The 56,443-nt window shown below is 68.4% G+C and carries 50 protein-coding genes (1 of these 50 cut by a window edge); 26 read left to right on the top strand and 24 right to left on the bottom strand.

Going from position 1 to position 56,443, the window contains the following annotated elements; translation table 11 throughout:
* The 7 genes from lpxA to CSC78_RS09070 all read left to right on the top strand — a co-directional run.
* Positions 1-467: the 3' portion of an acyl-ACP--UDP-N-acetylglucosamine O-acyltransferase gene (gene lpxA, locus CSC78_RS09100; protein ID WP_162337601.1), read on the top strand. Its footprint begins 322 nt before the window's first position; 467 of the gene's 789 nt are visible here — the last part of the coding sequence; its start codon lies off the left edge, out of view; it ends in the stop codon at positions 465-467.
* The gene (gene lpxB, locus CSC78_RS09095; protein ID WP_162337600.1) at positions 467-1,669 is read left to right on the top strand and encodes a lipid-A-disaccharide synthase; all 1,203 of its coding nucleotides are present in this window, start codon (positions 467-469) and stop codon (positions 1,667-1,669) included. The genes lpxA and lpxB overlap by 1 nt, the downstream gene beginning before the upstream one ends.
* A 147-nt stretch (positions 1,670-1,816) precedes the next feature.
* Positions 1,817-2,422: a ribonuclease HII gene (gene rnhB / locus CSC78_RS09090; RefSeq protein ID WP_162337599.1), complete on the top strand. Its 606-nt coding sequence runs from the start codon at positions 1,817-1,819 to the stop codon at positions 2,420-2,422.
* A gap of 148 nt (positions 2,423-2,570) precedes the next feature.
* Positions 2,571-2,978 (top strand): hypothetical protein, encoded by a 408-nt coding sequence (locus CSC78_RS09085; RefSeq protein WP_162337598.1) that lies wholly within the window; start codon positions 2,571-2,573, stop codon positions 2,976-2,978.
* A gap of 182 nt (positions 2,979-3,160) precedes the next feature.
* A complete protein-coding gene (gene dnaE, locus CSC78_RS09080) occupies positions 3,161-6,736 on the top strand; it encodes a DNA polymerase III subunit alpha (protein WP_162337597.1) in 3,576 nt (1,191 codons plus the stop codon).
* Positions 6,737-6,832: 96 nt separating this feature from the next.
* Positions 6,833-7,792 (top strand): acetyl-CoA carboxylase carboxyltransferase subunit alpha, encoded by a 960-nt coding sequence (locus CSC78_RS09075; protein ID WP_162337596.1) that lies wholly within the window; start codon positions 6,833-6,835, stop codon positions 7,790-7,792.
* Positions 7,793-7,889: 97 nt separating this feature from the next.
* The gene (locus CSC78_RS09070) at positions 7,890-8,699 is read left to right on the top strand and encodes a class I SAM-dependent methyltransferase (protein WP_162337595.1); all 810 of its coding nucleotides are present in this window, start codon (positions 7,890-7,892) and stop codon (positions 8,697-8,699) included.
* 22 nt (positions 8,700-8,721) lie between these two features.
* On the opposite strand, the gene CSC78_RS09065 is transcribed toward CSC78_RS09070, so the two are convergent.
* Positions 8,722-11,541, bottom strand: a complete 2,820-nt coding sequence (locus CSC78_RS09065; RefSeq protein WP_162337594.1) for a di-heme oxidoredictase family protein — start codon at positions 11,539-11,541, stop codon at positions 8,722-8,724.
* Between the two features lie 243 nt (positions 11,542-11,784).
* Between CSC78_RS09065 and CSC78_RS09060 the strand changes: the two genes are divergently transcribed.
* Positions 11,785-12,537 carry a tetratricopeptide repeat protein gene (locus CSC78_RS09060; protein ID WP_162337593.1) on the top strand — a complete coding sequence of 251 codons (753 nt, stop codon included), beginning with the start codon at positions 11,785-11,787 and terminating at the stop codon, positions 12,535-12,537.
* Positions 12,538-12,543: 6 nt separating this feature from the next.
* Here the strand turns inward: CSC78_RS09060 and lepB are convergent, their stop codons facing one another.
* Positions 12,544-13,095 (bottom strand): signal peptidase I, encoded by a 552-nt coding sequence (lepB, locus tag CSC78_RS09055; protein ID WP_162337592.1) that lies wholly within the window; start codon positions 13,093-13,095, stop codon positions 12,544-12,546.
* A gap of 81 nt (positions 13,096-13,176) precedes the next feature.
* Between lepB and CSC78_RS09050 the strand changes: the two genes are divergently transcribed.
* The 4 genes from CSC78_RS09050 (at position 13,177) to CSC78_RS09035 (ending at position 16,057) form a co-directional block, all read left to right on the top strand.
* A complete protein-coding gene (locus CSC78_RS09050; protein WP_162337591.1) occupies positions 13,177-13,446 on the top strand; it encodes a hypothetical protein in 270 nt (89 codons plus the stop codon).
* 131 nt (positions 13,447-13,577) lie between these two features.
* The gene (gene tilS, locus CSC78_RS09045) at positions 13,578-14,879 is read left to right on the top strand and encodes a tRNA lysidine(34) synthetase TilS (RefSeq protein WP_162337590.1); all 1,302 of its coding nucleotides are present in this window, start codon (positions 13,578-13,580) and stop codon (positions 14,877-14,879) included.
* Positions 14,880-14,928: 49 nt separating this feature from the next.
* Complete coding sequence (locus tag CSC78_RS09040) at positions 14,929-15,189, top strand: exodeoxyribonuclease VII small subunit (RefSeq protein WP_162337589.1); 261 nt, start codon at positions 14,929-14,931, stop codon at positions 15,187-15,189.
* Complete coding sequence (locus tag CSC78_RS09035) at positions 15,179-16,057, top strand: polyprenyl synthetase family protein (RefSeq protein ID WP_162337588.1); 879 nt, start codon at positions 15,179-15,181, stop codon at positions 16,055-16,057. The genes CSC78_RS09040 and CSC78_RS09035 overlap by 11 nt, the downstream gene beginning before the upstream one ends.
* Before the next feature lie 57 nt (positions 16,058-16,114).
* Here the strand turns inward: CSC78_RS09035 and CSC78_RS09030 are convergent, their stop codons facing one another.
* The 3 genes from CSC78_RS09030 to pmbA all read right to left on the bottom strand — a co-directional run bounded on the left by CSC78_RS09030 (position 16,115) and on the right by pmbA (position 18,494).
* A complete protein-coding gene (locus CSC78_RS09030; RefSeq protein ID WP_162337587.1) occupies positions 16,115-16,477 on the bottom strand; it encodes a DUF4870 domain-containing protein in 363 nt (120 codons plus the stop codon).
* A 163-nt stretch (positions 16,478-16,640) separates the two neighbouring features.
* Positions 16,641-17,018 (bottom strand): DUF4870 domain-containing protein, encoded by a 378-nt coding sequence (locus tag CSC78_RS09025; protein WP_162337586.1) that lies wholly within the window; start codon positions 17,016-17,018, stop codon positions 16,641-16,643.
* A 117-nt stretch (positions 17,019-17,135) separates the two neighbouring features.
* Positions 17,136-18,494, bottom strand: coding sequence for a metalloprotease PmbA (gene pmbA / locus CSC78_RS09020; protein ID WP_162337585.1), 1,359 nt, complete (start codon positions 18,492-18,494; stop codon positions 17,136-17,138).
* A gap of 99 nt (positions 18,495-18,593) precedes the next feature.
* On the opposite strand from pmbA, the gene yjgA reads away from it, so the two are divergent.
* The gene (yjgA, locus tag CSC78_RS09015) at positions 18,594-19,148 is read left to right on the top strand and encodes a ribosome biogenesis factor YjgA (protein WP_162337584.1); all 555 of its coding nucleotides are present in this window, start codon (positions 18,594-18,596) and stop codon (positions 19,146-19,148) included.
* 355 nt (positions 19,149-19,503) lie between these two features.
* On the opposite strand, the gene tldD is transcribed toward yjgA, so the two are convergent.
* The 4 genes from tldD to CSC78_RS08995 form a co-directional block, all read right to left on the bottom strand.
* On the bottom strand, positions 19,504-20,946 hold the full coding sequence (gene tldD / locus CSC78_RS09010) for a metalloprotease TldD (RefSeq protein ID WP_162337583.1): 1,443 nt from the start codon (positions 20,944-20,946) through the stop codon (positions 19,504-19,506).
* A gap of 60 nt (positions 20,947-21,006) precedes the next feature.
* Positions 21,007-24,843 (bottom strand): YhdP family protein, encoded by a 3,837-nt coding sequence (locus CSC78_RS09005; protein WP_162337582.1) that lies wholly within the window; start codon positions 24,841-24,843, stop codon positions 21,007-21,009.
* A gap of 114 nt (positions 24,844-24,957) precedes the next feature.
* Positions 24,958-26,445: a ribonuclease G gene (gene rng / locus CSC78_RS09000; RefSeq protein WP_162337581.1), complete on the bottom strand. Its 1,488-nt coding sequence runs from the start codon at positions 26,443-26,445 to the stop codon at positions 24,958-24,960.
* Positions 26,446-26,457: 12 nt separating this feature from the next.
* Complete coding sequence (locus CSC78_RS08995; RefSeq protein WP_162337580.1) at positions 26,458-27,054, bottom strand: Maf family protein; 597 nt, start codon at positions 27,052-27,054, stop codon at positions 26,458-26,460.
* Positions 27,055-27,212: 158 nt separating this feature from the next.
* On the opposite strand from CSC78_RS08995, the gene CSC78_RS08990 reads away from it, so the two are divergent.
* Together CSC78_RS08990 and CSC78_RS08985 are read left to right on the top strand one after the other, a co-directional pair.
* Positions 27,213-27,956 carry an SIMPL domain-containing protein gene (locus CSC78_RS08990; RefSeq protein WP_162337579.1) on the top strand — a complete coding sequence of 248 codons (744 nt, stop codon included), beginning with the start codon at positions 27,213-27,215 and terminating at the stop codon, positions 27,954-27,956.
* A gap of 210 nt (positions 27,957-28,166) precedes the next feature.
* Positions 28,167-28,838: an energy transducer TonB gene (locus tag CSC78_RS08985; protein ID WP_162337578.1), complete on the top strand. Its 672-nt coding sequence runs from the start codon at positions 28,167-28,169 to the stop codon at positions 28,836-28,838.
* 190 nt (positions 28,839-29,028) lie between these two features.
* Here CSC78_RS08985 and rlmH read toward each other — a convergent pair whose 3' ends face one another.
* From rlmH to leuS, 6 genes are all read right to left on the bottom strand, one after another.
* Positions 29,029-29,499, bottom strand: a complete 471-nt coding sequence (gene rlmH / locus CSC78_RS08980) for a 23S rRNA (pseudouridine(1915)-N(3))-methyltransferase RlmH (protein ID WP_162337577.1) — start codon at positions 29,497-29,499, stop codon at positions 29,029-29,031.
* Positions 29,500-29,584: 85 nt separating this feature from the next.
* Positions 29,585-30,001: a ribosome silencing factor gene (gene rsfS / locus CSC78_RS08975; RefSeq protein WP_055935896.1), complete on the bottom strand. Its 417-nt coding sequence runs from the start codon at positions 29,999-30,001 to the stop codon at positions 29,585-29,587.
* Between the two features lie 31 nt (positions 30,002-30,032).
* Positions 30,033-30,710, bottom strand: a complete 678-nt coding sequence (gene nadD / locus CSC78_RS08970) for a nicotinate-nucleotide adenylyltransferase (RefSeq protein ID WP_162337576.1) — start codon at positions 30,708-30,710, stop codon at positions 30,033-30,035.
* Positions 30,711-30,717: 7 nt separating this feature from the next.
* Entirely contained in the window at positions 30,718-31,752 is a 1,035-nt protein-coding gene (gene holA / locus CSC78_RS08965) for a DNA polymerase III subunit delta (RefSeq protein ID WP_162337575.1), read from the bottom strand.
* Complete coding sequence (locus tag CSC78_RS08960; protein ID WP_162337574.1) at positions 31,752-32,300, bottom strand: LPS-assembly lipoprotein LptE; 549 nt, start codon at positions 32,298-32,300, stop codon at positions 31,752-31,754. The genes holA and CSC78_RS08960 overlap by 1 nt, the downstream gene beginning before the upstream one ends.
* 84 nt (positions 32,301-32,384) lie before the next feature.
* The gene (gene leuS / locus CSC78_RS08955) at positions 32,385-35,018 is read right to left on the bottom strand and encodes a leucine--tRNA ligase (protein ID WP_162337573.1); all 2,634 of its coding nucleotides are present in this window, start codon (positions 35,016-35,018) and stop codon (positions 32,385-32,387) included.
* Positions 35,019-35,124: 106 nt separating this feature from the next.
* Here leuS and CSC78_RS08950 point away from each other — a divergent pair, with 106 nt between their 5' ends.
* Complete coding sequence (locus CSC78_RS08950; RefSeq protein ID WP_162337572.1) at positions 35,125-36,441, top strand: metal-dependent hydrolase family protein; 1,317 nt, start codon at positions 35,125-35,127, stop codon at positions 36,439-36,441.
* Positions 36,442-36,576: 135 nt separating this feature from the next.
* Here the strand turns inward: CSC78_RS08950 and CSC78_RS08945 are convergent, their stop codons facing one another.
* From CSC78_RS08945 to CSC78_RS08935, 3 genes are read right to left on the bottom strand one after another with little or no spacing between them, the layout of a single operon-like run.
* Entirely contained in the window at positions 36,577-37,167 is a 591-nt protein-coding gene (locus CSC78_RS08945) for a DUF998 domain-containing protein (RefSeq protein ID WP_162337571.1), read from the bottom strand.
* Positions 37,164-37,379: a helix-turn-helix transcriptional regulator gene (locus CSC78_RS08940; RefSeq protein WP_162337570.1), complete on the bottom strand. Its 216-nt coding sequence runs from the start codon at positions 37,377-37,379 to the stop codon at positions 37,164-37,166. Before CSC78_RS08940 ends, CSC78_RS08945 begins: the two co-directional genes overlap by 4 nt.
* Positions 37,376-37,990, bottom strand: coding sequence for a hypothetical protein (locus CSC78_RS08935; RefSeq protein ID WP_162337569.1), 615 nt, complete (start codon positions 37,988-37,990; stop codon positions 37,376-37,378). Before CSC78_RS08935 ends, CSC78_RS08940 begins: the two co-directional genes overlap by 4 nt.
* Positions 37,991-38,144: 154 nt before the next feature.
* Between CSC78_RS08935 and trxA the strand changes: the two genes are divergently transcribed.
* Positions 38,145-38,999, top strand: a complete 855-nt coding sequence (gene trxA / locus CSC78_RS08930) for a thioredoxin (RefSeq protein ID WP_162337568.1) — start codon at positions 38,145-38,147, stop codon at positions 38,997-38,999.
* 43 nt (positions 39,000-39,042) lie between these two features.
* Positions 39,043-39,504 (top strand): DUF4442 domain-containing protein, encoded by a 462-nt coding sequence (locus CSC78_RS08925; RefSeq protein ID WP_162337567.1) that lies wholly within the window; start codon positions 39,043-39,045, stop codon positions 39,502-39,504.
* Here the strand turns inward: CSC78_RS08925 and CSC78_RS08920 are convergent, their stop codons facing one another.
* Positions 39,505-40,848, bottom strand: a complete 1,344-nt coding sequence (locus CSC78_RS08920; protein ID WP_162337566.1) for a hypothetical protein — start codon at positions 40,846-40,848, stop codon at positions 39,505-39,507.
* 72 nt (positions 40,849-40,920) lie between these two features.
* On the opposite strand from CSC78_RS08920, the gene CSC78_RS08915 reads away from it, so the two are divergent.
* From CSC78_RS08915 to CSC78_RS08895, 5 genes are all read left to right on the top strand, one after another.
* Positions 40,921-41,592 carry a DUF502 domain-containing protein gene (locus CSC78_RS08915; RefSeq protein WP_162337565.1) on the top strand — a complete coding sequence of 224 codons (672 nt, stop codon included), beginning with the start codon at positions 40,921-40,923 and terminating at the stop codon, positions 41,590-41,592.
* A 3-nt stretch (positions 41,593-41,595) separates the two neighbouring features.
* Positions 41,596-42,372 (top strand): queuosine precursor transporter, encoded by a 777-nt coding sequence (locus CSC78_RS08910; protein ID WP_162337564.1) that lies wholly within the window; start codon positions 41,596-41,598, stop codon positions 42,370-42,372.
* A gap of 39 nt (positions 42,373-42,411) precedes the next feature.
* Positions 42,412-43,461 (top strand): serine hydrolase domain-containing protein, encoded by a 1,050-nt coding sequence (locus CSC78_RS08905; protein ID WP_162337563.1) that lies wholly within the window; start codon positions 42,412-42,414, stop codon positions 43,459-43,461.
* Positions 43,462-43,583: 122 nt separating this feature from the next.
* On the top strand, positions 43,584-45,233 hold the full coding sequence (locus CSC78_RS08900; protein ID WP_162337562.1) for a FecR domain-containing protein: 1,650 nt from the start codon (positions 43,584-43,586) through the stop codon (positions 45,231-45,233).
* Positions 45,230-46,939 (top strand): CHASE2 domain-containing protein, encoded by a 1,710-nt coding sequence (locus CSC78_RS08895; protein WP_162337561.1) that lies wholly within the window; start codon positions 45,230-45,232, stop codon positions 46,937-46,939. Before CSC78_RS08900 ends, CSC78_RS08895 begins: the two co-directional genes overlap by 4 nt.
* Positions 46,940-46,954: 15 nt before the next feature.
* Here the strand turns inward: CSC78_RS08895 and CSC78_RS08890 are convergent, their stop codons facing one another.
* A complete protein-coding gene (locus CSC78_RS08890; RefSeq protein WP_162337560.1) occupies positions 46,955-48,328 on the bottom strand; it encodes an MBL fold metallo-hydrolase RNA specificity domain-containing protein in 1,374 nt (457 codons plus the stop codon).
* 183 nt (positions 48,329-48,511) lie between these two features.
* Between CSC78_RS08890 and CSC78_RS08885 the strand changes: the two genes are divergently transcribed.
* Positions 48,512-50,593, top strand: coding sequence for a M13 family metallopeptidase (locus tag CSC78_RS08885; RefSeq protein ID WP_162337642.1), 2,082 nt, complete (start codon positions 48,512-48,514; stop codon positions 50,591-50,593).
* Between the two features lie 190 nt (positions 50,594-50,783).
* Positions 50,784-52,805 carry a M13 family metallopeptidase gene (locus tag CSC78_RS08880; protein ID WP_162337559.1) on the top strand — a complete coding sequence of 674 codons (2,022 nt, stop codon included), beginning with the start codon at positions 50,784-50,786 and terminating at the stop codon, positions 52,803-52,805.
* Positions 52,806-52,875: 70 nt separating this feature from the next.
* Here CSC78_RS08880 and CSC78_RS08875 read toward each other — a convergent pair whose 3' ends face one another.
* Positions 52,876-53,526: a rhomboid family intramembrane serine protease gene (locus CSC78_RS08875; RefSeq protein ID WP_162337558.1), complete on the bottom strand. Its 651-nt coding sequence runs from the start codon at positions 53,524-53,526 to the stop codon at positions 52,876-52,878.
* A gap of 43 nt (positions 53,527-53,569) precedes the next feature.
* Entirely contained in the window at positions 53,570-53,908 is a 339-nt protein-coding gene (locus CSC78_RS08870; protein WP_162337557.1) for an MGMT family protein, read from the bottom strand.
* A gap of 42 nt (positions 53,909-53,950) precedes the next feature.
* On the opposite strand from CSC78_RS08870, the gene CSC78_RS08865 reads away from it, so the two are divergent.
* Complete coding sequence (locus tag CSC78_RS08865) at positions 53,951-54,361, top strand: hypothetical protein (RefSeq protein ID WP_162337556.1); 411 nt, start codon at positions 53,951-53,953, stop codon at positions 54,359-54,361.
* Between the two features lie 88 nt (positions 54,362-54,449).
* Here the strand turns inward: CSC78_RS08865 and CSC78_RS08860 are convergent, their stop codons facing one another.
* Both CSC78_RS08860 and CSC78_RS08855 read right to left on the bottom strand, forming a co-directional pair.
* Complete coding sequence (locus CSC78_RS08860) at positions 54,450-55,571, bottom strand: inorganic phosphate transporter (RefSeq protein WP_162337555.1); 1,122 nt, start codon at positions 55,569-55,571, stop codon at positions 54,450-54,452.
* Between the two features lie 12 nt (positions 55,572-55,583).
* Complete coding sequence (locus CSC78_RS08855) at positions 55,584-56,210, bottom strand: DUF47 domain-containing protein (protein ID WP_056878267.1); 627 nt, start codon at positions 56,208-56,210, stop codon at positions 55,584-55,586.
* Positions 56,211-56,443: the final 233 nt, after the last annotated feature.

Genomic DNA, 56,443 nt, shown 5'->3' with positions numbered 1-56,443 from the left:
CCCGCGTCGGCAACGACAACATGCTGCTCGCTTACACGCACGTGGCGCACGACTGCATCATCGGCAACCACTGCGTGTTCTCCAACAACTCCACCCTCGCCGGCCACGTGACCATCGAGGACTGGGTGATCATGAGCGGCTTCGCCGGCGTGCACCAGTTCTGCCGCGTCGGCGCGCATGCCTTCATCGGCATGGGTGTGCTGCTCAGCGGCGACGTGCCGCCGTTCACCATGGTCGCCGGCGATGCCGCCGGCCGGCCTCGCGGCATCAACAGCGAAGGCCTCAAGCGGCGCGGCTTCGACGCCGACCGCATCGCCGCGATCAAGCGCGCGTACCGCACGCTGTACGTGGCCGGCCTGCCGCTGGCGGAAGCCAAGCAGCAGCTGGCCGAACAGGCCAGCGCCAGCGATGACGTGAGGGCGCTGCTGCAGTTCATCGAAAGCGGCGAACGGCCGCTGCAACGCTGATGGACCCGGTGCGGGAGCCCGGCGACACGACTCCCGCCGCAATCCCGCTGCGCATCGCGCTGTGCGCGGGCGAAGCCTCCGGCGATGGTCTCGGCGCAGGGCTGATCGCTGCGCTGAAGACGCGCTTCCCCAACGCCGAGTTCGCCGGCATCGGTGGCGACGCCATGCGCGCTGCCGGCTGCGATACCTGGTTCGACGCGAACGAACTGGCAGTAATGGGCCTGGCCGAAGTGCTGCGCCACCTGCCGCGCCTGCTGCGCCTGCGCAAGGCGTTCCGCCGGCGCGTGCTGGACTGGAAGCCCGATGTCTACGTCGGCATCGATGCACCGGACTTCAACCTCGGCATCGAGCGCTGGCTGAAGGAACGCGGCGTCCGCACCGTGCATTACGTCAGTCCCTCCGTATGGGCATGGCGCGAGAAGCGCGCCGGGAAGATCGGCCACAGCGCGGACCGCGTGCTGTGCCTGTTCCCGATGGAACCGCCGATCTACGCGAAGCACGGCGTGGATGCGCGCTTCGTCGGCCATCCGATGGCGGACGACATCCCCCTGCAGCCGGATCGCGCTGCGGCGCGCGCGGCGCTCGGGCTGTCGCCGAATGCACCGGTGCTGGCTGTACTCCCGGGCAGCCGGCTCGGCGAGATCGGGCGGCTGGCGCCGGCCTTCTTCGACGCCGCGCGCCTGGTCGCTGCTCAGATGCCGGGCTTGCAGATCGTCGTGCCTGCCGCCAATGTCGCCTGCCGGCAGGCGCTGGACGCGCAGTTCGCCGCGCACGGCGCCGATGCGGCCTGGCATCTGCTCGATGGGCAGGCGCGCGATGCGATGATCGCAAGCGATGTCGTCCTGCTCGCCTCGGGCACCGCGACCCTGGAAGCGATGCTGTGCAAACGGCCGATGGTGGTCGGCTACCGCATCGCACCGCTGACCTACCGCATCGTCACGGGGCTCGGCCTGCTGAAGGTGGAGCGCTACGCGCTGCCCAACGTGCTGGCGGGCGAGGACATCGCGCCGGAACTGATGCAGGACGACTGCACGCCCGAGCAGCTGTCCGCGGCCGTCCTGCGCTGGTTCCGTGCACCGGACGCCGTCGCCGCGCTGCAGCCGATTTACCAGCAGTTGCATGCGCAGCTGCGCCAGGATGCCTCGGCGAGCGCGGCCGAGGCGGTGGCGGAACTGATCACAGCCCCTGTAGGAGCGACGTAAGTCGCGCCCGCACGCCATGACAGCCGCTGCTTCGTCACCGTCCGCCAGACCACGTCCCTCTCCATCCGTTCATGCGACGAGCGGACTCGCCGTGGATGTCGTTTCCGCGGTCGCGACTTACGTCGCTCCTACAGGAAGCACTGCGCGATGACCATGGCCTCGCTGTTTCCCGATCCCGTCGTCCGTCTGGTCGCTGGCGTGGACGAGGCCGGCCGGGGACCTCTGGCGGGCCCGGTCGCCGTCGCGGCCGTGATCCTCGACGAGTCGCGCCCCATCGCCGGCCTCAACGATTCCAAGCAGCTGAGCGAAGCCAGGCGCGAAGCGCTGTTCCCGCAGATCCAGGAACGCGCGCTCGCCTGGCACGTCACCTTCGTCGAACCCAACGAGATCGACCGCCTCAACATCCTGCAGGCGACGATGGAAGGCATGCGCCGCGCCGTCATGGCGCTGCAACCGCTGCCGGAGCTGGTCCGCATCGACGGCAACCGCGCGCCGAAAGGGTTGAACTGCATGGCGGAAACACTGGTCGGCGGCGATGCCATCGAGCCGGCGATCATGGCCGCCTCGATCCTGGCGAAAGTGTCGCGCGATCGCCTGATGGTGCAGCTGCACGCGACATTCCCGCAGTACGGGTTCGACGTCCACAAGGGATACCCCACGCCCGCGCATCTCTCCGCACTGACCCTGCACGGTCCGTGCGCGCACCACCGGCACAGCTTCGCCCCGGTGCGCAAGGCACTGCTCCGCACCTGACATCGCGTACCGCTGAGGGCGTGACCATCGGCATGGTGCCCATGGTCACGATGGCTTCCAGCAGGCGCACACATGGCATCGCAAGGGCACCATGGTCCTGCATCCGGCGCTTCCCCACGCCGGAGCCCTCTCCCCCACGAGGTGCGCCATGACCCTGCTGAACGTTGTCGCTTCTTCCTCTTCCTCCTCGCCCCACCCCGTCGACGACGCACGCGTGCAACTGCTGCGCAGCCTGCTGGCGGATCGCGACTGGTCGCAGGACGCCGTCCTGCTCAGCCGCCTGCAACAGGCCCTGCTGTTGCTTCGCGATCCTGCAGCCTCGCTGGACGAAGCCACCTGGCTGCTGGTCGCCGACGAAACCGCGCATTACCTCGACTTCCGCCGCCTGCGCACTCTGGAGGCGCAACTGCGGGGATGCACGCAGGACGAGGTGCGCTACACCCGTGCGGATTGGCAAGCCGCACGCACAGCCGAAGCCGCGTTGGCGTCCCACCTGCGGCATGTCCGCTTCAGCAGCTACGCGCCAGAACCGGTGCCGATGTTCCGCATCCATTGAACCCCGGCGCGGCCTACGCAGCCGCGTCCACCCCACCCCGAGCCCTCGGGTTTCCCCTAGGCCGCCTTTCCCCGGGCGGCCTTTTTTTCGCTGCTTCCGGCCCGTTCCGGGATGCCGGAATGTCAAGCCTTGCCCCACCCCACCCCCGCCGGTACGCTGCCACGACAGCACCCTGAGCCGGCATGTCTTCCCGTTTCGTCCACCTCCACCTGCACACCGAGTTCTCGCTCGCGGATTCGATCATCCGCGTGCCCGAGAAACCGGACCACGCCGATCCGAAGAAGGCCAAGCAGGCCAACCTGCTGAGCCGGGCGGTGGAACTGGGCATGCCTGCGCTGGCGGTCACCGACCGCAACAACCTGTTCGCGCTGGTGAAGTTCTACAAGGCCGCCGAAGGCGTGGGCATCAAGCCCATCGCCGGCGCCGACGTGATGGTGGCCGACGGCACAGCAGCGCCATGGCCGGTGACGCTGCTGTGCCGCGACCGCGAAGGCTACCTGTCGCTGTCGCGCCTGCTGTCGCGTGCGTGGATGGAAGGCCACCGCACCGACGGCGTCGCCATCGATCCGGACTGGTTGCGTGCAGACCACCAGGGCCTGTTCGCGATCATGGGTCGCCAGAGCCTCGCGGGACGCCTCGCGCTGACCGGTCGCCATGACCTGGCCGAACAGCACCTTGCCGACTGGCAGCGCGCCTTCGGCGACGACCTGCACCTGGAACTGACGCGCACGCAGCGCGACGGCGAAGAAGCCTTCAACGCCTTCGCCCTGCATGCCGCGGGATCGCGCGGGCTGCCGGTGATCGCCAGCAACGACGTGCGCTTCCTGTCGCCGGACGATTTCGATGCGCACGAAGCGCGCGTGTGCATCGCCTCCGGCCGCGTGCTCGACGATCCCAAGCGTCCGCGCGAGTACAGCGCCGAGCAGTACATGAAGTCGGCCGAACAGATGGCCGAGCTGTTCGCGGACGTGCCTGACGCGATCGACAATACGCTGGCACTGGCGCAACGCTGCAACATCGAAATGCGGCTGGGCACGTACTTCCTGCCCGCGTATCCGGTGCCGGACGAGGAGACGCTCGACAGCTGGATCCGCAGCCAGTCGCACGACGGCCTGAAGGCGCGCCTGGAGAAGAATCCGCTCGCGCCCGGACACACCCGCGAGGACTACGAGAAGCGGCTAGATTTCGAGCTGGACACCATCTGCAAGATGGGCTTCCCAGGCTACTTCCTGATCGTGGCCGACTTCATCCAGTGGGGGAAAAACCACGGCATCCCGATCGGCCCCGGCCGCGGCTCGGGCGCCGGTTCGCTGGTGGCGTGGGCGCTGCAGATCACCGACCTGGACCCGCTGCCGTACGGCCTGCTGTTCGAGCGCTTTCTCAATCCGGAACGCGTGTCGATGCCCGACTTCGACATCGACTTCTGCATGGACCGCCGCGATGAGGTCATCGACTACGTCGCGCGCAAGTACGGCCGCGACCGCGTCAGCCAGATCATCACCTACGGCACGATGGCGGCGAAGGCCGTAGTGCGCGACGCCGGCCGCGTGCTTGGCTTCCCGTACGGTCTGGTCGACGGCGTCGCCAAGCTGATCCCGAACATCCTCGGCGTGTCGCTGAAGGATGCGATGGGCGAAGGCAGCAGCGAGGCCGCCTCGCAGGAGCTCATCGACCGTTACCGCGACGAGGACGATGTCCGCGACCTGATCGACCTGGCGCGCCAGCTGGAAGACCTCACCCGCAACGCCGGCAAGCACGCCGGCGGCGTGGTGATCGCGCCGTCCCCGCTGTCGGACTTCTGCCCGCTGTTCGCCGAACACGACGAAGGCGGTCGCGGCAAGAATCCGGTGACCCAGTTCGACAAGGACGACGTGGAAGCCGTCGGCCTGGTGAAGTTCGACTTCCTGGGCCTGCGCACGCTGACGATCATCGACTGGGCGGTGAAGGCCATCAACCTGCGCCATGCGCGCGCCGGCGTGCCGCCGGTGGACATCACCACCATTCCGCTCGACGACGCCAGCGTCTACCGCGACGTGTTCGCCAACGGCAACACCGGCTCGGTGTTCCAGTTCGAATCCACCGGCATGCGCCGTGCGCTGAAGGAAGCCAAGCCCGACCGCTTCGAGGACCTGATCGCGCTGAACGCGCTGTACCGCCCGGGCCCGATGGACATGATCCCGTCGTTCGTCGAGCGCAAGCACGGCCGCGAGGAGTTCGAGTATCCCGACCCACGCACGCGGACCATGCTGGAAGAGACCTACGGCATCATGGTCTACCAGGAGCAGGTCATGCAGATGGCGCAGATCGTCGGCGGCTACTCGCTGGGCGGCGCCGACCTGCTGCGCCGCGCGATGGGCAAGAAGGTGCCGGCCGAGATGGCCAAGCACCGTGAAATCTTCCGCGAGGGCGCCGCCAAGGGCGGCGTGGAAGAGCGCAAGGCCGACGAAATCTTCGACCTGATGGAGAAGTTCGCCGGTTACGGCTTCAACAAGTCGCACGCCGCCGCGTACTCGCTGGTCGCGTACCAGACGGCATGGCTGAAGAAGCACTACCCGTCCGAGTTCATGGCCGCGACGCTGTCCTCGGACATGGACAAGACCGAGAAGGTGGTCGGCTTCCTCGACGAAGCGCGCGGCCTCGGCCTGAACGTGATGCCGCCGGACGTGAACCACTCCGATTTCATGTTCGTGGCGACCGATGCGAACAGCATCCGCTACGGCCTGGGCGCGGTGAAAGGCGTCGGCCAGGGCGTGTGCGAGAGCATCGTCGAGGCGCGCAAGGACGGGGGCGATGGCTCCAAAGACGGCGCGTTCGTCGACCTGTTCGATTTCTGCAAGCGCGTCGATTCGTCCAAGCTCAACAAGCGTGCGCTCGAAGCGCTCATCAACGCCGGCGCGCTCGATGCGCTGGGCCGCAACCGCGCGTCGCTCGCGCTGCAGCTGCCGGAAGTGCTGAAGGCCATCGACCAGATCAGCAAGAACCGCAATGCCGGCATCGTCGACATGTTCGGCTCCAGCAGCGGTGGCGACGACATCCACGTCGAACTGTCGAACACCGACGAATGGCCGCTCATGCAGGTGCTGCATGGCGAGCGCGAGACGCTGGGGCACTACCTCAGCGGCCATCCGATGGATCCGTACCGTGACGACCTGCGCTCGCTGGTCGGCAGCGACCTCAGCGAACTCGACCGCATCTGGTCCAGTTCGTCCGGCGGCGACAAGAAGGGCTGGCGGCCGGAGGTCAACGCGATCGTCGCGGGCCAGGTGGTCGGCATCCGCCGCAAGGGCGACAGCCAGGTGTTCGTGCAGCTGGAAGACGGCCGTGGCCGCATCGAGTGCAGTGCGTTCTCCGATGCGCTGGCCGAGTTCGGCGCCCTGATGACGCGCGACCGCGTGCTCGTCATCAAGGGTGGCCTGCGCGAGGACGAATTCAGCGGCGGCTACAGCCTGCGCATCCGCCAGGTGTGGGACTACGCCCAGCTCTGCCAGCAGCATGCGCACCGTCTGCAGCTGCGCCTGGACCTGCGCGTGCCCGGCCTGTGGGAACGCGTCGATGCGCTGCTGTCGCGCCATCGCCCCGGCGGCACGCCGCTGCGCCTGGACCTGCTGATGGCGACCCCCGACGCGGCCATCGCCGGCATGCTGGACCTCAACGGGCAGAAGGCCGTGCGCGTGGACGCGGAGTTGCTCGACGCCCTGCGCGCCATGCCCGGCGTGCGCGCGGCCAAGCCCGCTTTCAGCCGGCCCTGGGCGAACTGACGCGCCGCGTGCGCGCGATCACGGCCCTACCCCCCCGTACGTGACCGCCGGACCGCTTCGGCTACACTTCCCCCCTTTCCGGCCCATGGCCCGCAGATGAATCCGAACTACCTCGATTTCGAACAACCCATCGCCGATCTGGAAGCCAAGATCCAGGATCTGCGCGCCGCCAGTACCGGCCCGGCGGTGAATGTCGATGCCGAGGTCCATGCGCTGCAGGACAAGCTGCGGGTGCGTACCGCGCAGATCTTCCGCGACCTGTCGCCCTGGCAGGTCTCGCAGCTGGCACGCCATCCGGCGCGGCCGTACACGCTGGACTACATCAAGGTCTTCTGCGACGAGTTCCAGGAACTGGCCGGCGACCGCGCCTTCGCCGACGACGCCGCCATCGTCGGCGGCCTGGGTCGCATCGACGGCCGCAGCGTGATGATCATCGGCCACCAGAAGGGCCGCGACACCAAGAGCAAGATCGCGCGCAACTTCGGCATGCCGCGCCCCGAGGGCTACCGCAAGGCGCTGCGGCTGATGAAGATGGCCGAGCGCTTCAAGCTGCCGCTGCTGACCTTCATCGACACGCCGGGCGCGTACCCGGGCGTGGGCGCGGAAGAGCGCGGCCAGTCCGAGGCCATCGCGCGCAACCTGATGGAAATGGCCGAACTGAAGATCCCGATCATCTGCACGGTGATCGGCGAAGGCGGCAGCGGTGGCGCGCTGGCGATCGGCGTGGGCGACCGTACGCTGATGCTGGAGTACGGCACCTACTCGGTGATCTCACCGGAAGGCTGCGCCTCGATCCTGTGGAAGGACGCCGCCAAGGCCAAGGATGCCGCCGAACAGCTCGGTCTGACCGCCAAGCGCCTGCACGGCCTTGGCCTGGTCGACAAGGTGGTGCGCGAACCCATCGGCGGCGCGCACCGCAACCCGCGCCAGATGGCCGTGCGCCTGAAGGCCGTGCTGCTCAACGAGCTGGATGCGCTGGACCAGTTACCGGTCGAGCAACTGCTGCAGAAGCGCTACGAGCGGCTGCGCGGCTACGGCGCGTACGAAGCCGCATGAAACAACCGCCCCGGGAAGCCGGGGCAGACGCACGCGCCACGGTACTCCATGGGGATGGAGTGCGGTGCCGGATGGCAAGAACCGCAGGGGGACGGGGATGAGCGAGTCGATCGACCGCATCAACAGGAAGACCATGACCAGCGCGTCGGTGGTCACCCACTATGCACGCCCCTGGGAACTGAGCCGCGCCGAACAGGCCACCTTCGACCGGGTGGCGGCCGAGACGAAGGACCAGCCCATCCTGGACCTGGGCGTGGGTGGCGGACGCACGGTGGAGGCCCTGCGCCGCATCAGCCACGACTACCTGGGCATCGACTACAGCCAGGGCATGGTGGACGCGTGCCGGCAGCGATTTCCGGAGGCCAGGTTCGAGCTTGCCGATGCGCGCGCGCTCGCCGATGTGGCCGACGCCTCGATCTTCCTGGCCGTCTTCAGCTGCAACGGCATCGGCATGGTGTCGCACGCCGACCGGCTGCTGATCCTGCGTGAAGTCCATCGCGTGCTGCGACCGGGCGGCTACTTCGTGTTCTCCACGCACAACCGCAACTCGCCGGAGTTCAAGCGCGGATTCCTGTTCCCGCCGTTCGACTGGTCGTTCAACCCGCTGCGCCTGGCCGTCCGCTCGCTGCGGTTCACCGGCGAAACCGTGCTGCGCTTCCGCAATCGTCGGCGGCACCATCCGCATGAGATCCACACCGAGGACTACTCGGTCATCAACGACGTCTGCCACCACTACAGCACCATGCTGTACTACCTGACGCTGGACAAGCAGCGCGAGCAACTGGTCGAGGCTGGTTTCGAGGCCGATGCCGAAGCCTACGACCTGGACGGTCGGCGCGTGCACGACGGCACGACCGACGATTCGATCGCCCTGATCGCGCGCAAGCCGACGCTTCGTCCAGGCTGAGGCGCGCCGGCGCGCGCCCCATTCAGAGCGACCTGAGGAAATCCACCAGCGCCCGCCGGTCTTCGGCGCTCATTGCTTCGAACCGCTGCTTCGCCGCGGTGCCCTGCCCACCGTGCCACAGCACCGCTTCTTCCAGCGTGGCCGCGCGACCGTCGTGCAGGTAGCGCACGCTCGGATCGATCGATGCGGCCAGGCCGAGGCCCCACAGCGGCGGCGTGCGCCATTCGCGTGCGGTGGCGCGGCCTTCGACGTAGGTGTCGGCCAGCTCCGGTCCCATGTCGTGCAGCAACAGGTCGGAGTACGGGCGGATGGTCTGGTAGCGCAGCTCGGCAAACCGGTGGTGGCCGGTCCGCAGTTCCGGCGTGTGGCAGGTGCTGCACCGTGCGGCCTCGAACAGCTGCGCACCGCGCTTGACGCGCAGCTGGCGCCCGCGTGCCTGCGCGTCCTGTTCCAGCGGGTTGTCGAAGTCGCGCCGCGGCGGCACGCCCAGCAGGCTCAGGTAGAGCGTGGTCTGGTGGATATCGGCGGCGGTGAGCTTCGCACTGCCGGTATCGACCTGCGCGCACGCCGTACCCTGGCTGCCACGCGCGCATTCCAGCGACGGCATCAGCGGCGAGGTGACGCCCATGTCGGTGTTGAACGCGAGCGAGGCCTGCTGCTCCAGTGTGGCGGCGGCCGCCTTCCAGCCGAAGCGGCCGACGCGGCTGGCCCCGGCATCGCGGGCATCGGCGACGATCTGCAGGCGCCCGGCCACGCCATCGGGATCGCCCTGTTGCGCCAGCGCCAGACGTTCCAGTTGCTGCTCGGGCACCGCTTCCAATAGACCCAATCCGATCAGCGACGGCGCCACGCGCACGGACAGTGCGGTCGGCAGCGCCAGCGGCTGGCCAGCACGATCGCGTAGTGCGTAGTTCGGACGGCGCAACGTGTAGCCGGTGCCATCCGCGTAGCGACCCGGCAGTTCGGTATAGCCGGTCAACACCAGCTCGGCTTCGCGTCCGTCGAGGTTCGCGCCGGCTTCGCGGTAGGTGCCCTGCTGCAGGCGCAGGCCGAAGCGCGCGTCCGGCGCCTGCGTTCCTGCGCCCGCCACACCGATGAACACGCCCAACCGGTTCAGCGGCGCGCCGACCACGGGCGAACTGCGGCCGTTGCCGGTGTGGCAGTCCACGCAGCGCGTCTGCGAGAAGCGCGGTGCCGCCTTCCCGGCATGCGCAGTGAAGACGGTGTTGCTCTCCTCCGAGTGCCGGCCGCTGGCGAAGGAGGTGTGGATCAACCGGCGCCCTTCCGCCCACGGCTGCATGTTGTAGCCGGCGATGTTGTGCGAGGCCTGCTGCAGCATGCGGAACGGCTCGCTGGAGGTGTCCTCGTGCAGGGTCATCCACGGACCGGCGGACAGCGCTTCGGCGGGCATCGCCAGCGAGTCCAGCGGACGCTGCACGCCATAGCCCGGCCCACGGAACCACGACACGATGCCGTGCGATCCCGCGCGGTAGACCAGCGCTTCGGCGTAGTAGTTGAAGCGGCCGATGAGGTCCGGATTGCCGGCCAGGAAGATGCCCAGCTCGAATTCCACCAGATCGCCCTTGCGCAGCGGCCGGTGTGCTTCGTTGGCGGCGGTGCGGATCTCCTTCACCAGCACGAAGGCGTTGCCGGGCGCGCCGGCCGGTGGCGTGTAATTGCTGTTGGGGTCCTGGCCCAGCTGCGCGTAGTTGGCGATCGGCGTCTGCGTGGCCACACCGCCGGGCAGCAGCTTCATGCCGCCGTTGTCGGCGTACAACGCGACCGAGGTCGGCTCCAGCGGATCCTCGCTGCGCCGGCCGATGTAACCGTGGCGGAAGTTGGTGCCGTACCAGTAGTGCTGCGGCTTCACCACTACGGTGAGGATGCGCTGCTCGCCGGAGGTGCCGGGCACGGCATCGTCGTAGATCAGGATCTCGTGCGTGCGCCGTTCGAAGTAATGCGGCGGGAACACCTGGTAGCTGTCGTCGACGATGGGCTCGCGCGCATGGCGGTCGCGCACGCGGCCACCGACGTGGGTCACCAGCGTGCCGTCGTCCTGCGTGTACTGGATCGGCGCGGCATCGTCGGGCCACAGCAGCGGCTGGTAGGTGGCCGACGGCGGCACCGGAGGCGGTGGCGGCAGCAGCGGCTGCGAGCCGTTCTGCCGCACCGGTTGCGGCTCGCCCGCACCCAGGTGGAACTGCTGCGCCGGCACCGCGGCGCAGGCGATCTGCTCGACCGCGGCCCCTGCTGCCGTCGCCGCACCGACGATGCCCAGGCACTTGCCGCTGTTGACGTTGACGATGCGGTAGCGGTCACTGGTGTCGATGCGCTGCAGGCGGAAGCGCTGCGCTCCGCTGCCGTTGTCGTCCCACTGCTGCACGATCACGTGGTCGGCAGCGGAGCCGGCCGGGATGTCGGCCGACTTCTGCGTGGCCAGGTTGCGCAGGCGGTACTGTCCGGTCGCGGTTTCGGCGATGTCGAAGAACTGCCGGTGCAGCGTGGCGTCGCAGGCCGACTGCACCAGCGGCGTGCCGTTGCTGGCGCTGCCGTCGCGGACCTCGATGCACCGGCCGCTCAACGCGCTGGCAATGCGATAGCGGCCCGGCGGCACGGGATCGACGTTGATGTTCTGCGGTGGTGGCGCCTGCGGTTCGGCGGCCGCAGCGATCGCCGTCGCGCCGGCGTCCATCTGCGCGGACGCGGACACGGGACGCGCGCGACTCCAGAACGGCGCATTGCCCGACTCGTCGGCCGGCGCGGAGCAGGCCGCCAGCGATATCACGGCCAGCAAGGACAACACCGGCGCGCGGAAGCGCCGGACGAACGCGGGGGAATACATCGGGTACCGACTCCGTGGGGACGCGTGGGGAACGCCGGCAGCACGCCCGCTTCTTTCCCCGAAGCGGACCATGCGCCATCCGATGGCAGGACGTGGCATCGTCGCAGAGCGGTCGACCATGCGGCTGTGACCGGCGCCGCACAACGCAGCGCGGCGCACGCGCATACCGACCTCGCCCCGCGCTGGCGCCGGTCACGCGGATGACGGATGCTTGGCCCTCCTCCGCCGGCACACCACTCCCGCATGAGCCCACTCCTGTTGCTGACCTACGCCGTGCAGATCGCCTGCTGCGTGCACGTGGTGCGTACCGGACGTCCGCTGTACTGGGTCTTCATCCTGCTGGTGTTCCCGTTCCTCTCGGCAATCGTCTACTTCATCGCCGAGGTCCTGCCGGAACTGCGCAACAGTCCGTCGGCGCGCCGTACGGTGCGCAACATGCGCAACCGGATCGACCCCGACCGTGATCGCCGCGATGCCGCCAAACTGCTGAAGGCGGCCGATACGCCCGAGAATCGCCGACGCCTGGCCGAGGAGAGCCTGCGCAGCGGCGACTACGCGCACGCGTCGGAGCTCTACGATCAGGCATTGAAGGGGCTGTATGCGACCGATCCCGACCTGATGCTGGGACTGGCGAAAGCGCAATTCGGTCTGGGCGAATCGGCGAAGGCACGCGCCACGCTGGACGCGCTGATCGCCGCGAACCCCGGTTTCCGCTCCGCCGATGGCCACCTGCTGTACGCACGCGCGGTCGAGGACACTGCCGACGCGGCAGCCGCCCTGCACGAATACGAAGCCGTGGTGCAGGGCTACCCGGGTGAGGAAGCACGCGCCCGCTACGGCCTGCTGTTGAAGCGCCAGGGCGAGCATGCCCGCGCGCGCCGCGTGTTCCAGGAAATCCTCGACCGCTCCGACGCCGCGCCGCGCTACTACCAGCGCGAGCAGCGCGACTGGATCGAGGTGGCCAAGCGGGAGCTGGCTACGTTGCCGCAGGACTAGGCCGGGTCAGAACAACCGGGCGACGACCTTGCCGGTGATGTCCTCGCGCTTCGTCATCGGCTGGAAGCGGCTGTCCATGCTGTTGTCGCGGTTGTCGCCCATCATGAAGTAGTGCCCTGCCGGCACACGGGTCGGTGGGAAGTTCAGCGAATGATCCATGCTGACGTTCCCGGCGGCGACATACGGCTCATCCAGCGCGACGCCGTCGATATGCACCCTGCCATCGACGATGCCCAGCGTTTCGCCCGGCAGGCCGACGATGCGCTGCAACCACACCTGGCCTTCGTGCTCGGGCACGAACAGCGTGACCACGTCGCCGCGCCGCGGTGCATGCTTCGTGTAATAGCCCGCACGGGTCAGCAGGACCTGCTCCGGCACGATGCCCGGCAGCATGCTGGACGAGGGCACGCGGTACAGGCCATGTCCCAGGATGCGCTGGCGTGGGTCCAGCGAACGCGCGCCGAACGGATTGAAGGCGTACATCGCCAGCGAAGCGGCAGGAATGAGGACGATCGACGCCATGAGAAGGCGGACGATGGAGCGACGTAGGCGGGACATGTTTCATCTTGACAGCCATGAGGTGACGGCCAGCGTGCCGCAGATCCGCCTGTTCCGCACCTTTCCTGCCAGGACATTCCCTTGATCGCAATCAACGCGGATGCGGCGGAACGGCGCGATCCTGCCGTCGCGGCCTGCTCCGCCGCGATGCCGGGAGACGACATGAACCTGCTTTCGCTGCCCTGGTGGTGCCTGCCGGCGGCCCTGTTCGTCCTGTCCCTTGCCGCCGTGATGGGGGTGAACCGGTGGCGCTTCCACCGCAACGGCGCCAGCCAGCACTTGGTGCTCGGGATGTTCGTATCGGCCTGCTGGATAGCCGCCGTTGTCGTGATCCTGCAGCGCGTGCAGTAGGCGGTCGCCTGCGCGGCGCGATCGCCGCTGTCGCGTCAACGACAGCGTCATCCCGTGCCGGCACAGACGCCGTCCATGCCGTGTTGCCCTGACCGGCTGCATATCGGCGCGCCCGCCGCTAGCATGCGCGCATGCCTCATCCCGATGCCCCGTCGCTCGTCCTTCCGCCGCCGCCCGCGGCAGGACGCGTGTGGGTGGCCTTCAGCGGCGGTCTGGATTCGACGGTGCTGCTGCACCGGCTGGCACAAGACCCGGCCGTGCGCAGACAGGGACTTCACGCGATCCACGTGCACCACGGACTGCAACCGGATGCCGAGGCCTGGGCCGCGCATTGCGAAGCGCAGTGTTTGTCGCTGGAGGTGCCGCTGCAGGTGCACCGCATGCGCGTGGACATGGCGGCCGGCGATGGCGTGGAAGCCGCCGCACGGCGCGCACGCCATGCGGCCTTCAAGGAGGCCATGCAGGCGGGCGACATCATCGCGCTCGCCCATCACCGCGACGACCAGGCGGAGACGTTCCTTCTGCGCGCACTGCGAGCGTCCGGTCCCGAGGGCCTGGCCGCCATGCGCCCGTGTCGTGCCTTCGGCACCGGGTGGCTTTGGCGCCCGTTGCTGGACACGCCACGCTCCACACTGGAGTCGTACGCGCGTGCAGCGTCGCTGTCGTGGATCGAGGATCCCAGCAACGCGGGCACCGCCTTCGACCGCAATTTCCTGCGCCACGAGGTGCTGCCGCTGTTGCGGGCACGCTGGCCGCACGCGGATGCCGCCTTGGCACGCAGCGCCGCGCTGAATGCGGACGCGGCCGGGTTGCTCGCACGACAGGATCGCGACCTGCTCGCCCGCGCGGCCACCGCCGATCCTGCCGCCTTGCAGGTCGAGGCCTTGCGCGATGCGGGCGCCGCCGCGCGTGCACGTGCGCTGCGACACTGGATCGATGGTCTGTCACTGCCTCCGCTGCCTGCCGAAGGGGTGGTCCGGATCGACGCACACCTCCTCGACGCGCGGGCGGACGCACACGCCGAGTTCGCCTGGCATGGCGCGGTCGTGCGGCGCTGGCGAGGCCTGCTGCATGCCGAGCGCCGGCGCCCGGCGCTGCCGGCCGACTGGCAGGTCGATTGGGACGGCGCGGCGCCGCTCGCGCTCCCCGATGGCGGCATCGTCAGCCTGGAGGATCAGGGCGCGCCATTCGACGTGCCCCTGCGTCTGACGGCGCGGCGCGGCGGCGAGCGGATCGCCCTACCCGGCCGCGCGCACCGGCATGCGTTGAAGGACGTGTTGCAGTCGCTTGGCATTCCGCCATGGGAGCGACGCCAGCTGCCCCTGCTGTGGCGGGGCGACGCGCTGTGGGCCGCCGGCGACCTGGTCCTGTCGGCCGACTGCGATGCCTGGCTGCGCACGGCCGGCCGCCGCCTGACGTGGCGGCGCGGCTGAAACAGGTGCCGGGTTTGACCTTGCCGCGGACGATCCCCACACTTGCCGCATGGCAAAGAAGACCCCCGCCGACGCCTCGCCCGTCGCCCATTTCGAACAGTCGCTGGACGAACTCGAGCAACTGGTCGAGAAGATGGAACACGGCGACCTGACCCTGGAAGCTTCGCTGGCCGCCTACGAGCGCGGCGTGGGCCTGTACCGGCAATGCCAGGCGGCCCTCGAACAGGCCGAACTGCGCGTGCGCCTGCTCACCGACCCCGGGCAGCCCGAGAGCGGCGAACCCTTCGCTCCCGCGCCCGATGGCCGCTGATCCCCGCTTCGCCACCTGGGCGAACGCGCTGGAAGACCACCTGGACCAGGCCCTGCCACCCGCAGGGGCGGCGCCGCAGCGCCTGCATGCCGCCATGCGCCATGCCGTGCTCGGCGGCGGCAAGCGCATGCGCGCCCTGCTGGTCTACGCCAGCGGCACGCTGCTGCAGGCGGACGAAACCGCACTGCATGCGCCCGCCATCGCGGTCGAGCTGATCCACGCCTATTCGCTGGTACACGACGACCTGCCGGCGATGGACGACGACGACCTGCGCCGCGGCAAACCCACCGTGCACATCGCCTTCGATGAAGCCACCGCCATCCTGGCCGGCGACGCGCTGCAGACGCTCGCGTTCGAACGGTTGGCCACGGCCGATGCCACCGCGACGCTGCGCGTGGACTGGCTGGCGACGCTGGCGCAGGCGTCGGGCGCGGCCGGCATGTGCGGCGGTCAGGCCCTCGACATCGACGCCACCGGGTCGCAGCAGTCGCTGGACGACCTGCAGCGGATGCATGCGCTGAAGACCGGCGCGCTGATCCGGGCCGCAGTGCGCATGGGCGCGCTCGCCGGCGGCGCCGATGCGGCCACACTGACGCGGCTGGACGGCTTTGCGGACGCGCTGGGACTGGCGTTCCAGGTACGCGACGACATCCTCGACATCGAGGCGAGCTCCGCGCAACTCGGCAAGACGGCCGGCAAGGACGTGGCGCAGGCCAAGTCGACCTACCCCGCCCTGCTCGGCATGGACGGCGCAAAGGCGAAGCTCGCGGAGCTCGACGCCCTCATGCGCCAGGCCCTGGCGCCCTACGATGGCCGCGCCGACGCACTGCGTGCGCTCGGCGACCTCGCCATCCACCGCATGCATTGAACGAAGCCATGAAAAAGCCCGGCGTTGCCGGGCTTTCTCGTTGCGCGCGGTGAGCGCTTACTTGACCAGTCGCAGTGCGAAGGGGAAACGGAAGGCGGTTCCGCCGTTGGCCTTGATGGCCGCGATGATCGACAGGATGAAGCCGGCCAGGGCCAGCACCATATAGAGCAGCGTGCCCACGATCGCCAGCTTGGGCGAGACCATGGCCAGCACGAACACGACCACCCACAGCGCGATGAAGGCCAGCGTCAGCGAGATGGCCCAGTTGAGCGCTTCGGTGGTCTGGTCCTTCGCGAACGCACCCTTGTCCTTGAATACCGCCCAGCCGATCACTGCGCCGATGATGCCGAGGAAAGCCGTGAGCAGATAGGTGATCAGGGCCGCGGTGCGTTCTTCCGGTGAAACGTTCGAGTGGGACATGCAGGTTCCTTGTTGAGTCGGACAGACAGCGGGACCCGTCGCGGCGCCGGTAACGGCAGGGCCGCGCCTGGTCCGCCGGATTCTAGGTGCCCGTCCTCCGCTTGACACCTAACAATAAAAAAGCCCGGCATGGCCGGGCTTTCCTGCAGCGCGTCGCGATCGCTTACTTGATCAGGCGCAGGGCGAACGGATAGCGGTACGACTCGCCGTTGTTGGCCTTGATGCCCGCGATGATGCACAGCACGAGGTTGGCGATGCCGACCAGCGGCATCAGCAGCAGACCGATCAGCACGAAGGCCAGGATCCAGGAGATGACGATCGCGATGAACACCGTGATCTGGAAGTTCAGCGCTTCCTTGGACTGGTCGACGACGAAGCCCTTCGACGCATCGTCCTTGCTGACCAGCCAGATGATCAGCGCGCCGATCGGCCCGGTGATGATGCCCAGCAGGTGCCCCAGCAGCGCCATGGTGCGCTGGTCCTGCGGCGCATCGCCGGCAGCCGGCGGCGGCGGTGCGGTGACGTTGTCGAATTCGCTCATCGTGTGGATCCCCGGAAAGTGGTGTGGTGGGCGGTCGAGTACGGCATTCCCCCGCCGTACTCCGCACGCCAAGCATAACGGGTAATGGGGTTGCCGTCGGCCAGACGGCCGTCGCGACTACTCGCCCGCGACCGTCATCCGACCGACCAGGATCGATCCGACGCCCACGTGCGAACGGCGGTCCACGTCGCTGCCCACCGCCTCGATGCCGGCGAAGATGGCCTTGAGGTTGCCAGCGACAGTGATGCCGTCCACCGGGTAGGCCAGTACGCCGTCCTCCACCCAGAAGCCGGCCGCGCCGCGCGAGTAGTCGCCGGTCACGCCGTTCACGCCCTGCCCCATCAGCTCCGTAACCAGCAGGCCGGTGCGCATGCCACCCAGCAGCGCATCGAAACCGCCCGCGTTCGCCTTCACCTGCAGGTTGTACACGCCCCCGGCATTGCCGGTGGTCTGCAATCCCAGCTTGCGCGCGGAATAACTGCCCAGCACATAACGCTCCAGCACGCCGTCGCGGACGAGGTGCGAGCGCTTCGTCGCCACGCCCTCGGCATCGAAGGCCGACGAGCGCAGCCCGTGCGGCAGCAGCGGCAGTTCCTCGATGGCGAACCAGTCCGGGAAGATCCTCTGGCCCACGTGGTCGAGCAGGAAGCTGGCCTTCCGGTACAGCGCGCCACCGGAGACCGCACCGAGCAGGTGGCCGACCAGCGAACGCGCGACCTCCGCGGAGAACAGCACCGGATACTCGCCGGTGGCCAGCGAGCGTGGCTGCAGGCGCGACAGCGTGCGTTCGGCGGCCTTGCGACCGATAGCGGCCGGGTCGTCCAGTTCGCGGTGCGACAGCGCGGTGCTGTACCAGCCGTCGCGCTGCATGCCGTCGCCCTGCCCGGCGATCAGCGCGCACCCGATCGTGTGCTGGGTGTCGCGCTCGCGGCCGATGAAACCATGGGAGTTGGCATACACCGACAGGCTCTCGCCGCTGCCGACGGAGGCGCCATCGGAATTCGCGATGCGCGCATCGGCATCGCGCCCGGCCGCTTCGCACGCAAGCGCGAGGTCCACGGCGTGGTCGATCTCGAGCGCCCACGGATGCCAGACATCCAGGTCGGGAAACGCGCGCGCCATCAAGGCGGCATCGGCGAGGCCCGACGCGTCGTCGTCCTCGGTATAGCGCGCGATGGCACAGGCCTGCGCCACGGTGGCTTCCAGGCTCTCCTCGCGCAGGTCGGCGGTGCTGGCGCTGCCCTTGCGCTGGCCGAAGTACACGGTCACGCCGATGCCGCGGTCGCGGGTCGACTCCACCGTCTCCACGTCGCCGAGGCGGACGTTGACGTTGAGGCCGGTCTCCTCGCTGCAGCTCACCTCGGCCTGGGTGGCGCCATGCGCCCGCGCACGCTCCAGCAGGCGCTGCGACAGCGCCTCCAGGCGTTCGAGCCGCGCGAGGCTGTCATCGGGGGAAGTCAGGGCAGTGGCGTTCAATGCTTTATCCTTGTGTCCTGTGATCCGCGCCCAAGCGCCGGATCGGTATTCGATTCAGGCTGCCGCACGTGGCTGCGGCAGCGAAAGAGAGGCTTCACCATGCGCGGACGCGACCCCGAAACCGGCGAATTCTTCAGTCCCAGCCGTACCCAGCAGCGGGGCGAGGCGCTGGAGATCCGCAGCCTGGCCGAGAAGCTGGTCGCGCTGCCGGCCGCGCAGCTGGCGCGCCTGCCGATTCCCGAAGACCTGATGCCGCACATCGTGGAAACGCAGCGCATCACGTCGCACATCGCGCACAAGCGCCAGTTGCAGTTCCTCGCCAAGCAGATGCGGCGCGAAGAGGACGAGGTGCTGGAAGCGATCCGCGATGCGATGGACGAAGGCGGCGAAGCGGCGCGCCGCGAGACCGCCCTGCTGCACCAGGCCGAACAGTGGCGCGACCGCCTGCTGGCCGATGGCGACCAGGCGCTGGCGGACCTGCTGGACGCGTTCCCGACGGCCGACCGGCAGAAGCTGCGCCAGCTGGTACGCAACGCCACCGACGAAAAAGCGAAGAACAAACCGCCGCGTGCCTTCCGCGAACTGTTCCGCGAAGTGCGCGATGTACTGTCCGCGGCCGACGTGCGGGACACCGACGGCGACGAAACCGAGTAGCCCCTCTCCCCTCGGGAGAGGGGTTGGGGAGAGGGTCCGGCGAAGTCCATGCGGCGCAGGCGTCATGGAGTCCGCCGCACCCTCATCCGTCCCTGCGGGGCACCTTCTCCCGACGGGAGAAGGGACCGGCAAGGACGCACACTGTTCGGGGCGATGCGCGATGTGCGGTTGGACCCTGGCGCAGCGCAGGCGATCGACTAAGGTGACGCACTCTCGTCCCTCTCCCACCGGGAGAGGGGTTGGGGAGAGGGTCCGGCGAAGTCCATGTGGCGCAGGCGTCATGGATTCCGCTGCACCCTCATCCGCCCCTGCGGGGCACCTTCTCCCGACGGGAGAAGGGACAGGCAGGAGCGCATCACGCCTTCGTCCCACCCACCGTCAGGCCTTCGATCAGCAACGACGGCTGGCCCACGCCCACCGGCACGCTCTGGCCGTCCTTGCCGCACACGCCGACGCCCTGGTCGAGCGCCAGGTCGTGGCCGACCATCTTCACCTTCTGCATGGTTTCTGGACCGTTGCCGATCAGCGTGGCGCCCTTGACCGGCGCGGTGATGCGGCCATCCTCGATCAGGTAGGCCTCGGTCGCGGAGAACACGTACTTGCCGCTGGTGATGTCGACCTGGCCGCCGCCGAAATTGACCGCGTACAGGCCCTTCTTCACCGAGCGGATCATGTCTTCCGGGTCGTGCTGGCCGGCGAGCATGTAGGTGTTGGTCATGCGCGGCATCGGCAGGTGCGCGAACGACTCGCGACGGCCGTTGCCCGTGGGCGCCACGCCCATCAGGCGTGCGTTGTGCGTGTCCTGCATGTAGCCGACCAGCACGCCATCCTCGATCAGGGTAGTGCAGTTGGTCGGCGTGCCTTCGTCGTCGATGTTGAGCGAACCGCGGCGGCCCGGCAGCGTGCCGTCATCGACGATGGTGACGCCCTTCGACGCGACCTGCTGGCCGATGCGACCCGCGTACACGCTGGTGCCCTTGCGGTTGAAGTCGCCTTCCAGCCCATGGCCGACGGCTTCGTGCAGCAGCACGCCCGGCCAGCCGCTGCCCAGCACCACCGGCATCACGCCGGCCGGCGCATCGATCGCCTCCAGGTTCACCAGCGCCTGCCGCAACGCCTCGCGTGCGAGGTCCTCGGGCTTGCCGTCGGCGAACAGCTCGGCATAGCCATAGCGTCCGCCCATGCCGGCGTAGCCGGATTCGCGGCGACCGTTCTGCTCGACGATCACCTGCACGTTCAAGCGCACCAGCGGGCGCACGTCGGAGGAGAGCACGCCGTCGCTGCGCGCGACCAGCACGGTGTCGATGCCGCCGGACAGGCTGACGGTCACCTGCTGCACGCGCGGGTCGGCGGCGCGCAGGAAGCGATCGACCGCACGCAGTGCCTCGACCTTGGCGTCGTTGCCCATCGCATCGATGGGATCGTCGCCGGCGTACAGCGCGCGGCCACCGCTGCGCACCAGCGTGCGCGGTGTGTGCGCGGCGCCATCACGGGCGATGGCGCGCGCGGACTTCGCCGCACCCAGCAGCGCCTGCGCATTGATGTCGTCGGAATAGGCGAATCCGGTCTTCTCGCCGGAGATCGCGCGCACGCCCACGCCCTGTTCGATCGAGTGCGCTCCGTCCTTGACGATGCCGTCCTCGACCGTCCAGCTCTCGCGGCGGGCGTGCTGGAAGTACAGGTCGCCGAAGTCGATGCCGGGCCCGAGCAGCGTGCCGAACGCACGGTCGAGACCGGAGGGATCCAGTCCGGCAGGCAGGAGGAGACGGGTTTCGGCGAGCGGGATGGGCAGGGTCATGTCAGTACCATGGGGGCGAAGGACGGCCTCGGCAACCTTGCCGCGGCCATCGCGCCGGTGTCAGGGGGCGCCGGCGCGGTCGGTGCGGTCGTCGTCGTTGCGGGCGCGCGACTGCTCACGGCCCACCACTTCGACCTTGGGCGACTTCCACGGGCCGGTGACCCGGTAGGTCTTGGCGCCCATCTCGGCCAGCGGCTTCTTCAGGACGGCATTGGCCACCGCACCGACCGCGGCGCCGATGGGGCCGCCGGCCACGGCGCCGACCGCCGTCAGTACGTTGGCGGACTTCGGCTTCACGTCGACGGTCTGGTCGAACCGTTCGCTGCGCAGGTCGGTGTCGCCGCGGATCGCGATCTCGGCTGCGGGGCCATCGATCAGCAGGTTGTCGCTGCGCGCCAGCCCGCCGCCGACACGGATATCGCCGTCGATGCGGTTGAACGCGAATCCCTTGGAGAAGAAGTCGCTGAAATCGAGCATCAGGCGGCGCCGTACTTCGGCCACGCTCAGCAGGCCGAGCACGCGGCCGGCGCCCGGTTCGACCTCGAGCAGATGGCCATCGCGCACGGCCAGCTTCACGCTGCCGTCGAGTGCAGCGAGGCGGAACGCGGCGGGGCTGCCAGGCCAACCGGCATCCGCGGTGATCTGGCCATGTCCACCGCCCACGCGGTCGCCAAGGCCCAGATCGTCGAACAGCACGCCGAAGTTCTCGCTCTTCACCTCGGCAGCGAACCGCGTGCGTGCCGCCGCGCCGGTGCCGGTCCACTGGCCATGCACGTCGATCTGCTGGCCGGGCGAGCGCAGTTGCAACTGGTCCACATGCAGGCCATCGGCCTGTTGCCGCGTGCGCAACTTGGCCGTACCCAGTCGCGCATCGCCGAATCGCAGGTCCTCGACGTCCAGCGACAGCGGCGGCACCGCCGCCGGATCGATGTCGTCGGTGGCGCTGCGCGCGCCAGGTCCGGCGGTCGGCGCACCCTCCACGGGCGCCTTGCGCCAGTGCACGCGCGCCAGCTTGCCGGCGATCGGTGCGCCCTTCGCATCGGGGACGAGCAGCGCACCTGACAGCGCGTCGCCATCCAGCGACACCGCCAACGCCTGCTGTGCGGGCGCGAGTTGCAAACGCGTGTCCGGGAACACGGAACCGATCATCAGCAGCCGCTCGGCAGTGACATCGATATGGCGCAACGCCAGACCGTCGCCTTCCCCGCCGCCGCCACGCGCGACGGTGATCCACTCCATCGCATCCAGCGCGCCGGTGCGGCCGGTCGCCACCAGGCCGGACGACGGTGGCGCGTCCTTCACCACGTCGCTGCCCAGCACCACGCGCACGCCGGTCTGGCCGTTGGTGCTGCGTGCACGCAGCGCCAGCAGGTCGCCGAACGCCACATCGATCTCGCCGCTGCCGATGGGCAATGGCGCGCGGACCGTGGTCGCCAGTGGCGTCGGCGCCGCCTTGCGCATCGGCGCCGGCAGGCTCATCGACGTGCCGACCAGATCGGACGTCAGGCTCAGTTGCGTGGGGGCTTCGGGCGCGCCCGACGCGGTGCGCGGAATGCTCACGCCCACGGTCCACGACGAACGCCCCTCCATGTACGGCTTCAGCCACGCCATTTCCGGAGCGCGATCGAGCAGGCGGTCGGCGTCCACCATCGCGGACAGATCGGCCTCGAACGCCTGGGTGCGGTCGCGCGTGCCGCTGCCGGCGCGCAGGCCCAGCACGCCCGGCTGGCCCTCGTGCACGACCTGCAACGGGCCCGACGCAAAGCCGCCGTCGTCGTACTTCGCCTTGCCGCGCACATTGTCGAACACTAGGTCCCAGCGCGTCTCGGACAGCTGCGTGCCCTTCAGGTCCACGGTGCCGGCCAGCGTCCTGCGCGCCTGCTCGTCGGCATGGAGCGGCTGCAGCAGATCGAACGTTGCCGTCACCGGACCCTTGGCCTGCAGGTGATCCAGCGTGTCGCCATAGGTCTTGTGCAGTGGGCTCTGCCGCAGCAACGCGAGCAATCGGCCCGAATCGGTGTCGGTGCGCGCGGCGATCTTCAGGTCGCCGTCACCGAAATCCGCGATGCCGGCCTGGAAGGCGGGGATCGCGACACCTGCGAGCGCGCCGCGCCCTTTCAGTTCGAAGCCGTTGCCGATGAAGGCGATGTCCGCATCCACCTGCTCGAGCTGCGGCCAGTCCGGCTGGAACTTGAACTGTCCATGCTCGATGTGCGCCACGGCTTCGAACCGGCCGTTGCGGTCGGTGAACGGCCAGTCGTCCAGGTCACCGCTGACGATCGCGCGTCCGTTCCGCACGGTGCCGCCGACCAGCGCGCCGTTGAGCCAGTCGACCGCCGCCTTCGGCATCTTGTGGTGGATCCAGAAGCCCTTGGCCACCGGCACCGGCGCATCGGCGAGATCCGCCGCCAGATCGATCCACGGCCGCGTGCCGTCGCCCTGGAACCACATGCCACCGCGCACGTCGGCCGCATAGTCCTTGCCCTGCACGTGCAGGGCGGAGGTTCCCACGCGCCAGCCGGCGCCTTCCCGCCAGCCGAGCACGTCGCCCTGCAGGCGCACGTCGTGCACCACCGCGAATCCGCTGGGCCAGTCGAAACGCATGTCGGACGCGGGATCCAGCGTCAGGCGGAACCCATCCGCATCGCCATCGAAATCACCGGCAAGGCCGCTGAGTCCGGGTGCATCGCCCACCGCCTTGAACGCGATGTCGCGCAGTTGCCCCTCTGCGTGCAGCCCGCCGTCCTTGCGGCCGGCCAGGGTCAGGCGTGCCAGCCGCGCGCCGGGCTGCGCCTGCACCAGCCAGCGGCGCAGGCCGGCATCGACCTTGTCGCTCAGGCCAAGCACCGAGAACAGCGGCGCCGCATCCACCTGGTCGGCCAGCAGCGCGTAACGCTCGCCGCCCGCGAGCACCAGGCCATCGAGTGTCTGCACGGCCGGCGCCGTGCCGACACGCAGCTGCGGCGCATCGAGCCGCCAGCCACCCGATACCAGTCGCCAGCGCAGGCGGCCTTCGATCTGGTCGAACGCGATCCGCGTAGGCGTGGCGGAATCCGGCAGAGGCGCCCCCTGCAATCCTACCTGGCGCAGGCGGGCGTCCGCGGTCACCAGCACTACGCGGTGCTTGCGCAACTCCGTCCACGCCTGCACGCGCCCGTTGCCGCTTTCGGCGACCACGCCGGCGTAGCGCAGCAGCGGCGACCAGGCGCCGATGTCTTCCGCGGATACGTCGAGGTAGGCGCGTCCATCGCCGGCCTTGCGGTCGAAGTCGACCGCCACGTTCAACGGCGCGGCGTCCTTGCGGATCCACGCACGCGTGCCCGCACGGACGCGGTCGCCATCGACGCGCAGGCGCAGGTCGATCTCGGGCAGGCGGATATCCCAGCCAAGCGACGGCGCGACGATCGCCAGCTTGCCGTCGATCACCTGCAGTTCGCCGAGGCCCTCCAGGCTCCGCAGCGGATCTTCCGTGGACTGCTGCTGCCCGGGCAGTCCGCGCACAGCCCATTTGCCGTCGTCGCCGCGCTGCAACGTCAGCGACAGACCGCGCAGCCGCAACTCGGTGAAGGACCGTCCCGGCAGCAGGCCACCGTACATCGACACCAGCACCTCGGCCTGGCCGATGCGCACGCCGCTGTCGCCCTCGCCCAGGCGCAGGCCGTCGAGCTGCAACAGCGGTCCACGCCGCGTCCATTGCGTCTTCACCGCATCGAACGCGACCGGCCGGCCGGCCCGCTCGCTGAGCCAGGCCGCGACGCGGTCCGGGTGTCGTTCGGCCAGCGGCAGCACCTGGCTGGCGATGCCGAGCACCACGGCCATGCACACCAGTACCACCGCGATGCCATAGACGGCACCCCGGCGAGCCAAGCGCAAGCGGCGGCGCAGCGGCGTGGGCATCAGCGGGCCGGGAATGGGGAACGGGGAATGGGGAATGGGCCCGTCCTGGGCAACGCGCCGGCTATCGGGCTACCGCTCGCACGATTCCCCATTCCCGATTCCCCATTCCCGGCTTCAAAGCAGCACGACATCGAACTGCTCCTGCAGGTACTGCTCGTCCGCCTGGAAGCGGATCGACTTGCCGAGGAATTCTTCCAGTTCGGCCACCGCGGTCGACTCTTCGTCGGTGATGCGGGCAACGACCTTGGGCGAGGCGATCACCAGCAGGCGCGCGGCTTCGAACTGACGCACGGCGCGGGTGATCTCGCGGAAGATCTCGTAGGTCACGGTTTCGGTGGTCTTGATGCTGCCGCGGCCGCTGCATTCCGGACACGGCTCGGACAACTGGCGGGCCAGGCTTTCCACCGTGCGCTTGCGCGTCATCTCCACCAGGCCGAGCGGCGAGAACTCGTACACCGTCGTCTTGGCGTGGTCCTTCGCCAGCGACTTCTCCAGCGTGCGCAGCACCTGGCGGCGATGCTCGGGATCATCCATGTCGATGAAGTCGATGATGATGATGCCGCCCAGGTTGCGCAGCCGCAGCTGGCGCGCGACCGCCTGTGCCGCTTCAAGGTTGGTGCGGTAGACGGTTTCCTCGAGGTTGCGCTGGCCGAGGAACGAACCGGTGTTCACGTCGACCGTGGTCATCGCCTCGGTCTGGTCGATCACCAGGTAGCCGCCGGATTTCAGCGGCACCTGCTTGTCCAGCGCGCGCCCGATCTCGTCCTCGACCCCGTACAGGTCGAAGATCGGCCGCTCGCCCGAATACAGTTCGATGCGTTCGGCCAGGACCGGCATGTACTTGGCGACGAAGGCCTGCAGGCGCTCGTGGGTTTCCTTGGAGTCGACCTTCACCTTCTCCACGTCCTTGCGGATCAGGTCGCGCACGGCGCGCAGCGGCAGGCTCAGGTCTTCGTACAGGATGCTGCACGAGGGCGATTCGCGGCCTCGCCGCTCGACCACGTTCCACACGCGCGACAGGTAGGCGATGTCCTCGGCCAGCGCCTCGGCCGGCTGGCCTTCTGCATTGGTGCGGATGATGTAGCCGTGGCCGCCATGCAGACCGGCCAGTTCGGTGACGACCTGTTTCAGGCGATGGCGCTCGGCCTCGTCCTCGATGCGCGCCGACACGCCGATCACCTTCGACTGCGGCAGCAACACCAGGTAGCGCGACGGAATGCTGATCTGCGTGGTCAGGCGCGCGCCCTTGCTGCCGATCGGGTCTTTCACCACCTGCACCACGATGTCCTGCCCGTCGCGCAGCAGGTCCATGATCGGCGCGGCCGGCGGCGTGGGCAGGGGCGCCTCTTCGCCCTCGACCACCGCGCCCGGCGACGAACGCACGATGTCGTTGGCATGCAGAAAAGCGGCGCGATCCAGCCCGACCTCGACGAACGCCGCCTGCATGCCGGGCATCACCCGCTGCACCTTGCCCTTGTAGATGTTGCCCACCACGCCGCGGCGCCAGCCGCGTTCGATGTGCAGTTCCTGCAGCATGCCGTTCTCGATCACCGCGACACGGGTTTCGCGCGGGGTGACGTTGACCAGGATTTCTTCCGACATGGGGTCCTTCCCTCAGGCTGACGCGGTGACGGCGGATGCCGATGGAAGGATGCCGAAGTCCCGCAGCAGCCTGGAGGTCTCGTGCAACGGCAGGCCCATTACGGCGGAATAGCTGCCGGCGAGCCGGGTGACGAACTGTTCGGCCCGTCCCTGGATGCCATAGGCACCCGCCTTGCCCATCGCCTCGCCGCTGGCGACGTAGGCGGCGATGTCGGCCTCGTCCAGTTCGGCGAAGCTCACGTCGGTAATGACGAGCGCCTGCGATTCACGTGATGCGCTGACCACCGAAACCGCAGAGACGGCCTGATGCGTGCGGCCGGACAGGCGGCGCAGCATGGCCGCGGCATCGGCGGCGTCCACCGGCTTGCCGAAAACTTCGTCTTCCAGGATCACCTCCGTATCGGCGCCCAGCACCACCGCCCCCGGCGTGGCGACGACCTTCAGCAGGCCGGCTCCCGCCTTCTCCCGGGCGACGCGCCGGACGTAGTCGGTGGCCGGCTCATTGGGCTGCCGCTGCTCGGGAATGTCGAGATCGATGCGTCCGAAGGACAACCCCAGGCGGGTCAGCAGTTCGGCACGGCGCGGGGACTGGGAGGCGAGATAGAGCATCGAGGAAGAATAACCCGCGGCGCCTGACTGAATGATCGCTGATACTGGCCGGAGACCTCTAACCCTGCGCCAGATCACAGCGCGTTCATGTCATCGTGAACACCCTTTCGCCTCGACGACCGGGTGCCGCGCCACCCCCAATACGACAAGGAGATCCCATGCGCCTGCCCCTGATCCGTCCCCTGCTGCTCGCCCTGACCCTGTCCCTCGGAACCACTGCCGCCATGACTTCCTCCGCCCAGACCGCTCCGGCCTACGCCATCCCGGCCGACGGCACCCTGCTCAACGTCTCGGCGCAGGCGGAAGCCTCGCGCGTGCCGGACATCGCCACGATCTCCGCCGGTGTCGTCACCCAGGCGGTCGACGGCAACACCGCGATGCGCCAGAACAGCGAGCAGATGGCGAAGGTCGTGGCCGCCATCAAGGCCGCCGGCATCGCCGACAAGGACGTGCAGACCAGCGGGATCAGCCTCAATCCGCAGTACCGCTACGCCGAGAACGAGGCGCCGAAGATCACCGGCTACCAGGCGAATAACACGGTCAGCGTCAAGGTCCGCGACATCGCCAAGCTCGGCAAGGTGCTGGATGCGCTGGCCGGCGTGGGTGCCAACCAGATCAACGGCCCCAGCTTCGAGATCGACAATCCGGAACCGGTCTACGACGAAGCCCGCCTGGCCGCGCTGAAGAAGGCCCAGGCCCGCGCTGAGACCTACGCGAAGTCGCTGGGCCTGAAGGTGCGCCGCATCGTGAGCATCTCCGAGGGCAACGGCGGCTTCCGCCCGATGCCGATGATGGCCATGGCCAAGATGGAAGCGCGTGACGCCTCGGGCGCCCCGCCGGTCTCGCCTGGCGAAACCACGGTCTCGATCAACCTGGACGTGGTGTTCGAACTGGGCAAGTAATCCCGCACCACATGTTCACGACGACGGCGCCCTGCGGGGCGCCGTTTTCGTTCCCGGGCCGGATTCCCGGACTACGCCGAAGGTCGAAGCCCCGCCCTCTTGCGGACGCCCTCCGCCGGAGTAGAGTCTGGACGTGCGGCGCCGGGACGTTGCAACCCCACTCCCCGCGGCCGAGCGTTGTTCCGTTCACAGCCCTCAAGGAGGTGGATCATGGTTCGCGCACTACCCCACGGTTCCGATACCCGCATCGACATCGGCCGCATCGCCGCCATCGCAGCCGCCATTGCCCTTCACGCCGCCGCGCTGCTCATGCTGCTGATCCCGATGGCGGCGCCTCCTCTCGCGCCTGCGGCCAAGCCCAAGCCTGAGGTGCGCTGGATCCAGAAGGAGGATCCCATCCCGATCGTCGTGCCGATCGAGGAACAGCAGACCATCGTCAAGCGGGAAGAGCCGCGCCCGACCGCACCGACGCCTGCCGTGACTCCTACTGCGACGCCGAAGGTCGATGTTCCGATTTTCGTGGCGCCGGGCAGCGAGCGCGTCATCGACATCCCCGCCATCGACAGCAGCGAGGTCGGCGGCATAGCCGTGGGCACAGGACCCTTGCCCTCCGCCACACTGGAGTATGTCCGTGCCACGGCACCGCGTTACCCGCTCAATGAGCTGAAGAATGGCGTGGAAGGCACGGTGGTGCTGCGCGTGCTGGTCGACATCGACGGCAAGCCCCTCGACGTGACCATCGAGACGAGCAGCGGCAACCGCAACTTGGACCGCTCGGCCCTGCAGCATGTGCTGAAGACCTGGCGCTTCAAGCCCGCCATGCAGAACGGGCAGGCGGTGCAGGCCTATGGTCTGGTGCCGATCGCGTTCAATATGCAGTGATGCGCCCGGCATGAAAGCAGAAGCCCGCTGAAAGGCGGGCTTTTCTTTTGCAGTAGCGACGTGAGTCGCGACAGCCGACCGGAGAGCGCCAGCAGTCCTCGAGGCGGATGCTGACCTTCCTGCTTGGCCATTTCTGGCGTGCACCCCATCCGGTCGCGACTCACCTCGCTCCTACAAAAGGACGTGCGACTCATGCGCGGTGATAGGGATGGTTCGCCAGCATCGCGGCGGCGCGATAGACCTGCTCGGCGACCACCAGGCGCACCAGCATGTGCGGCAACGTCAGCGGGCTGAGCGACCACTTCTCGTGTGAGGCAGCCAGCACATCCGGCGCGTGGCCCTCGGGTCCGCCGATCAGCAGCGCGATGTCGCGACCCAGCGTGCGCCAGTGCTCCAGCCGCTGCGAGAGCTGCTCCGACGAGTAAGGCTTGCCTGTGACCTCCAGCGCGACGATATGCGCGCTCTTCGGCAACGCGGCCAGCACCCGCTTCCCCTCATCCTCGATGGCCCGCTGCGGATCGCGCCCTTTTCCGCGCAGCCCCGGCTCGATCTCGACCAGTTCGAACGGCAGCCAGTGCGACAGGCGCTTCTGGTATTCGGCGAAGCCCTGCGCGACCCAGGTCGGCGCACGCTCGCCGGTGGCGATGAGCCGGCATTTCATGACGGCAGGATAGCGGGCACGGGCGAATCTCCCTAAACGACAACGGCGCCACGAGAGCGCCGTCGTATCGAACAACAAGCCTGCGTCAGAGGCGCGATTCGTCGGCCGTCTCGACGTCTTCCGGCGGCTGGTCGCCGACGGTCCACAGCCGTTCCAGCGCATAGAACTCGCGCACGCGCGGCAGCATGACGTGGACGATGACATCGCCCAGGTCCACCAGTACCCATTCGGCTTCGCGCTCGCCCTCCACGCCCAACGGCATCACGTCGAGCTTCTTCGCGAACCTCACCACTTCGTCGGCGATCGACTTCACGTGCCGGGTGGAGGTGCCCGAGGCGATCACCAGGTAGTCGGCGACGCTGGACTTGCCACGCACGTCGATCTCGACGACGTCCTTGGCTTTCAGCTCCTGCACCGCGGCGTGCACGGTGGCAAGCAGGTCCGGCAGGGCCGGGGGCGGGCTGGGGAGACGGGTCTTGATGACGTGGGCTTGGCTGGACAAAGGCTTGGTGGCTCCTGGAACTCGGCCGCGATTATAGCGGACCGGCGTCGGCGGCCCGTGAGACGTAGAGCCTTTCGTCGGCGATCGCGTCCGCGACCGCTCGAGGGACCAGATGGCGCCACGCCTCGCCGGCGGCGATGCGGCGACGGATCTCGGTGGCCGACTCCGGCTGGAGGGGCTGGTTCAGCCGGAATACGCGGCCGGCGGGGGCCAGTTGGAGGTCTTCGGCCCGATCGGTCCAGCGACCCTCCAGCCTGGCGCTCAGGTCGGGCGCGAGGCCGTCCTCGAGGCCGCCGCCCGGCCGATCGGCGACGATGAAGTGCGCCAGGTCGAACAGGGTCGCCCATGAGCGCCAGGTCGGCAGCCCCAGCAGGCTGTCGGCGCCGATCAGCAGGGCGATCGGGACCGCTCCGCCGAGTTCTCCACGCAGTTCCCGCAGCGTATCGACCGTGTACGAGCGACCGGCCGGATCGCGCGCGGCGCGCGCCAGCTCGCGTCGGTCCACGCGAAGGTCGGGCTCGTTCCTTACCGCGATATCGAGCAGATGCGCACGCTGCGCGGCCGTGGCGCCTGGCGCTGCGCGGTGTGGTGGGTCGGCTGCCGGCATCAGGCTGACGGGAACGCCGAACGCCTCGTGCGCAGCGCGCGCGATGGCCAGATGCCCATTGTGGACGGGGTCGAACGTGCCGCCGTAGACGAGATGCAGCATCGCCCGGTCAGGCGACCAGCAGGCGCACGGCCTTCGCGTCCGCGATGGCCAGCAGCAGCCGTTCCAGTCCGACCCAGGCATCGCCGTCGCCCCGGCCCTTGGCGGTCCGGTCGATCTTCGATGCTTCGGCGACGAAGCGGTCCCAGCGCGCCGGCGCGGCGTGACGCTGCAGCGCGCGCTTGAACGGCGCCTGCTTGGCTTCCCAGATGCCCTGCGACTTCATTTCCGCGGCGACATTGCCGCCGTTGGCCTGCACGCGCGCCAGCGTCGCCGTGCGCAGCAGTTCCTTGACGATCATCGGCATCAGGCCAGCGACCACGTCGCCCTCGGCACGCAGGCCGGCGAGGATGCGCGACACCTGTGCGCCCTGCCCCGCCAATACCGCGTCGGTCAGGCGGAACACGTCGTAGCGCGCCGCATTGGCGACCAGCGACTCCATGCGGTCGACATCCAGCGTCTGGCCGTCGCTGAGCAACGCCAGCTTGTCGATTTCCTGCGCCGCAGCAAGCAGGTTGCCCTCGACACGGTCCGCCAGCAGTTGCACCGCATCGCGATCGGCGCGCAGGCCCTTGCTGCGCAGCCGGCTCTCGATCCAGCCCGGCAGTTCGTGCGGCTTGATGGCCCACGCCACCGCCAGCACGCCGACCCGGGTGATCGCGTCACTCCACTTGCCCTGGTAGGCCTTGCCCCACTCGCCAGCGGTGATCAGCAGCACCACGTCGGGCGGCGGGTTGGCGCAGAACGCGCTGATCACCTCCGCGCCCTCCTTGCCCGGCTTGCCGCCCGGCAGGCGTACTTCCACCAGTCGCTGTGCGCTGAACAGGCTGGGCGCGTTGAAGCTCGCCTCCAGCTGCCCCCAGTCGAAATCGCGTCCGTCGGCATCGAAGACTTCGCGCTCGCCGATCCCTTGCGCACGCGCATGGGCGCGCACCGCGTCCGCGGCCTCGAGCACGCGCAACGTCTCCGGCCCCGCGATCAGGTAGACCGGCAGCAGCGGCTCGGACGTGCCGCGCGCCGCCAGCTGTTCCGGCTTGAGCTCCATCAGGGCGCCGCGTTCACCTGCCCCGAACGCACCACACCGTCGATGCGGCGCAGGATCGAGGCGGCCATCTCGCGGCGCAGCTCGTCGGCGAGTACTTCCCGTTCGGTGGTCGTACCGGTGGCGTTGTCGGGCTGCGACACGTAGTCGCGCGACAGCTCCACGACCTGCTGCGGCACCAGATCGGTGCCGTCCGCGTGCTTGAAGACGAACACCACCGCGTATCGCAGGGTGTACTCCTGCGAGCGACCGAACTGGTCCACGGCGATCGGCAGATCGCCCCAGCGCTCGGACACGACACGCAGCGTCGCGACCCGTGTACCAGATGCCGCAACGGCTCCTTCATCGCCGATCTGGGCCGCCAGCGTACCGCCCGCGGCCTGCAGACCGCGCGACAGGCTCGTCACCAGCGCACTGTAGGAGTTGGACGATGAAGTGACCCGGACCGGGCCCAGGTCGGCCGGCAGCGCGATCTTGTTGCGCAGGTGGAACCCGCATCCGGCCAGCAGGGCCAAGGCGAGGACGAGGATAGGCAGGCGGAATCGGATCATGGGCGAAGTCTGGACGAGGCGGTCATGGGCGGCAAGAGCGTAGCCCGACCGCAGGTGAACACCGGGGCAAGAAGCCCCGGCTCCTCATCCCGCCACGATGTTGACGATCTTGCCGGGCACCACGATCACCTTGCGGATCGCCAGGCCCTCGAGGAACTTGGCGGTGTTGGGTTCGGCCTTGGCCAGCGCCTCCACCTGGTCGCGCGCAGCATCCGCCGACACCTCGATGGTGCCGCGCAGCTTGCCGTTGACCTGCACCGCCAGCGTCACCGAATCGCGCACCAGCGCCTCGGTGTCGACCTGCGGGAAGGCCACGTCCTCGATCAGCGTTTCCTCATGGCCCAGCGCCTGCCACAAGGCATGGCTGGCATGCGGCGTGATGGGATTGAGCAGCAGCACCGCCGCTTCCAGCGCTTCCTGGCGCACGGCACGGCCCTGCGGGGACGCATCGTCGAACTTGCCCAGCAGGTTGGACAGTTCCATCACCGCCGCGATGGCGGTGTTGAAGCTGTGGCGCTTGCCGTAGTCGTTGCCGACCTTGTCGATGGTCTCGTGCGTCTTGCGGCGTACGGCCTTCTGGTCCGCCGTCAGCGCCGCAACGTCCAGCGCCTGCGCAGCACCGTCGGCGACATGCTTCTGCACCTGCGTCCACAGGCGGCGCAGGAAGCGCGCCATGCCTTCGACACCGGCCTCGTTCCATTCCAGCGACTGCTCGGGCGGCGCGGCGAACATCGAAAACAGGCGCACCGTGTCGGCACCGAACTTGTCGACCATCGACTGCGGATCGACGCCGTTGTTCTTCGACTTCGACATCTTCTCGACCGGGCCGATCTTCACCGGCTGCCCGTCGGCCTTCAGCGTGGCGCCGACCACGCGCGCCTTGTCGTCGCGCTGGATCTCGACGTCGACCGGATTGATCCAGTCCTTCGAACCATCGGCATTGTCGCGGTAGAAGGTTTCCGCAATCACCATGCCCTGCGTCAGCAGGTTGGTCGCCGGCTCGTCGCTGTCCACCATGCGCGCGTCGCGCAGCAGCTTGTGATAGAAGCGGAAGTACATCAGGTGCAGGATCGCGTGCTCGATGCCGCCGATGTACTGGTCGACCGGCAGCCAGTAGTTGCCGCGCTTGTCGACCATGTCCTTCGCGCCCGGCGAGGTGTAGCGCGCGTAGTACCAGCTCGACTCCATGAAGGTGTCGAACGTGTCGGTCTCGCGCTCGGCGGCGGCGCCGCACTGCGGGCACTTGGTCTTGCGCCACTCGGGATCGGCCTTGATCGGCGACTTCACGCCGTCCAGGGTGACGTTCTCCGGCAGCACGACGGGCAGGTCGGAATCCGGCACCGGCACCGCGCCGCAGGCGTTGCAGTAGATGACGGGAATCGGGCAGCCCCAGTAACGCTGGCGGCTGACGCCCCAGTCGCGCAGGCGGTAGTTGACCCGGCGCTGGCCCTGGCCCTTGCGCTCGAAACGCTCGGCCAGTGCCTCGAAGGCACCGCGGTAGTCCAGCCCGTCGAATTCGCCGGAATTGACCAGTTCCAGGTCATCGCGCGTCTTGTCGCCGTACCAGTCGCGCCACGTAGTGGCGTCGTAGGTCTTCTCGTCGTCGTGCTTCGGCGCCTTCAGCGCGATGACCTGCTGGATCGGCAGCGCGTACTTGCTGGCGAACTCGAAGTCGCGCTGGTCGTGGCCGGGCACCGCCATCACCGCGCCGGTGCCGTAGCCCATCAACACGAAGTTGGCGACCCACACCGGCACCTTGTCGCCGGTGATCGGATGGATGGCGCGCAGGCCGGTGTCCATGCCGCGCTTTTCCTGGGTCTCCAGTTCCGCCTCGGACACGCCACCGTGCTTCAGCTCCTCGAGGAATGTGGCAAGTGCCGGATTCGATGCTGCCGCCTTCAGCGCCAGCGGATGCTCACCGGCGATCGACACGAAAGTCACACCCATCAACGTGTCGGGACGCGTGGTGAACACCGTCAGCGGCTCGTGGCCTTCGACGGCGAACTGGATTTCCAGACCTTCCGAACGGCCGATCCAGTTGCGCTGCATGGTCTTGACCGCATCGGGCCAGCCCGGCAGGTCGTCCAGGCCGTCCAGCAGTTCCTGCGCGTAATCGGTGATGCGCAGGAACCACTGCGGGATCTCGCGCTTCTCGACCAGCGCGCCGCTGCGCCAGCCGCGGCCGTCGATGACCTGCTCGTTGGCCAGCACGGTCTGGTCGACCGGGTCCCAGTTCACCACCGAGTTCTTGCGGTAGGCCAGGCCCTTGCGCAGCAGGCGGGTGAACATGCGCTGCTCATGCACGTAGTACTCGGGGCGGCAGGTGGCGAACTCGCGCGACCAGTCGATCGCGTAACCCAGCGACTTCAGCTGGCTGCGCATGTGCTCGATGTTGGCGTAGGTCCACTTGGCCGGCGCGGTCCTGTTCTTGATCGCGGCGTTCTCGGCCGGCAGGCCGAAGGCGTCCCAGCCCATCGGCTGCAGCACGTTGTGCCCGGTCATGCGCTTGTAGCGGCTGATCACGTCGCCGATGGTGTAATTGCGCACGTGGCCCATGTGCAGCGCACCGGACGGATACGGCAGCATCGACAGGCAATAGAACTTGGGCTTGTCCGACTGCTCATCGACCTCGAAGGCGCGCCGGGCCTCCCAGAAGGACTGGGCCTGGGATTCGACGGCTTTGGGGTCGTAGGAAGCGGGTTCGGCGGCAATGGACATGGCGGTGTGCGGCGACGGCGACGGCAAAGCGGCCAAGGGTACCGCAGCGCACCATGGCCCGCCACGCCAACGGGTAGCATGGACGGGTCGAAACCGGGGATTCCAGATGACCAAGACCTTGCTCGCCCTCGCCCTGGCCTCCATGGGCCTGCCCGCTGCCGCTCAGACCGCCGCGCCGTCGACCCTCGCCGTGCACTGCGACCGGCTGTTCGAAGCCCGCAGCGGCAAGGTGCTCGGCGAGCACACCGTGCTGGTGCGGGACGGCAGGATCGCCGAGGTCATTCCTGGCCGCGCCAAGCTGGCCGATGCCGAATCCATCGTCCTGGCCGACCACACCTGCACGCCCGGCTGGACCGACCTGCACGTGCACCTGGGCAGCGAGTCCAGCCCGCAGAGCTATTCCGAGGGCTTCCGCCTGGATCCGGTGGACTACGCCTTCCGCTCGGTGGGCTATGCCGAAAAGACGCTGATGGCCGGTTTCACCAGCGTGCGCGACCTGGGCGGCGAAGTGGCGCCGCACCTGCGCGACGCGGTCAGCCAGGGACTGGTGAAGGGGCCGCGCATCTTCGCCGCCGGCAAGTCGATCGCGACCACCGGCGGTCATGCCGATCCCACCAACGGCTTCAACGACCGGCTGTCGCACCTGCTCGGCCCGCCGGGTCCGACCGATGGCGTGATCAACTCGCCGGAAGAAGCCCGCCAGGCGGTGCGCCAGCGCTACAAGGACGGCAGCGACGTCATCAAGATCACCGCGACCGGCGGCGTGCTGAGCTATGCCAAGTCCGGCGATGCGCCGCAGTTCGTGGTCGACGAGGTCAAGGCCGTCGTCGACACCGCGCGGGATTACGGCTTCCGTGTGGCCGCGCACGCGCACGGCAAGGAAGGCATGCGCCGCGCCATCGTCGGCGGCGTGACCAGCATCGAGCACGGCACCTACATGGACGACGAAATCATGCGGCTGATGAAGCAGCATGGCACCTGGTACGTGCCGACGATCTACGCGGGCCGCTTCGTGGCGGAGAAGGCCAAGATCGACGGTTACTTCCCGCCCGTGGTGCGTCCGAAGGCCCAGCGCATCGGTGCACTGATCCAGGAGACCGCCGGCAAGGCGTACCGCAACGGCGTGAAGATCGCCTTCGGCACCGACATGGGCGTGGGCCCGCACGGGGACAACGCGCGCGAGTTCCTCTATATGGTCGAAGCCGGCATTCCGGCCAACGTCGCGCTGCAGGCCGCGACCATCCGCGCCGCGGAAGTGCTCGGGGTGGACGACCAGGGCGTGATCGAGGTCGGCAAGCGTGCGGACATCGTGGCGGTCCCGGGCGATCCGGTGGCGGACATCAACGCGGTGCTGAAGGTCGACTTTGTGATGAAGGACGGCACGGTGTATCGAACCCCGCGCCTCGACACGCCCGCCCAATGACGCGATGACGAACGCGCCGCAGCGCGCCCGCGCAGCGAATGGCGCGCGCCTTCCGACCGTAGCGCCGAGCTTGCTCGGCGGCTCCCTGAGCTCGTCGGCGCTAACGTATACACGTGCAGCGGAGCAAGCTCCGCTCTACGCACGCGGATTGCGTGAAGCGATGCACAGCCAGCCGAGCCACGCTGCGTAGCCGAACCGCTGCGCGACACCCGCCGGCATCAGCTCCACCGCCAGCAGTGCGACAAACAGCACCAGCACGGCCGCCACGGCACTGGCCCATCTGAGCGTTCGCCACGCCGGCCGCCCCCTCAGACCCAGCGCGACCAGCAGCGCGCCCGGTACGAACGCGACCCACCACAGCATCCATGCCGTGGCGTGCAGGCTGCTGGCCGGGTTGTCCAGGTCTCCAGGATCCAGCGGCAGCAATCCCATGGCGGCGAACCCCAGGGCGGACAGCAGCACCAGTTGCGCACCGACGCGAAGCGGCCAACCCGCATCGTCTGGCAGGCGCCGCCGCAAGCCCATCGCCGCCGTTGCCGCCAGTGCGCCGGGAAGGACGAAGCCCAGCAGATTGAAGCCGAGCGCATGCGGCACGCCCATCGCTCCGAGGACGGCCACCGGATGCGCGATCTGCGAGTAACCCGGCAGCGCGAGGCCGAAACCGAGCAATGCCGCAACGAACACGATCGCCGCTGCCAACCCGCTCCACCTGACTGCACCGCTCATTCGCCCTCCCATCGGAACACCTCATCGATCCCCACGCCGAACGCCCGCGCGATGCGGAACGCCAGTTCCAGCGACGGCGCATAGCGGCCCGCCTCCAGCGCGATGATGGTCTGCCGCGTGACACCGCAGGCATCGGCCAACGCCTGCTGGGTCATCTCACCGCGCTCGAAGCGCAGGCGACGGATGTCGTTGGCGATCGGGGTGCCGGTCATTGGCGATCGCGCCAATACATCACCGCCGTCGCCGCGTACTCGCACAGCCAACCCCACATCAGCGCGAACACCAGCAGGTTGGCGATCATGAAATGGGTGGCCCAGGCGAGCCGGTCGGCCGGCGAGAACGCCAGCATCACCGCCAGTCCGATCACGACGAACATCAGCCCGCCACGTCCCCAGCCCGCAGCCTGCTTCTCGATCTCGCGGTCACGCTCGTCCTCCTGCACGCGTCCCTTCCAGCGCGCGCCCAGCACACCGAGGAGCACGCTCCAGGCGACCAGCAGCAACACCAGGTTGCGCCCCACCGCCCGGGCGCCATCGTTGTCTGCGACGGGACCCTCGGCGAAGACATGCGCCTTGGCCAGGAAGTACCCGGTCGCCGCGAGCATGAAGGCCACGCCGACCCACGCCTTCCACTCGCCCGGCGACAGGCCGCGCTCCGCCTCGCCGGGCGGCGCCTGCGAGACCGCGAACATCGATACCCAGGCCACCGTCACCAGCAGGGCCGTACCCCACTTGCCCAGGTCCACCCCGAACAGGACGTCCGGTCCGGCCAGCAGTGCCCAGAACGCCAGCATCGCGCCGACCAGCAGGAGCCACCATTTCACGTGCTGCAACCGCATTGACGTAACTCCTGCCAGACAATATGTAATACATACATTACATTCTGGCGATCCGATGTCAAACGTTTTTTACATTTCCTTGTATCCTGCCGCCCCCGGCACCATCTGACCGCCACGCCCCACCGCCAAGAGTGACCCGATGAGCGATCTGCCCCACGTGTTCGATGCCACCACCGAGACCTTCGAAACCGAGGTCCTGCGCAAGTCGCTGGAGGTGCCGGTACTGGTCGACTTCTGGGCGACCTGGTGCGGACCGTGCAAGACGCTGGGACCGATCCTCGAGAAGCTGGCCGGCGACTACAACGGCGCGTTCCTGCTGGCCAAGGTCGACGTGGACAAGGAACAGCAGATCGCCGCCGCCTTCCAGATCCGTTCGGTCCCCACCGTCTTTCTGGTCAAGGACGGACAGATCGTCGACGGCTTCCCCGGCGCATTGCCGGAAGGCCAGCTGCGCGAGTTCCTCGCGTCGCACGGCGTGCAGCCGGCGGAAGCGGCAGAGGCGCAGGCCGAAGAAATTCCGCTGGATCCCCAGCAGCAGGTCGCCGCCCTGCGCGAGGCCGTTGCCGCCGAACCGGACAAGGACGAACTGAAACTCGACCTGGTCCTTGCCCTGCTGAAGACCGGTGAGGCCGCCGAGGCCGAGCGCCTGCTCGATGCCCTGCCCGCCAACCTCGCCACCGACGACCGCGCGGTCAAGGCACGCGCGCGCCTGGGCTTCGCGGCCGCCCTCAAGGACGCGCCGGCGTCGGACGCCCTGCGCGCCGCCGTCGCCGCGAACGCGGACGACCTGCGCGCCCGCCACCTGCTGGGCGTGCATGCACTGGTCGCCGGCGATTCCGAGGCCGCGCTGGAACAGTTCCTCGAGATACTCAAGCGCGACCGCACGTTCGAGGACGGCCTGGCGCGCAAGAGCCTGATCGATGCCTTCCGGGTGATCGAGGATGAGGCACTGGTCAGCCAGTACCGCAGGAAGATGTCCTCCCTGCTGTTCTGATCGTCGAATACCCGTCCGTCACCTCCGAACGAAGCAGTCCTGCATGAAACCCGGCACCCTGCGGCACATCTTCAACGTGTGGCCGCCCTTCCTGCTCAGCGGCATCCACGTCACCGAGATGGCCGCCGACTGGAGCTTCGCGCGCGTCGAGCTGCGCATGCGTCCCTGGAACCGCAACTACGTCGGCACCCATTTCGGCGGCAGCCTGTTCGCCATGACCGACCCGTTCTGGATGATCCTGGCCAAGGAACGCCTGGGCGGCGACTACTACGTCTGGGACAAGGCCGCCGAGATCGAGTTCGTGAAGCCCGGCAAGGGCACGCTGCATGCGGAATTCCGCCTGGACGAGCGCGTGCTTGAGGAGATCCGCGCCGACGCCGCCAACGGCGAGAAGCACCTGCGCTGGCTGCCGGCCGACGTGTTCAACGCCCAGAACGAAGTGGTCGCCCGCGTGCGGAAACAGATCTACGTGCGGTTGAAGCCGGAAGCACGCCGGCCGCGCTGATCACGGGGCCGGTACTGCTTTCCCGTCGGCAGGCAGGAGCAGCGAGAACACGCGGCTCTGCCTACCGTTGAACAGGTCGATCACCAAGACATAGGAACTCCCGCCGACTCGGATCCTGCGGCCACCCGGATGCGCGCGTTGCCACTCGTCGAGACGCTCCGCCAGCGGACGCGCATCTGCGCCGTGCTCGCGCAGCGCCCGCCAGGCCGCGACGGCACGCAGCTCCGCCTCCGCGTCCTGGAACCGTTCCGCATAGCCCGCCAGCGACGGCGCGGCGATGTTCTCAAGCAAGCAGCCGGCTGCATTCGCAACGCACGAGAACGTCCATCCTCCTGACAATGGTGCATGCTTGCCGAGCGGAGTATCCGCCCGGATGAGCACATCCGCCTGCGCGCCGCAGAACCATGCATGACGACGCGCTCCCTTCGCCATCGTCTTGCGCTGGTCGAGGAAGAGGCCCGTCATGAGCCTACGATGCCACGGCTGTTCGGCTCCGTTCTGTGCACGCAAGCCTCCGTCGATGTACTTTCCCTCGCCAGTCATGGTGGGACAGATGCCCGCTACCATCGCACCATCCGGCCTGAAGGCGTCCTCGCACGCCTCCGGCAGCGGGTGATCGGCAGGGAGTTCCGCCAGCATTTCCACGAACAGCCGCAGCGATGCGTCCATCAGCGATGTTCCGATCACGCCGCCGATTAGGTTGTCGCCGCTGGCCACCAGCTTGCGCGCGATCGATCCGCTTCGGCAGACACCGCGCAGGCCCGCCTCATGATCGCCCCGCGCGAATGCGTAGGCATACGATGTCTGCACCGATAGCAGGGGCTGGTACGCCGGCAGTGGCGTATCCGGCCTTGCCGGGAACGGACTGCGGAAGTAGTCGTACGCATCCAGCGCAGCGACGCGCTCTTCAAGCGCAGCGTGGGAGGCCATGATGGGCGCGAGGGTATCCAACCGCTCGCGGACATGCCGCAGGCAACCGCCCTCACCGAGGCGGCACAGTATGTCGCTGTCGGCCTCCGCATCGAGCAGCGGGTAGGCCTCCAACACAGAACGATAGGGCGACGGGGGCACCCCACGGTCGACGGTCCACGGGGGCGACGTCTGGAAGCGAATGATGTCTTCGGCCAGCAGGCGCTCGGCCTCCGCCACCGGCACGTCGTGCCGCAATGACCACAGCGCCGCAAACCCGTTACGGCCTTCCATCGGCCGGGGCGCCTCGATCAGCGCAAGCGCCTCGGCATCCTCCGCCGGGATCGGCATCAGCCGGCTGACGGTGTACAGGGACACCGCGATCACCACCGTGCCGAACACGACCAATCCGGACCACCTGAAGAAACCACCCATTCCATTCCCCCTGCAACAGCGTCCTGCCGACGACTATATAGCCGGGGCTGCGCGGCGGCCTACAATGTCGCCATGCCCCCCGACCATCCCGCGCACCGTCCCTCGGTGCAGAAACTCTTCATCACCGGCCTGCTGACCCTGCTGCCGATCTGGCTGACCTGGGTCGTCATCAAGTTCGTGTTCGTGCTGCTGTCCGACATCAGCAAACCATGGGTGGAACCGCTGTCACACCAGATCGCGGCGACATTCCCGCAGTCGCTGGGCTGGTTCAACGGCCTGTGGGTGCAGAACACCATCGCCATGGTCGCCACGCTGTTCGTCATCGTCGCCGTTGGCGCGCTGACGCGACGCGTGGTCGGCCAGCGGCTGCTGCGCTGGTTCGAAACGCTGATCGCGCGTGTGCCGCTGGCGAACGTCATCTACACCAGCGCGCGCAAACTGCTGGACATGCTGGAAACCAAACCGGGCAGTACGCAGCGCGTGGTGCTGATCGATTTCCCGCACCGGGACATGAAATCGGTTGGCCTGGTGACGCGGGTGATCCGCGAGGAAGGCAGCGGGCGCGAACTGGCCGCGGTCTACGTGCCCACCACGCCCAACCCGACCTCGGGCTATCTGGAAATCGTCCCCGTCGAACTGCTCACGCCGACCGACTGGACCGTGGACCAGGCGATGAGCTTCATCATTTCCGGCGGTGCCGTCGCGCCGGAGACGATGCCCTTTACCCGCGCGGGAGATCGCTGACCGATGGACGCGCCGCGCACGCTGGACGACCGCGCGGTGCGCCTCTTCATCGTGCTGGCGGCGGTGTTCTGCGCCAACGCGGTGCTGGCCGAGTTCATTGGCGTCAAAATCTTCGCGCTGGAAGACACGCTCGGCATCGCGCCGCTGGAATGGAACCTGTTCGGCCAGTCCGGCTCGCTCAGCTTCACCGCCGGCACGCTGCTGTGGCCGTTCGTCTTCGTCCTGACCGACACCATCAACGAGTTCTTCGGCAAGCGCGGCGTGCGTTTCATTTCGTGGCTGGCGGTCGCGCTGATCGTCTACGGCTTCCTGTTCGCGTTCGCCGCCATCGCGCTAGCGCCGGCCGGCTGGTGGGTGGAAGCGGCACAGGCGCAGGGTGTGCCGGACTACCAGAAAGCGTTCGCCGCGATCTTCGGCCAGGGTATGTGGACCATTGCCGGTTCCGTGGTGGCGTTCCTCGTCGGCCAGCTGATCGACGTCTCGGTGTTCCACCGCATCCGCAACGCCACCGGCGAACGCTGGGTGTGGCTGCGGGCGACCGGCTCGACGGCGATCTCGCAACTGGTGGACAGCTTCGTGGTGATCTACATCGCGTTCGTGCTCGGCCCGCAGAAGTGGCCGACCTCGCTGTTCCTGGCGGTCAGCACGGTCAACTACGCCTACAAGATGCTGGCCGCGGTCGCGCTGATCCCGCTGCTGTACCTGATGCGCCATGGGATTCGCCGCTACCTGGGCGACGAACGGGAACGGCAACTGCGCGCCGAGGCTGCGATCGACTGACGCGCTGCGTCAGGCTGGCACCGGCATCGGGAGACCACGATGAAAGCGATCTGGCTACTGGGAGTCCTGCTGATGACGACAGGCGACGCAAGCGCCGCGACGCGCGAGTCCATCATCGATGCGTGGATGCGTGACTACACCGGTCGCGTGCCCGGCGCCTCGGTGCTGGTGCTGAGGGATGGCGCGCCGGTGTTCCAGCGCAGCTACGGCCTGGCCGATCTCGAAGCCGGCGTCGTCGCATCGTCGACGACCAACTATCGGCTGGCATCGGTCAGCAAGCAGTTCACCGCCGCCAGCCTGCTGCTGCTCGCGGAAGATGGCGCGCTGTCGGTCGACGACCCGGTGAAGCGCTGGCTGCCTTCGTTGCCGGCCGCCGCGGATGGCATCACGCTGCGTCACCTGCTCAGCCACACGTCGGGCCTGGTCGACTACGAAGACCTGGTGCCGGCGGAGCAGACGCGACAAGTGCACGACGCCGACGTCCTGCGCCTGCTCGAACACGAAGATCGCCTGTATTTCCCCGCCGGCAGCGACTACCGCTACAGCAACAGCGGCTATGCGCTGCTGGCGCTGGTGGTGGAACGCGCCTCCGGCCAGCGCTATGCGACGTTCCTGCAGGAGCGGATCTTCACCCCGCTTGGCATGACCGCGACGCGCGCGCGTGAAGACGACGGTCCGGCGGTGACGGATCGCGCCTACGGTTACAGCCGGGTCGAAGGCCACTGGCAGCGCACCGACCAGAGCACGACCAGCGCGGTGCTCGGCGACGGCGGCATCTATTCCTCGCTTGAGGACCTGGCGCGCTGGGATGCGGCGCTGTACGACGACCGCCTGCTGTCGGCAACCTCGCGCGCGCTGGCCTTCGCGCCCGCCACGGCGACGCCCGAGCCCGACGTGGCGCATTACGGCTTCGGCTGGCGCCTGCAGGGCGGCATGCAGTGGCACTCAGGCGAGAGCATCGGCTTCCGCAACGTGCTGCTACGGTTCCCGGCCCAGCGGGTGACCGTGATCGTGCTGAGCAACCGCGATGCGCCGGAGCCCTATGCCCTCGCGCGGCGCATCGCCGGACTATGGGACGCGCGACCGTAAGCACGCCTACGGCCCGGTGTGAGGTGACGGAAAATCGGCCCGCCACCGGACAGGAATGTCATCAGACCCGCTTATAATTGTGACCAGTTCAACATTTCTGACGGGCGAGGCGGGAGCTGGCGATGCAAAGGCGGGCACTCCAGGGAAGAGGATGGCTGGGATGGGGCCTGGTGCTGCTGTGGCTGGCCTCGTGGTCGGCCCAGGCGCAGGAATGGGTCTACCGCGTGCGTCCCGGCGACACCCTGTGGGACGTGACCGGCACCTACCTCAAGCCGTCGATTCCCTGGCAGCGGCTGCAGGAGCACAACGGCATCGCCAATCCCTACCAGCTTCCGCCCGGCAGCAGCCTGCGCATTCCGCTGCAGTGGCTGGACCGTCAGCCTGCCAGCGCCAGGGTCATCGCCCTCCAGGGTGACGCCACCGCACGTTCCGCCACGGGCCGCGATGCGCCGGTGACCCCGGGCATGTCGCTGGCCAGCGGCGCGCGCCTGAAGACCTCGCCGGAGGCCTCGCTCAGTCTGCAGTTCGCCGATGGCTCGCGCCTGCTGCTGCTCGGCGACAGCGAACTCCTGCTCGACCGGTTGACCCGTTTCGGCCGCTCCGGCATGGCCGATACCCGCCTGCGCCTGCAGCGCGGCAGGATCGGCAACGACGTGCGCCGCCTGAACGGACCGGCCGCCAATTTCATCGTCGACACACCCACCGCATCGTCCGCGGTCCGCGGGACCAGGTTCCGCGTCGAAGCGGGCGAGGCCCACTCGCAGACCGAAGTACTGGAAGGCCGCGTGGCGGTGAACGCAGCCCACCAGCGCGGCGCGCTGCTGCGGCCCGGGTTCGGCGCGGTGGTGGCGGCAGGACAGTCGGCCGTCTCGCCCGTCCGGCTGCTGCCCGCGCCCGACCTGTCGCGCATCGCAGCGCTGTCGCAGACGGCCACTCCCGACCTGGCCTGGCCCGCGGTGGAAGGTGCGGCCCGGTACCGCATCCAGGTGAGCGCGCGACGCGCCTTCGACAGCCTGCGCGTGGACGCGGAGAGCGACGCCCCCCGCTATGTCCTGCCTGCGCTGGAAGCCGGCCAGTACTTCGTGCGCGTTCGCGCGATCGCCGCCAGCGGACTCGAGGGACGCGACGCCGTCACCGAGCTCCGGATCGACGACCAGCCCGCGCCGCCGTATTCCATCGCGCCCGCAGCCACGAGCGTCGTGCGCACGCCCGAGGTCGCGCTGAGCTGGACGCAGGCGCCCGGCGCGACGGCGTACGAATACGAAGTGACGGCAGACGCCGCAGGCACCATCGCCCAGGCACGCGTCGACGGCGCGACCGCCGCCCTCCTGCACGAACCATTGCCCCCGGGCGACTACCACTGGCGCATCCGCAGCGTGGACGCCGCCGGCAAGGCCGGCCCGTTCGGCGACCGCGTGGCGTTCACCGTGCGCCCGCTGGCGGAAGTCACCGAGATCGACGGTTCGGCCGCCGCCTCGGGCAGCACCCGTGACGTGACGTTCCGCTGGCCGGCGGGTCAGCCCGGCCAGCGCTATCGCTTCCAGATGTCGCGTACGCCCGACTTCAGTGCGCCGCAGGTCGACGAAGTGGTCGACGATGCCCAGATCACCCTGCCCCGGTTGCGCGCCGGCACCTGGTACCTGCGCGCCCAGACCATCGACCTGGATGGCTTCGAAGGGTCTTTCCCGGCCCCGCAGGTGATCGAGATCCCCTGTCGCTGGTGCCGGATTGGCGCCGGGGCCGGCGCATTGCTCATACTGCTGGCCCTGTGAGCACAGCCGCGCAAAAGCCGAAGTGGAAACCCCGCCTGCTGACGGCGGTGGGCGCGGCCGCACTCGCGATCCTGGTGACGCTGTCGGGCCTGACGGCTCCGCTAGACGCCTGGATCTACGACCGGCTGGTGCTGGGCGCGTCGCCGGATCCGGATCCCGGCATCGTGGTGATCGACGTCGACCAGAAGAGCCTGGCCGAACTCGGCCGCTGGCCATGGTCGCGCCGCACGCATGCGCAACTGGTGGACCGGCTGCGCCTGACCGAAGTGAAAGGCATCGCGTTCAACGTCCTGCTGTCGGAGCCCGCACTGTTCGATCCGGAAGGGGATGCGCTGCTGGCGCGCGCGATCAGCCGCAGCGGCCGGGTCGTGCTGCCGGTGCTGGCGGAACCCGTCCAGCTCAACAGTTCCACCGTGGAGCTGATGCCCATCCCCGAGTTCGCCGCGTCGGCCGCCTCGCTGGGGCATGCCGAAATGGCGCTGGACGACGATGGCGTGGCGCGCAGCGCCTACCTGCGTGCCGGCCTCGGCTCGCCGCACTGGCCGGCACTGGCGCTGGCGCTGCTGCAACTGGACCAACCCGCGGGTGCTGGCGGGCACCTGCCGGGCCGCCGCCTGGCGGCCACCGGCCTGGAAACGGCCTCCCCCTACGAATGGGTGCGCGACTACGAGGTGCTGGTGCCGTTCGCCTCACCGCCCAACGCCTTCCGCCACGTGTCGTACACCGACGTCCTCAACCAGCGTATTCCCGCATCGCTGCTGCGGGGCAACTGGATCATCGTGGGCGTCAGCGCCACCGGCATGGGACCGCTGGCGCGCGCCCCGGGGCAATCCCCGACCGCCAGCATGAGCGGCACCGACTACCAGGCCAACCTGCTCAACATGCTGCTGAAGCGCGCCGCCATCACGCCGATGTCCGAAGGCTGGCAGGCCGTGCTCGCCGCGCTGCTCGCCGCACTCCCGCTGCTGCTGTCGCTGCTGCCCGGCCTGCGCCGCATCTGGCGCCCGACGGTGCTGACGATGGTCGGCACGCTGGTGCTCTCGGTGCTGTTGCTGCGTTACGGGCATGCATGGTTCTCGCCGGTGCCGGCCTTGCTGGTGCTCGCGCTCGGCGCATCGCTGTGGGTGTACCGGCTGCTTCGACGCACCCACCACCAGGCACAGTCGGACGCGCTCACCGGACTGGCCAACCGCAACCGCTTCGACCACGCACTGGACCACGAACTGCGTATCGCACGCCGCACCGGCCAACCGCTGTCGCTGCTGGTGATGGACATCGACCACTTCAAGCAGCTCAACGATACCCAGGGCCATGCCGCGGGCGACGGTGCATTGAAAGCGCTCGGCCGCATCCTGCGCAGCCGCGCACGGCGCCCGCGCGACCTGGTCGCCCGCCTGGGTGGCGACGAATTCGCCGTCCTGCTCCCGGAAACCTCGGCGCAGGCGGCCGCGACCATCGCGACCACCATCCACGTGGACCTCGCCAACCACGGGCGCAAGCCGCACGGCGCGAACGCCGGCGCACCGCCGCCCTTCACGGCCAGTGTCGGCATCCACACCTACGTGAGCGGCGACGACGCCGGACCGGAAGACGTCTTCGACCGTGCCGACGCCGCGCTCTACCGCGCCAAGCAGGCCGGCCGCAACCGCAGCTTCAGCCACACCGGCGAACACGAGCCGGTCGGCTCGCCCGTCCAGCGCACCTGACGCACGCAATCCCGTTCAAACATCGACGACCATCCCCGGCCGCGCGAGCTCCACCGGCACGCCGTGGCGCTCCCCGATCTCGCCCGCCAGCGCCTCGCGCGCCCGGTCTTCGCCATGCACCAGCACCAGCGGTGGCGCGGGCTGGAAGTTGCCGTACCAGGCCAGCAGGCCCTGCTGGTCGGTATGCGCGGACAGTCCGCCGACGGTGTGCCGCTGCGCGTTGACCCGGTAGTCGCGGCCGTGGATGCGCACCCATTTCGCGCCATCCACCAGCCGCCGGCCCAGCGTGCCCTCGGCCTGGTAGCCGACGAACACGACATGCGCGTTGCGCCGACCCAGGTTGTAGCGCAGGTGGTGCTGGATGCGTCCGCCGTTGGCCATGCCGGAGCCGGCGATGACGATGGCGCCGTTCTCGATCTGGTTGATCGCCATCGACTGCTGGACGGTCTCCGCGACGTGCAGGTTGGGCAGGCGAAACGGGTTGGGCGACTGCGCCCAGACGCGGCGTGCATCCTCGTCGAACAGGCCATGGTGCCGTGCATAGACGCCGATGACCTTCGCCGCCATCGGGCTGTCCAGGAAGATCCGCCAGCGCGACAGCTTCCACGCGTCCCAGTTGCGGGCGAACCAGTACAGCAGTTCCTGCGTGCGGCCGACCGCGAAGGCCGGGATCAGCACGTTGCCGCGGTCGCGCCAGGCATGCTCGAAGATCGCGCCCAGCTCGCGGATCGTCTCCGGCCGGTCGCGGTGGTTGCGGTCACCGTAGGTCGATTCCATCAGCAGCAGGTCGGCCTGCTTCACCACGGTCGGATCGCGCAGGATCGGCGTGCCCTTCGGCCCCAGGTCGCCGGAGAACACCAGTTTGCGGCCGTCGGCCCACAGTTCGACGATGGCCGAGCCGAGGATATGGCCGGCATCGCGCAGCGCGATGTCCACGCCGGGCAGGATCGTCGTGCGCTCGTCGTAGGGCAGCGGACGCACCTGCTTCATCGCGGCGTGCACGTCCTCCTCGGAGAACAGCGGCTGCGCGTCGGGCTCGCCGCGGCGGCGATGGCGGTTGGCGCGCTCGGCCTCCGATTCCGACAGCGAGGCCGCGTCCAGCAGCATGATCGGCAGCAGCTCGGCGCTGGCACCCTGCGTATGGATCGGGCCGCGGAATCCGCGCTTGACCAGCAGCGGCAGCCGCCCGATGTGGTCGATGTGCGCGTGGCTCAGCACCACCGCGTCGAGCGTGGCCGGGTCGAACGGGAACGGTTCGGCGTTGCGCGCCTCGGCCTCCCGGCTGCCCTGGATCAGCCCGCAGTCCAGCAGGATGCGTTTGCCCGCAGCCTCGACGAGATGCATCGAACCGGTGACTTCGCCCGCCGCGCCGTGGAAATGGACCTGCATGGCACCCCTCCTTGCCGTGGCGCCCAGTATGGCCGCTGACGCCCCCCGAGGGCATGACCTTCGACACACCTGCCCTTCATGTGACAGGCGTAGAGTCGCCGCCACGCCCCCTCCCGGGGGTTCCTTTTTTCATTGCCCTGCCCAGGGCCGGAGTTGATCGTGATTGCCCGCAAACCCCAGATCCTGATGCTGTCCGTCGCCGTGGCCGCCGCGCTGGCCGCCTGCGCCAAGAAGGAAGAGGCCGCGCCTGCCGCCGATACCGCCGCCAAAGCGCCCGCCGCGCTGGAGCTGAAGCTGGACGAAAGCAGCCTGCCGGGCGTGAACCGCTTCCAGCTCGCCGACCTCGACACCACCAAGAACGCGTGCACCGACTTTGCCGGCTATGCCAACGGCAAGTGGCTGGCCGCCAACGCCATCCCCAGCGACCGCACCAGCTGGGGCGCGTTCGAGATGCTGGCCGAGCGCTCCACCGCCGTCCAGAAGCAGCTGGCCGAACAGGCCGCCGCGCACGCCGATGCCACCGGCGTGGAGAAGATCGTCGGCGACCTGTGGGCCACCGGCATGGACGAGGCCAAGGCCAACGCGCAGGGTATCGAGCCGATCGTGCCCGAACTGAAAGCCATCGACGGCCTGCAGGACAAGGACGCCATCGTGGCCTACCTCAACAGCAGCGCGGCGAAGGGCCAGGCGTTCCTGTTCGGCTTCGGCGCCGAAGCCGACTTCCAGAAGCCTGACACCAACATGGCCTACGCCTTCCAGGGCGGCCTGGGCCTGCCGGACAAGAACTTCTACTTCGACGCCGACAAGAAGGACATCCGCGACGCCTACGTGGCGCACATGGCCAAGGTGCTGGAACTGTCGGGCGTGACCGCCGACGACGCGAAGAAGCAGGCCGGCGACATCATGGCGTTCGAGACGCGCCTGGCGAAGGCGTCCAAGTCGCGCGAGGAGATGTCCCGCGACGTGTCGATCTACTACAACCCGGTGACTCTGGCCGATGCCGACAAGCTGACGCCGAACTTCTCGTGGACGAAGTTCTTCGAATCGCAGGGCGTCGCGCCGCAGGAGAAATTCTCGCTGGCCGTACCCGCCTTCCACCAGGAAGTCAGCAAGATGCTGGGCGACACCGATGCCGCCGCATGGCGCGCCTACCTGCGCTTCCACACCATCGATGGCGCCGCGCCGTACCTGAGCGATGCGTTCGCCAACGAGAATTTCAACTTCTACAACAAGACGCTGCGCGGCCAGAAGGAAATCCAGCCGCGCTGGAAGCGCGTGCTGGGCACCATCGAGGAACAGAGCGGCGAAGCGCTCGGCCAGATGTACGTCAAGGTCGCCTTTACCCCGGAATCCAAGGCCAAGATGGAAACGCTGGTCGCCAACCTGGGCACCGCGCTGAAGGCGCGTATCCAGAACCTGGCGTGGATGAGCGATGCCACCAAGGCCAAGGCGATGGAGAAGCAGGCCGCGTTCACCACCAAGATCGGCTACCCCGACAAGTGGCGCGACTGGTCCGGCCTGTCCACCGGTCGCGACAGCTACTTCGGCAACGTGCAGGCCGCCACCGAGTTCAACTACAAGTGGAACCTGGGCAAGATCGGCAAGCCGGTCGACCGCACCGAATGGGGCATGCCGCCGCAGATGGTCAACGCGTACTACAACCCGCTGCAGAACGAGATCGTGTTCCCGGCCGCCATCCTGCAGCCGCCGTTCTTCGACCCCAACGCCACCGACGAAATGAACTATGGCGGCATCGGCGCGGTGATCGGCCACGAGATGACGCACGGCTACGACGACCAGGGCAGCCGCTTCGGTGCCACCGGCAAGTTCGAGAACTGGTGGAGCGATGCCGACGCCAAGGGCTTCAAGGCGCTGACCGGCAAGCTGGTGGCGCAGTTCAACGGCTACCGCACCGACGCGGGCCAGGCGATCAACGGCAACCACACGCTGGGCGAGAACATCGCCGACCTCGGCGGCCTGGCGACGGCCTACGACGCCATGAAGGCCGCCGCCGGCGATACGCCCGACCCGATGACCGACGGCCTGACCCGCGACCAGCGCTTCTTCCTCAACTGGGCCACCGTGTGGCGCCGCAACTTCACCCCGGAAGAGCTGAAGAACCGCATCGCCACCGACGAACACGCCCCGGCACAGTTCCGTGCCATCGGCGCGCCGTCGAACCTGCCCACGTTCGCCGCGGCGTTCTCGTGCAAGGCCGGCGATCCGATGGTGCGCAGCGGCGACCAGCAGGTCGTGATCTGGTAATCCCGCGCGTTACGCCGTGAACTGGAAAGGCCCGGCACGTCCGGGCCTTTCCTTTTCCGCGGGCCCTTGGCCGAGCTGTGACGCAGGCCAGCAAAAGCCGCCACGCGGCACCGGGTTCCGTTCACGATCCTGCGGGCCGGCAACGGCTCCCTTGCTAGAATCGCCCGACCCTGAACTCCGGATGTTCCCGATGCCCAGCCCGCGCCACGCTCTCGGCCGCCCCACCCTGATCGCCTTCGCCCTCGTCATCGCCCTGGGCGCCCCGGATGCCGAAGCCCAACGCAAGAAGCGCGCCCCCGCCGCCCCGGCGGTCAGTGCGCAGTGCTCGGACTTCTATACGGCCACCAATGCGGACTGGCTGAAGAAGAACCCCGCGTCGAATGAAGCCGGTGCCGTCAGCGTCTTGGGTGCCTTCCGCGCGCGCACGCTGGACCAGCAGCGCGCCCTGCTCGACAGCGCCATGCAGGCGCCGCAGGGCAACGTGCAGAAACTGCTGGGCGACTTCTGGGCCAGCGGCCTGGACGAAGCCGCCGTGGAAGCCGACGGCTCCAAGCCGATCGCGCCGCTGCTGGATCGCATCAACGCCATCAAGAAGCCGAAGGACGTCGCGCCGGCCATCGCCGCGCTGCACCAGGTCGGCATCCCGGTGGCCTTCAACTTCAGCCCCGACGTGGACCTGCAGGCGCTGGACCGCCACATCGGCTACTTCATGCAGGGCGGCCTGGGCCTGGCCGATCCGGCCTACTACACCCGCACCGACGCCGACACGCGCGAGCTGCTGGGCCGCTATCGCACCTACGTGAAGCAGGTGCTCGCACTGACCGGCACGCCGGCCGCGAAGCTGGACGCCGAATCGGCGCTGGTCATCGACGTGGAGACCAGGCTGGCGCAAGTGTCCAAGCCGCTGGTCGACCTGCGCAGCCCCTTCGCCAACTACGCGCCGGTGCCGACCAGGGACTTGGGCAAGCAATACCGCAACCTTCAGCTCGACGCCTTCCTGAAGGCGCAGGGCGTCAGCGACGACACGGTGTCGATGGCCGATCCCGAGCTGTTCAAGCGCCTGGACAATCTGGTCGGCACGCTCAAGCCCGACCAGTGGAAGGCCTACCTGCGCTGGCGCGTGGGCGATGCGATGGCGCCTTACCTGGCCAAGCCGTTCCGCGATGCCGAATTCGATTTCCGCGGCCGCGTGTTGCGCGGCGAAACCGCGCCGGCGCCGCGCTGGCGGCAGGTGCTGGACGCCATCAACCTCGCCGCCGGCCCGATGCTCGGCAAGGAATACGCCGAGCGCTACGTGCCCGCCGACCACAAGCGCCGCGCCGAGCAGATCGCCGGCCAGGTGCGCGACGCACTGGGCCGCGGCATCGAGCGCACGACCTGGCTGAGCGAGGCCGCCAAGACCGAAGCCAAGACCAAGCTCGACAAGCTGAAGATCGAAGTCGGCACGCCCAAGCGCGACCTCGACTACAGCGTGCAGCCGATGGGCCGTGGCAGCTTCGGCGGCAATATCCTGATCGCGTCGACCTGGCGCCACCGCGAGGAAATGAAGCGCATCGGCAAGGGCAACGCCGACCGCCGCTGGGACGTGCTGCCGCAGCAACCTGCACTCGCCTACGACCTGGCGCAGAACCGCCTGATCGTCACCGCCGCCGTGCTGCAGGAAGAGATCTTCGATGCGAAGCAGCCGGCCGCCGTGCAGTACGGCGCGTTCGGCGCACTGGTCGGCCACGAGCTGAGCCGCGGCTTCGACGTGAAGGGCCGCATGGTCGACGCCAAGGGACAGCTGCGCGACTGGTGGACGCCCGCCGATGTCGCCGCATGGAATGCGCTGGGCGACAAGGTCGTCGCGCAGTACAACGCGTATGCCTTCCCCGACCTGAAGAACGTCAAGGTCAACGGTGCGCTGACGCGCGACGAGAATCTGGCCGACCTCGCCGGTGTGGAACTGGCATGGGACGCCTTCGCCACCGCCGAACCGCAGGCGAACGCCGCGGCGAAGCAGTCGTTCTACAAGGCCTGGGCCACGTTGTGGGCACAGAACCTGTCGGAAACCGAAGCCGCGCAGCGCGCCGCCGTCGACGTGCACGCCCCCGGCCAGTGGCGCGCCAACGGCCCGCTGACCCAGCAGCCGGCCTTCGCGCAGGCGTTCAGCTGCAAGGCCGGCCAGCCGATGCAGGCGAAGGAAGCGGACCAGGTGCGCATCTGGCGCTGAGCTCCACATCCGCTGCATGAAAAAACGGCGCGGGATTCCGCGCCGTTTTTCTTTGCGTCCTGGATGCCGATTATTTGACCGAGCGCAGGTGCGGCGGCTTCGGCTTGCGCGGGCCCCTGCCGAACGGTGGCTGGCCCCGCCAGTAGCGGATCATCAGCCAGCCGAACACCATGCCACCCAGATGCGCGAAGTGTGCGACGCCCGGCTGCAGACCGGTAAAGCCCAGCACCAGCGCAAGCAATGCGTAGAAGATCACCAGCGTGCGCGCTTTGATCTCCATCGGCAGCGGAAACACGATCATGCGGTTGTTCGGAAACAGCATGCCGTAACCCAGCAACAGCCCGAACACGCCACCCGACGCGCCCAGTGTCGGGTATGGCAGCGCACCCGCGGACACCATCCACCAGCCCACGGCGAGCTGCAGCAGACCGGCGCCGGCAATGCACACCAGGAAGAAGGTGAGGAAGCGTTTCTGTCCCCACGTCTGTTCGAGCGGCGAACCGAACATCCACAGCGCCAGCATGTTGAAGGCCAGGTGCGCGAAACCGCTGGTGTCGTGCAGGAAGCCATACGTCAGCAACTGCCAGGGCAGGAAGCCATGGCCCACCGGCCACAAGGCGAACCAGTCGAGCAGTGTGTCGCCCAGCAACAGCTGCAGCAGGTAGACCGCGACGTTCGCGATCAGCAACGTCCTGGTGACGGGGAGAAGTCGGGGAAACATGGCAATCCTCGGAACGGTCGCGCCACATCATACGTGCCGCGCGTTAACGGGGGCCCGGCCCCCACAGTGCCGCATCCAGATCGTCGGCCTTGCGCGGCCGCTTCACGCGTCCGCCCTCCACCTTCACGCCTTCCGCGCGCAGGCGCTGGCTCTGCTCGCGGAACGCCTTCGAGCCTTCGGGAAACGCGATGCGCCCATCGGAGCGCAGCACGCGGTGCCACGGCAGCGCCGGATCGTCATTCTGGCTGAGGATGCGCGCGGTCAGGCGCGCGCGGCCCGGCAGGCCCGCGCGATGCGCGACTTCGCCGTAGCCGGCCACCTGACCGTGCGGTATCGCACGGATTGCGGCAAGAATTCTGTCTTCGGGAGACTTGGCGCTCATGCGGGATTAGCATAGCGGCAACGGCAACAGGGGGAGCATCCCATGCACAACTTCGAACAGGTCCGCGGCCATCTGAATTCCTCCGGCTACAAGGTCACCATGCACGACCCTTACGTTGCATGCGTGGAACTGTCGCTGGGCAACGGCAAGCGGCACCAGACGATCTACCTGTCCGAACTCGGCAACGACGACGAGCGCGGCTACCTGCGCGTGAGCACGGTGATCGCCCCGATGACCGGCATCGACGCCAAGCGCGCGCTGAAGTTCAACTGGCAGAGCAGCGTCGGCTATCTGGCCATCGGTGAACTCGACGGCGTGCCCTACCTGCAACTGTGCGAGAACCGGCCGTACGAAAGCCTCAGCCCGGCCGAAGTCGACCGCCTGGTGCTGGAGATCGGCGGCCTGGGCGACAGCATGGAACGCGCACTCTCCGCTGAAGGCGATCTGCTGTAGGGCGGGCCCGGGCCCGCCATCGCGGCGTCGGAACAAAAAAACGCCGGGCAAGCCCGGCGTTTTCTGTTTCAACGGATGCAGGGCGACATCACGCCCAGCCGATCGATTCCAGCAACCGCAGCAGGCCGTAGGCGATGCCACCGGCCGCCGGGATCGTCAGCACCCACGCCCACAGGATACGTTCGATCACGCCGAACTTCAGCGCACGCGGATTCTTGGCGAAGCCCACGCCCATGATGGCGGTGGAGATGCTGTGCGTGGTCGACACCGGCATGCCGAAATGCGCGGCCACGGTCAGGATGGTCGCCGAGCTGGTTTCCGCCGCGAAGCCGTTGATCGGATGCAGCTTCACCATCTTGTGGCCCAGCGTCTTGATGATCTTCCAGCCGCCCGATGCGGTACCCAGCGCCATCACGATGGCGCACGTGATGACGATCCACATGGCGATGTCCTGCTCGCCAGCACTGCCCGGATGCAGGAACGCGAGCCAGTTCGGCAGGCTGTCCAAGGCACCGCTGGCCTCGGCGCCGAACAGCGTCAGCGCGATGATGCCCATGGTCTTCTGCGCATCGTTGTGGCCGTGCGCATAGCCCATGTAGGCAGCGGACAGGATCTGCGCCTTGCCGAAGAACTTGTTGACGAAGTGCGGACGCGCCAGACGGCCCAGCCAGCCGCCCAGCTTCGACAGCAGCACGATCAGCCCCCACAGCAGCACCATCACCACGATGCCGAGCACGAAGCCCGCCACCGGCGAAGAGATCATCGGCAGCACGACCTTCCACAGGATGCCCTTGTTCTGCGTCCAGTCGCCGGCCGCCTGCGACCAGATCAGCGCACCCCAATCGTTGTGCGCGGCGGCCAGCGCGGCGCCGCAGAGGCCGCCGATCAGTGCATGCGACGACGACGACGGCAGGCCCTTCCACCAGGTGATCAGGTTCCAGATGATGCCGCCCAGCAGCGCGCACAGGATCACCTGCGAGGTCACCTGCACCACGTTGGTGTCGACCAGCCCGGAGGCGATCGTCTTGGCCACGGCGGTGCCGGTCAGCGCGCCGATCAGGTTCATCACCGCCGCCAGCATCACCGCCTGGCCCGGCGACAGCACCTTGGTAGCGACCACGGTGGCGATGGAGTTGGCGGTGTCGTGGAAGCCGTTGATGAACTCGAAGACGAGCGCGGCGAAGATCACCACCAGCACGAGGGTAAGCATGGGCGCGACCCGTCAGCTGTTCTTGAGGACGATCTGGTACGCCACCACGCCGGCTTCGCGGCAGCGGTCGATGGCCTTTTCCAGGATCTCGAAGAACTCCTTCAGCAGGAACATCTGCAGGTGGTCCAGGCGACCGGAGTAGATGTCGCGGTACAGCTCCAGCATCAGCCGGTCGGCCTCGTTCTCGATCGCGCGCAGCTTCTCGTTGAGCGAGGTCATGCGGTCGATGTTCATCTTCTTGATCTCGTGGACCATCTCGACCACCACGCTGGCCGCCTGCTCCAGCATCGCCGCGCGCGGCGCGAAGTCGATGCCATCCAGGTGCTGGATGGCCAGCGAGTAGCGGTCGGCGAATTTCTCGACCTGCTTGGGGATCTTGTACAGCGCCGAACCCAGGGCCTCGATGTCCTCGCGCTCGATCGGGGTGATGAAGCTGTCCACCAGCGCCTTGCCGATCTTGTCCGAGGCCGCACGCTCGCGCAGGCGCGCCAGCTTGAAGGCATCGAGCGCCGGCTGGCGGTCGGTGGCCTTCATCATGGTGTGCAGGGCCTTGGTGCTGTCGTGGGCGGCTTGGGCGGCCTCGTCCAACAGCGTGTAGAACTGCTGGCCGGAGCCGAAGATCGTCTGGAGGGAGAACATCGGGCGGTCCCACCGTCACGGGATGGACGGCTTCAGGAGCGGAATTATGACCGCTTCATGACTGTTCCGGACAGTCCGGCGGGACGGGAGCCGCCCCTGGGGCACCCGCATTAGCCGAATGTCTTGTTCAGCTTCACGCGTCCGCCTGCCGACCGTTTGCTAAACTCGCCGCGCGCCTCCGGGTGCACCCTATGGACGACGACCCTACTTCCCCCCACTGTCCCCCGCGACAG

Source organism: Pseudoxanthomonas japonensis, assembly GCF_010093445.1.
GTDB classification, from domain to species: Bacteria; Pseudomonadota; Gammaproteobacteria; order Xanthomonadales; family Xanthomonadaceae; genus Pseudoxanthomonas_A; species Pseudoxanthomonas_A japonensis.
The sequence above is the reverse complement of the archived record's forward strand: the minus strand, read 5'-3'. Positions and strand labels throughout refer to the sequence as shown.

What these genes read in the sequence shown, in the direction of transcription:
- CSC78_RS09075 (WP_162337596.1), top strand. Translation starts at nt 6,833, where the DNA reads ATGAATCCGAACTACCTCGATTTCGAACAACCCATCGCCGATCTGGAA.
- nadD (WP_162337576.1), bottom strand. Translation starts at nt 30,710, where the DNA reads ATGCTGCATCTCGTCTACGGCGGCACGTTCGACCCCGTCCACAATGGG.
- CSC78_RS08865 (WP_162337556.1), top strand. Translation starts at nt 53,951, where the DNA reads ATGCACAACTTCGAACAGGTCCGCGGCCATCTGAATTCCTCCGGCTAC.
- CSC78_RS08855 (WP_056878267.1), bottom strand. Translation starts at nt 56,210, where the DNA reads ATGTTCTCCCTCCAGACGATCTTCGGCTCCGGCCAGCAGTTCTACACG.
- lpxB (WP_162337600.1), top strand. Translation starts at nt 467, where the DNA reads ATGGACCCGGTGCGGGAGCCCGGCGACACGACTCCCGCCGCAATCCCG.
- CSC78_RS08960 (WP_162337574.1), bottom strand. Translation starts at nt 32,300, where the DNA reads ATGATCCGATTCCGCCTGCCTATCCTCGTCCTCGCCTTGGCCCTGCTG.
- CSC78_RS08860 (WP_162337555.1), bottom strand. Translation starts at nt 55,571, where the DNA reads ATGCTTACCCTCGTGCTGGTGGTGATCTTCGCCGCGCTCGTCTTCGAG.
- CSC78_RS09030 (WP_162337587.1), bottom strand. Translation starts at nt 16,477, where the DNA reads ATGTCCCACTCGAACGTTTCACCGGAAGAACGCACCGCGGCCCTGATC.
- rlmH (WP_162337577.1), bottom strand. Translation starts at nt 29,499, where the DNA reads ATGAAATGCCGGCTCATCGCCACCGGCGAGCGTGCGCCGACCTGGGTC.
- dnaE (WP_162337597.1), top strand. Translation starts at nt 3,161, where the DNA reads ATGTCTTCCCGTTTCGTCCACCTCCACCTGCACACCGAGTTCTCGCTC.
- lepB (WP_162337592.1), bottom strand. Translation starts at nt 13,095, where the DNA reads ATGTCCCGCCTACGTCGCTCCATCGTCCGCCTTCTCATGGCGTCGATC.
- rnhB (WP_162337599.1), top strand. Translation starts at nt 1,817, where the DNA reads ATGACCATGGCCTCGCTGTTTCCCGATCCCGTCGTCCGTCTGGTCGCT.
- CSC78_RS09085 (WP_162337598.1), top strand. Translation starts at nt 2,571, where the DNA reads ATGACCCTGCTGAACGTTGTCGCTTCTTCCTCTTCCTCCTCGCCCCAC.
- CSC78_RS09040 (WP_162337589.1), top strand. Translation starts at nt 14,929, where the DNA reads ATGGCAAAGAAGACCCCCGCCGACGCCTCGCCCGTCGCCCATTTCGAA.
- tilS (WP_162337590.1), top strand. Translation starts at nt 13,578, where the DNA reads ATGCCTCATCCCGATGCCCCGTCGCTCGTCCTTCCGCCGCCGCCCGCG.
- CSC78_RS08915 (WP_162337565.1), top strand. Translation starts at nt 40,921, where the DNA reads ATGCCCCCCGACCATCCCGCGCACCGTCCCTCGGTGCAGAAACTCTTC.
- CSC78_RS09005 (WP_162337582.1), bottom strand. Translation starts at nt 24,843, where the DNA reads ATGCCCACGCCGCTGCGCCGCCGCTTGCGCTTGGCTCGCCGGGGTGCC.
- CSC78_RS08990 (WP_162337579.1), top strand. Translation starts at nt 27,213, where the DNA reads ATGCGCCTGCCCCTGATCCGTCCCCTGCTGCTCGCCCTGACCCTGTCC.
- CSC78_RS09035 (WP_162337588.1), top strand. Translation starts at nt 15,179, where the DNA reads ATGGCCGCTGATCCCCGCTTCGCCACCTGGGCGAACGCGCTGGAAGAC.
- leuS (WP_162337573.1), bottom strand. Translation starts at nt 35,018, where the DNA reads ATGTCCATTGCCGCCGAACCCGCTTCCTACGACCCCAAAGCCGTCGAA.
- CSC78_RS09025 (WP_162337586.1), bottom strand. Translation starts at nt 17,018, where the DNA reads ATGAGCGAATTCGACAACGTCACCGCACCGCCGCCGCCGGCTGCCGGC.
- CSC78_RS08900 (WP_162337562.1), top strand. Translation starts at nt 43,584, where the DNA reads ATGCAAAGGCGGGCACTCCAGGGAAGAGGATGGCTGGGATGGGGCCTG.
- CSC78_RS08950 (WP_162337572.1), top strand. Translation starts at nt 35,125, where the DNA reads ATGACCAAGACCTTGCTCGCCCTCGCCCTGGCCTCCATGGGCCTGCCC.
- CSC78_RS08875 (WP_162337558.1), bottom strand. Translation starts at nt 53,526, where the DNA reads ATGTTTCCCCGACTTCTCCCCGTCACCAGGACGTTGCTGATCGCGAAC.
- CSC78_RS08910 (WP_162337564.1), top strand. Translation starts at nt 41,596, where the DNA reads ATGGACGCGCCGCGCACGCTGGACGACCGCGCGGTGCGCCTCTTCATC.
- CSC78_RS08925 (WP_162337567.1), top strand. Translation starts at nt 39,043, where the DNA reads ATGAAACCCGGCACCCTGCGGCACATCTTCAACGTGTGGCCGCCCTTC.
- CSC78_RS08870 (WP_162337557.1), bottom strand. Translation starts at nt 53,908, where the DNA reads ATGAGCGCCAAGTCTCCCGAAGACAGAATTCTTGCCGCAATCCGTGCG.
- CSC78_RS08945 (WP_162337571.1), bottom strand. Translation starts at nt 37,167, where the DNA reads ATGAGCGGTGCAGTCAGGTGGAGCGGGTTGGCAGCGGCGATCGTGTTC.
- tldD (WP_162337583.1), bottom strand. Translation starts at nt 20,946, where the DNA reads ATGACCCTGCCCATCCCGCTCGCCGAAACCCGTCTCCTCCTGCCTGCC.
- rng (WP_162337581.1), bottom strand. Translation starts at nt 26,445, where the DNA reads ATGTCGGAAGAAATCCTGGTCAACGTCACCCCGCGCGAAACCCGTGTC.
- yjgA (WP_162337584.1), top strand. Translation starts at nt 18,594, where the DNA reads ATGCGCGGACGCGACCCCGAAACCGGCGAATTCTTCAGTCCCAGCCGT.
- CSC78_RS08890 (WP_162337560.1), bottom strand. Translation starts at nt 48,328, where the DNA reads ATGCAGGTCCATTTCCACGGCGCGGCGGGCGAAGTCACCGGTTCGATG.
- CSC78_RS08940 (WP_162337570.1), bottom strand. Translation starts at nt 37,379, where the DNA reads ATGACCGGCACCCCGATCGCCAACGACATCCGTCGCCTGCGCTTCGAG.
- holA (WP_162337575.1), bottom strand. Translation starts at nt 31,752, where the DNA reads ATGGAGCTCAAGCCGGAACAGCTGGCGGCGCGCGGCACGTCCGAGCCG.
- CSC78_RS08920 (WP_162337566.1), bottom strand. Translation starts at nt 40,848, where the DNA reads ATGGGTGGTTTCTTCAGGTGGTCCGGATTGGTCGTGTTCGGCACGGTG.
- CSC78_RS09065 (WP_162337594.1), bottom strand. Translation starts at nt 11,541, where the DNA reads ATGTATTCCCCCGCGTTCGTCCGGCGCTTCCGCGCGCCGGTGTTGTCC.
- CSC78_RS08985 (WP_162337578.1), top strand. Translation starts at nt 28,167, where the DNA reads ATGGTTCGCGCACTACCCCACGGTTCCGATACCCGCATCGACATCGGC.
- trxA (WP_162337568.1), top strand. Translation starts at nt 38,145, where the DNA reads ATGAGCGATCTGCCCCACGTGTTCGATGCCACCACCGAGACCTTCGAA.
- CSC78_RS08880 (WP_162337559.1), top strand. Translation starts at nt 50,784, where the DNA reads ATGCCCAGCCCGCGCCACGCTCTCGGCCGCCCCACCCTGATCGCCTTC.
- CSC78_RS08995 (WP_162337580.1), bottom strand. Translation starts at nt 27,054, where the DNA reads ATGCTCTATCTCGCCTCCCAGTCCCCGCGCCGTGCCGAACTGCTGACC.
- CSC78_RS08905 (WP_162337563.1), top strand. Translation starts at nt 42,412, where the DNA reads ATGAAAGCGATCTGGCTACTGGGAGTCCTGCTGATGACGACAGGCGAC.
- CSC78_RS09070 (WP_162337595.1), top strand. Translation starts at nt 7,890, where the DNA reads ATGAGCGAGTCGATCGACCGCATCAACAGGAAGACCATGACCAGCGCG.
- CSC78_RS09060 (WP_162337593.1), top strand. Translation starts at nt 11,785, where the DNA reads ATGAGCCCACTCCTGTTGCTGACCTACGCCGTGCAGATCGCCTGCTGC.